Genomic DNA, 55,430 nt, shown 5'->3' on the forward strand with positions numbered 1-55,430 from the left:
CCCGCGTACGCGCAATCCGGAACTGCGCCGCGACCTGCTTGGCCTGAGCGGAGAGCAACCATGAACCACACAATGCGCCTGTTCCTGATCATCGCCAGCCTGCTGCTGGGCAGCTGCGGCAATGTCGGCGTCGAACACTACGCCAAGGAGCGCCCGAGCCTGGACCTGCCGGTATTCTTCGCCGGCCCGGTGAAAGCCTGGGGCATCTTCCAGAAACCCTCGGGCGAAGTGGTCAAGCGCTTCGCGGTGGACATCACCAGCCGCCGCGAAGGCGAGCGACTGATCCTCGATGAGCGTTTCCTCTACAGCGACGGTACGCGCCAGCAGCGCGTCTGGACCCTGACCCCCGACGGCACCGGACGCTGGCGGGGACGCGCCGCCGACGTGGTGGGCGAAGCCACCGGAGAAGTCGCCGGCAACGCACTGCGCTGGCGCTACCGCCTGAACCTGGAAGTTGACGGCACCACCTGGGAAGTGAGCTTCGACGACTGGATGTACCTCATGGACGACGACACGCTGATCAATCGCTCCAGCATGCGCAAGTTCGGCGTCGAACTCGGGCAGGTGACCTTGTTCTTCCGCCGAGAGGGCGCCGCGGATCCCAGCAGAAGCTGAGGCAGGCGCACACCTCTATTCCGACGGCCGTGCCGGCCAGGAGTACTCCATGACGTTGCAGGAATTCGCACAGGCCGCCACGGCCGGGCATATCCAGGCTATCGAAGTGATTTCGCTGGAGGGCGGATTCTATGTGCTGCAGGCGCGCCTGGCCGAGGGTTTGCGGCCGATTCGCGGCGAACGCGAGCAGGTGCTGCAGTTGCGCTCGACCACCGAGGTACGTGCAGTGCTGGCCGAATGGGCGTCACTACCCTGCGAGCTAGTGCAGCATTGCGTCCACGACGAGATCTGCGCTTCACATCCGACAGCCGTTGCGCCACTGCGTGTGCCACTTTCGCTGGAGCGCCGCGAATGATGGAGAAGCCACGCCGGCTCGGTCTGCTGCTGGGCGATCAGTTGAGCTTCGAGCTGTCGCTGTTCGAGGTGCTGGACCCCGCCCAGGACGCGATCCTGATGGCCGAGGTGAATCAGGAGGCACGCTATGTGCCCCATCATCCGCAGAAGATCGTGCTCATCTTCAGCGCCATGCGCCACTTCGCCCAGGCGCTGCGCGAGCGCGGCTGGCGGGTAATCTACGTGGCGCTGGACGATCCCGAAAACCGCGGCAGCATCGCCGGTGAAGTCGAACGCTGGCATGCCGCTCTGGGTGAACCGCAGGTGCATTTCACCGAATGCGGCGAGTGGCGGCTGGAGCGGGCGCTGCGAGACAGCGCGGTGCCGCTGAGCTGGCACGAAGACCGCCGCTTCCTGTGCAGCCGCGAGGAGTTCGCGCGCTGGGCCGGGGCGCGTCGACAATTGCGCATGGAGCACTTCTACCGGGAGATGCGCCGGCGCACCGGCCTGCTGATGGAGCCCGACGGCCACCCCGTGGGCGGCACCTGGAACCTCGACGCAGACAACCGCAAACCCCTGCCGCGAGGGCTGCGCGGACCCTTTGCGGCACGCTTCGGCCAGGACGCCGTCACCCGCGAGGTGATGGCGCTGGTCGGTGCGCGCTTCAGCGACCACTACGGCCGTCTGCAGGGCTTCGACTACCCGGTAACCCACTCCCAGGCACAGGAGCTCTGGCAGCACTTCCTGGAGTTCTCCCTGCCGGCTTTCGGTGACTACCAGGACGCCATGGCCGAAGGCGAGCCCTACCTGTTCCACGCCCGCATCAGCGCCGCGCTGAACATCGGGTTGCTGGAGGTGCGTCAGCTTGGCGAGGATGTGGAGCAGGCCTATCGCCAGGGACGGGTCCCGCTGAACGCGGCCGAGGGCTTCATTCGCCAACTGATCGGCTGGCGCGAGTATGTGCATGGCATCTACTGGCTGCGCATGCCCGAGTACGCCCAGCTCAACGTGCTGGGTAACAGCCGCCCGCTGCCGGAGTTCTACTGGACCGGCAGGACGGACATGCGCTGCATGGCCCAGGCGATCGGTCAGACCCTTGAGCTGGGCTACGCGCACCACATCCAGCGGCTCATGGTCACCGGCAATTTCGCCTTGCTGGCGGGTATCGCGCCCCCGGCCGTCTGTGACTGGTACCTGGCCGTGTACCTGGATGCCTTCGACTGGGTCGAACTGCCCAACACGCTGGGTATGGTGATGCACGCCGACGGCGGCTACCTGGGCTCCAAGCCCTATTGCGCGAGCGGGCGGTACATCCAGCGGATGTCCAACCACTGCGGCTCGTGCCGCTACAGGGTCGACAAGGCGACAGAGGAAGATGCCTGCCCCTTCAATGCCCTGTACTGGCACTTCCTCATGCGCCACCGCGAGCGGCTCGGCAACAATCCGCGGTTGTCGATGCCCTATCGCAACCTGCAACGCATGGACGATGAACGCAGCCTGGCCCTGTGGCAACGCGGCGAGGCACTGCTCGCGCGCCTGGATGCGGGGCAGGCGCTATGAGGAAATCGGTGCTGCCGCAAAAGATCTGCGCCGTCTGCAGCCGCCCTTTCACCTGGCGGCGGCGCTGGGCACGTTGTTGGGATGAGGTGCTTTATTGCTCCGAGCGCTGCCGACGCTCACCGGCCAAGCGCGAAGCGCAGCATCAGCGGTAGCGCGGCCGCCCACACCAGCGCCAGCAGCAACGCCGACCACGCGATGCCCAGGGGTAGGCCCACTCCTGCCAGCGGTGCGCCCGCACAATACGCCAACGGCCCGCCCAGAGCGCCCAGGCAGGCGCCGCGCCAGACCGGTCGCGCGGCCCAGGCCAGGCTGTGGCGCAACCCGCTGGCGAACACCAGCCAGAGCAGGACCAGCCAGCCCGGCAGCAAGGCCCCGTGAAAATCGAAAAACCCCAGCCAACCCAGCGTCGCATCCAGCACGCAACCGGCCAGGGCTACGCCGAGAGCCGCTATGCCCTCTTCCACTTTTCGCCGACACAACGCCAGGTGCGCCAGCAGCCCGAGCGCTACCACACCCAACAGCACGGGCCGCTGCGCCCCGAGCACACAACCCCACCAGCCAAGCTGCAGCCAGATCGCGTTGGCCAGCAGAGGCAGGCGCCGGTGCATCAGGCGTCCAGGTGATCCGCCAGGCTCGCCTTGCGCGCCGCAGGCCCGGCCCACAGCAGATGCGCCACGCCGATGGCGCGCTCCTCGAAGCCGCCCTGGCAATAGCACAGGTAGAACTCCCACAGGCGCTGGAAGCTTTCGTCATAGCCCAGTTCCAGCAGTTCGGTGCGCGCTTGCCGGAGGTTATCGCGCCAATGCCGCAGGGTCAGCGCATAGTCCCCGGCAAAATCTTCCAAATGGATGAGGTTGAGCCCCGTGTGCTGCGTCGCGGTCTGCAGCAGCGTGGTGATCGAAGGCAGCGCGCCGCCGGGGAAGATGTAGCGCTGGATGAAGTCCACCGACCGCCGCGCCTGCTCGTAGCGCTGGTCGCGGATGGTGATGGACTGCAGCAGCATCAGCCCGTCGTCCTTGAGCAAGGCAGCGCAGCGACGGAAGTAGTCGGGCAGGTAGCGATGGCCGACCGCTTCGATCATCTCGATGGACACCAGCTTGTCGTAGCTGCCGCGCAACTCGCGGTAATCCTGCATCAGCAGGGTCACGCGATCCTCCAGGCCGCATTCGCGGATGCGGTATTGGGCGCAGGCGTATTGCTGCTCCGACAGCGTCGTGGTCGTCACACGACAGCCATAATGGGTGGCAGCATACAGCGCGAGGCTGCCCCAGCCGGTGCCGATCTCCAGCAGATGATCCTGCGGTTGCAGATCGAGCTTCCGGCAGATGACCTCCAGCTTGTTCAACTGCGCCTGTTCCAGGCTCTGCGTAGGGCTTTGGAACACCGCCGAGGAATACATCAGCGTCGGGTCCAGCAGGCGCTCGAACAGGTCGTTGCCCAGGTCGTAGTGCGCGCGGATATTGCGCTGCGAGCCGCGACGGCTGTTACGGTTGAGCCAGTGCAGCAGACGCAGCGCAGGCTTGGCAAACAGCGCCAGGCCGCCCTCCATCGCATCGAGCACGTCCAGGTTGGCGACGAACAGCCGAGTGACCAGCGCCAGGTCCGGGCTGCTCCAGTATCCCTGGATGTAGGCCTCCCCTGCGCCGATCGAGCCGTTGCACGCCACCATCCCCCATACGGCGTCGTCATGCACGTCGATCACCGCGCGCAAGGGACTGCGCCGGTCGCCGAAGTCCAGCAGGCTATCGGCGCGACGCACCTGCAGCCAGCCATGCCGCAGTCGCCGCAGGCGAGCGAGCACCGCCTGACGGAACAGGTTGCCGGCCAAAGGTGCGGCGCCACCGGCTTTATCGGCGCTCAGGGTGGGTTCTGTCATGGTCAGGCTCCTCGACGGCACAGTGGCCGACACTCAGGCGATGGTCGCTCGCCTGGTGGTCGTGCAAAGGGATGCGCTTGAACAGCAGGCGTAACGCCTGCCAGTAGATGGCTGCAACGGTGCGCAGGCTCATCCAGGGGAATGCCAGCAGGTGCCGCCGCAGCGCCGCGCCGTTCAGCTCCTGGCGGTGCAGATCGAGATGGGCCTGGAACACCCGGTGGCCGGCGCGCCAGTTTTCCATCTGTACATGCACACGGGACTGATCGATGTGAAAGCGCATCCGGTACTCCATCTCCCTGGGCAGGAACGGCGAGACATGGAAGGCCTTGGCCACCGCGAATTCCTGGGGTGCGCCGGGCTTCACCGGCAGCACGTAGTGGTAGCGCTCACGCCAGGGGGTATTGCGTACCTCGCAGAGGATCGCAGCCAGGCGGCCTTCGCGGTCGTGGCAGAAGTAGAAGCTCACCGGGTTGAACCACAGGCCCCAGCTGCGCAGTTGGGTGAGCAGCTGGATCGGCCCGGCGGGCGACTCGCCCAGTGCCTCGCGCAGAAGGCAGCGTACGCCCTCCTCCAGCGACATCCCGGTCCCCGTCCAAGCGGGCAGGTAGTCACTTTCCCGCCAGCTCAGTGGAGCAAAACGCGAGGCACGCAACAGCGGCGAGAGCCGCATCACAGACGCTGGCTCGGCCAGGTCCAGCAGAATCATGCCCACCGGATAACGGAAAGCATGCACGCGGGGCAGCAGGCGCCGGTGCACCACCCAGCCACGGCAGAGGCTGCTGTTCACAGCCGCTCCCCGAAATGACCGGCAACTTCGAGGGCGCTGACCACACCGTCCTCGTGGAAACCGTTGCCCCAATAGGCACCGCAGAAATAACTGTGCTGCCGACCCTGCAGCAGGCCGCGCCGGGCCTGCGCATCGATGCCCGGCAGGCTGAATTGCGGATGGGCGTAGTCGAAGCGCGCCAGCACCTTGGCGGGGTCGATGCGCTCGGTCTGGTTGAGGCTGACGCAGAACGTCACGGGCGCCTCGATCCCTTGAAGCAGGTTCATGTCGTAAGTCAGCGCCGCGGGCGCATCTTCCGGGCCGCCGAGGCGGTAGTTCCAGCTCGCCCAGGCGCGACGACGCCGCGGCAAAAGGCGGGTGTCGGTATGCAGGACGACTTCGTTGCTGGCATAGCCGAGAGCAGAGAGCACCGTCTGCTCAGCCGCACTAGGCGCCTCCAGCAGGGCCAGGGCCTGGTCGCTGTGACAGGCGAACACTACCTTGTCGAATCGTTCGATTCCCGCAGCGCTGTGAATCTCCACGCCCTGCGCATCACGCCGGACGCGGTGCACCGGGCAGCTCAGACGGATCCGCTCGCGATACCCCGCCGTCAAGGGCGCCACGTAACTGCGCGAGCCCCCTTCCACCACACGCCATTGCGGTCGGTTGTTCACCGACAGCAGGCCATGGTTGGCGAAGAAGCGGATGAAGAACTGCAACGGAAAATCCAGCATGCGGGCGCGCGACATCGACCAGATGGCCGAGCCCATCGGCACGATGTAATGCTCGATGAAGCGATCGCCATAGTCGCCAGCGCGCAGGTAGTCGCCGAGCGTCAACGTCAGGGGAATGCGCTGCTCGGCGTGGTCTTCGAGCGCTTCGCGGTTGAAGCGCAGGATGTCGTGCAGCATGCCCCAGAAGCCGGGCGAGACCAGATTGCGCCGCTGGGCGAACAGGGTGTTGAGGTCATGGCCGTTGTACTCCAGGCCGGTGGCCGGATCGTGCACGGAAAAGCTCATCTGGGTCGGCCGCGAGGCAACGCCCAGAAGATCCAGCAACTGGATGAAGCGCGGGTAGGTCCAGTCGTTGAAGACGATGAAGCCGGTGTCCACGGCGTAGCGCTGGCCCTGCCAGTCCACATCCACGGTGTGGGTGTGGCCACCGATCCAGTCGGCGGCTTCGAAGACGCAGACCTCGTGACTGCGCGCCAGCAGATGGGCGCAGGTGAGGCCGGAGATGCCGCTGCCGATAATCGCGATGCGCATGCTCAGGCCTCCGCCGGACGGCGGGCGAGCCGTCGACCGAGCCCCAGGCGCCAGCGCGAGGGCAACGCGCCCAGCAGCCGCAGGATCAGGACGAAGGCACGCGGGAAGGCGATCTCCAACGGACGGGACTCCAGGCGCTGGACGATATGCTCGGCAGCGCGCTCCACCGGCCAGATCATGGGCATGGGGAAATCGTTTTGCCGGGTCAGCGGCGTCTCCACGAAGCCGGGGCTCACCAGGGTCGTATCGATGCCCTCGCCCGCCAGGTCGATGCGCAGCGATTCCAGCAGGTAACGCAGCGCGGCCTTGGAGGCCCCATAGGCACCGGCGCGGGGCAAGGCCAGCCAGGTCACCGCGCTGCCGATAACCACCAGGTGCGGTCGCACGCCCTGGCGCAGCAGCGGCAGGCACGCCTGGATGCATTGCGCGGCGCCCAGCACATTGGTCCTCACCACGCGCTCCACCAACGCCGCGTCGAAACGGCCGGGCTCGAGGTATTCGCAGGTCCCGGCATTGAGCACCACGCGATCCAGCGCCCCCCAGGCCTGCTCGATGCGGCGGACGATTTCCCGGACCTGGCCGGCGTCCGTGATGTCGCCGGGCGCTACCAGTACGCGCGCTCCGTGACGCTGGGCCAGCGCTTGCAACGGTGCGGCCTGGCGTGCCGTCACGGCCAGGCTGTGGCCCTCAGCGAGCAGCCGTTCGGCCAGCGCCGCGCCGATGCCGCTGCTGGCTCCGGTCAACCACAGGCGGCTCATGCCAGCCTCCGCTTCAGCCAGGCGATGACGCCGCCCATGACCGGCAGGTGCTCATAAAGCAGCGCTCCGGCATCGAAATAGTCCCGATGAAATTCCACGCGCTCGCCCCAGCACAGATGGCTGCAGCCTTCCACGACGATCAACTTGCCGCCCCCCAGCCGCGGATGGCGGAAATGCAGGGTCCAGCGCAGGTAGCCGCGCCCCTCGCCCACTTCATCGAAGCCGTGGAAGTCGTAGCGCAGCTCCTGGACATCGGCGTAGAGCGACTCGAAGTAGCGGCGCAACTCGGCGAGACCATCCACGCGGTGCAGCGGGTCCTGAAAGCTCACGTCCTGGCTGTAGAGGTCGCCGAGCCGGTACAGACTGGACGCGTCCAGCGAGGCAAAGCACTTGGCGAAGGATTCCAGAAACGAGGACATGGTGGGCTCCGGCAAATCCTGTACAACTATTATTTTCTGTACAGGTACAAGCGAAGCCTACGGCATTAATTGTACAAATCAAGTCTACTTGTACAATTTTTACTACAGATCATTGGCGGGGCTTCAGCGCGGCGAGTTGCTCCTTGAGCGCCTCGACCTCGGCCTCCAACTGGCGCACGCGGTCCTGAGCCGCGACTTCGCGGCTGACGTCGCGCTGGATGCCGATGAAGTACGTGAGCTGGTCCGCTTCGTTGCGCACCGGGGTGATCGACAGCTCGTTCCAGAACGGCGTGCCGTCCTTGCGGAAATTGTGCAGCACCTGGCGACAGGGTTGCCCGGCGCGGATCGCCTCGCGCACGGCCTCCAGCCCCGCCTGCTGCCGCTCGCTGCCCTGCAGGAAGCGGCAGTCCTGATAGAGGATGTCGTCGACGGCAAACCCGGTCAGGCGTTCGAAGGCCGCGTTGGCATAGATCAGGATGCTGTCCTCTCCCTCCTGCTCGGCCACCACGATGCCGTCGTTGGAGGCTTCGACCATCAGTTGCAGGAGTTTGGCATTGATCATGGGTTTTCCATCCGGTTCGCTGCGATCCGCCTAGGGTAGTCGGGCGACCGGGTACTGCCTAGCTCGGCCACAAGCCTTGCCGCTGGTTTACAATCCAGGCTCCTTCGCCGCCTGGCCGCGCCATGAACGACCTATCCGATATCGATCCCAGCGATCTGCTGCCCATGCGCGAGGTGGTTCGCCTCACCGGCATCAACCCGGTGACCCTGCGGGCGTGGGAGCGCCGCTACGGCCTGGTCAGCCCGCTGCGCACCGATGGCGGGCATCGCCTGTACACCCCGCAGGATCTGCAGACCATCCAGGACATTCTGCTGTGGACCGGCCGGGGCATGGCGGTAGGCAAGATTGGCGAGTTGCTCGCCCAGCGCCAGCGGCAGGAATCGGCCCAGCCCGGCGACGAGCGCCAGCAGTGGCGCGACGCATTTTCCCGCGCCACGGCGGCGTTCGACCAGAGCGAACTCGACAGGCTCTACGGCCAGGCCTACAGCATCTTTCCCCTCTCGACGCTGCTGGAGGACATCCTCCTGCCGCTGTGGCGCTCCCTGCTGACGCTCAACGGCTTCGGCTCCCGCAGCCAGTGGGCGTTCCTCGACGCCTTCTTGCGCGCCCGCGTCCTCCTTCGCCTGCAGATGAGCCGCGCGCCCGGCGCCGGCGTGCTGCTGGCCGATGCCGCCGGGACGACACAGGAATTCGAATTGCTGGCCACGGGCTTGCTGCTGGGGGGCGAGGATCTACGCGTCCAGCCCCTGGCGCCGGGTGCGCCGCCGGAAGAACTGCCACTGGTCTGCGCGGCGATGCAGCCGGCCGCGCTGGTGTTGCTCGCCCACGTGGTCTTGTCGGCGGATGCGATCAAACGCCTGGAGCGATTACAGATGGCGATCGATTGCCCGCTGGCCTTGATCGGCGAAGCCGCGCAGGACATTGCCAACGCCGCTACGGGGGTGCCCATAGCGGCCCTGGGTAGTGGTCCGGCACTCGGCGCGCAGCGGCTGCGATTGCTGCTGCGCGGCGCCCTGCAGCTGTAAACGCACGCGATCGACGCCCCGGCAAGCTGTACAACACGCCAAGTTCGTACAGGATGCGGGACGCACGGCTCAACCCCAGCGCCGGAAGAGGACGCTCGCGTTCACCCCGCCGAATCCAAAGCCATTGGACAGTGCGTACTCCAATGGCATGGGCCGGGCGCTGCCGCTGACCAGATTCAGGCCATCGGCCGCGGGATCAGGTACCTCCAGGTTCAGCGTGGCGGGTACCACCTGATCGCGCAGCGCCAGGATCGTGAAGATCGCCTCTATGCCGCCAGCGGCGCCCAACAGATGGCCCGTCGCCGACTTGGTCGAGCTGATGGCGACATTGCTGCCGCTGCCGAACACGGTCCTGATGGCAGCCAGCTCGCCCTTGTCGCCGACCGGAGTCGAGGTGGCGTGGGCATTGAGATGCTGGACCTGGGATGCCTCGACACCCGCCTGCCGCAGCGCTTGCTGCATGGCTCGGCGAGCGCCATCCCCGTCCTCGGGACCCGCGGTCATGTGATAGGCATCGGCACTGGTACCGTAGCCCACCAGCTCCGCCAGCGGCGTTGCGCCACGCGCCAGCGCGTGCTGCAACTCTTCGATGACCAGCAGGCCTGCGCCTTCGCCCATGACGAACCCATCGCGCCCCGTATCGAAGGGCCGGGAGGCGCGCTCCGGGGTGTCGTTGTACTGGCTGGAAAGCGCCCGTGCGGCGGCAAAACCGGCGAGGCTCACCCGGTGAATGGTCGCTTCTGCGCCACCGCAGACGGCGATATCCACCTCGCCCGCGCGGATCATCCGCGCGGCATCCCCGATAGCCTGCACGCCGGCGGCGCAGGCGGTCACCGGCGTACCCAGGGGGCCCTTGAAACCATGGAAAATGGATACATGCCCGGCCGCCATGTTGCTCAGGAACGAGGGAATGGTGAAGGGCGATAAGCGGCGCGGCCCCTTGCTGTCGGTGGTCCGTACCGCCTCGGCAATCGAATGGAACCCACCTACACCCGTTGCAATGATGGTCGCCGTGCGTTCCTGCTCCAGGGACGTGCTGGGAGACCAGCCGGCCTGTGCCAGCGCCTCCTTGGCTGCGGCCAGGGCGAACAGGATGAAACGGTCCATCTTGCGCTGCTCTTTGGCCGCCAGCAGTTGATCCGGATCGAAGCCGGCCTCCGGGTCCTGGGACCGATCCGGCACCTGGCCGCCAATGCTGACCGACAGATCACCGACCAGCTCAGGCGCCAGCCGGCGAATTCCCGACTGGCCGGCCAGAAGGCGTTTCCATATCGGTTCGACTCCGCAGCCGAGCGGGCTGACCGCCCCCATCCCGGTAACGACGATACGCTTGTTCATTTGGGCCCCACTCCTGTTGCAGATTGAGAGATCACACTGCATGGACGTTACTATCATCATGAAAGTAACATGCCGGGCTACTATTTATCCTTTTCAAAAGAAGGCCGACCATGCAGCGCAAGACTTTTGCCGAAGCCGAATGCCCCATCGCACTGAGCCTGGAGCGGGTTGGTGAATGGTGGAGCATGCTGATCATGCGTGACGCGCTGCAGGGCTTGCGGCGCTTCGATGAGTTTTCCCGCAGCCTGGAAATCGCTCCGAACATGCTGACCCGGCGCCTGAAATCACTCGTCGAGGCGGGGTTGCTCGAGCGCCAGGCGTACAGTCAGCGCCCGTTGCGCTACGAATACGTACCCACGCCCCGAGGCGAAGACTTCCGAGTCGTCCTCATGGCACTTGTGGCCTGGGGGAATCGCCATTACGTGCAGGGCGAGGAAAGCGTGCAGTTGGTCGAGCGGGAGAGCGGAAGGCCCGTACACCGGATCATGGCCGAAACCTCCGAGGGCCGCTGCGTGCCGCTGGATCACTGCACGGTGCAGGCAGGACCGGCGGCCAGCGCCCCGATGCGGCTGCGCCTTGGAACCAGCCGGCCCGCGCAGGACGCTTGATCGGCAGGCCCTTCGCGACTCCCCGCTGAGCGCGTCGAGCCGAGCCCCTCACAGCAGGCTCGGCCCCTCACCGCTCACCCCAGATATCTGGCTGCGGGCAAGCTGCGCGACAAGTTGGGCATCAATTTCTGGCGCGCCGCTTCATAGTCATCGAGGTCGGCGATTTCCGGTAGCGCCGGAATGGTGACGAACTCGCCCTGGTCGAGCCCGGCGAGTGCCGCATCCACCATGTCATCCGCCTTCATCACGATGGCGTCCGGTAGATGCTCCAGCGGCGTGCCGGCCAGGCCCCAGAAATCGGTGGCGGTCGCACCGGGCAGCACCACCTGTACGCGGACGTTCGTGTCCGCCAGTTCATGGCGCAGGGACTGGCTGAAGGCGAGGACGAACGCCTTTGAGCCGCCGTACACACCGTTCAGCACCTCCGGCGCGATGGCAACGATGGAGGCGATGTTGATCAGCGTGCCGCCACCGCGAGCGACAAAGCCGGGCACGGCGGCGTAGGTCAGGCGCGTCAGCACGTTCACGTTCAGCGTGAGCAGATCCTCCAGCCTGTCGATGTTGGATTCCAGCAAGGGACGGGTGGCGCCGATGCCGGCGTTGTTCACCAGCAAGGAGATGCTCGCGTCCGACCGCAGCAGCTCCTCGACCTGCGCCAGATCGGTTCTGTCGGCCAGATCGGCGACCACCACCTCGATGGCGCGACCGGTTTCATCGCTCAGGCGCTTGGCCAGCGCATTCAGACGACCACGATTGCGGGCGACCAGGATCAGGTCGTAGCCACGGCGGGCCAGGCGTTCTGCATAGATGGCGCCGATGCCGGACGAGGCGCCAGTGATCAGGGCAGTACCAGGATGAGTGTGGGTCATGTCGATGCTCCAGCGAGGGTTGGGGAAGGCTGGAGGTCAGGATGCGACGACTTGGCTGCATCTCAAATGACGTATAAGGTAGTATTTCAGGACATTCAGGATATCATCATGCATCGCATTGGCTATCTGCTCACCGATGGCTTCCAGGTGCTCTCCCTGGCCACCCAGACGGTCTTCGAGTTCGCCAACCTGGCCGTCGGTAAACCGGTCTACAGCATCGAGCACTTCTCGCCAGCTGGTGGCCTGGTGCGATCCTCGCTGGGCCTGACCATGGAGACCCGTCCTCTGCAAGCGCCACGGCTGGCCGATACCTGGATGGTGGTCGGGGTCAACGACCCGCTGGAGAGCGAGCCAACCCCCGAAGTTCTCGACTTCGTGCGCAAGGCCGGCAGCCAGGCGCGCCGTGCGGTCGGTATCTGCACCGGCGCTTTCATCCTCGCCGAAGCAGGACTGCTCGCCGGGCGGCGAGCGACGACCCATTGGGCCTATGCCCAGGCCCTGCAGAAACGTCATCCGCAAATCATGGTCGAGGAAGACCGTATCTACATCGTCGATGGCCCTTTTTGGACATCGGCAGGCATGACCGCCGGCCTCGACCTGGCCGTCGGCATGGTGGAGAAGGACCTGGGCGCAGAAGTCGCGCGCTCGGTGGCGCACAAGCTGGTAATGCACCAGCACCGCTCCGGCGGCCAATCCCAGCATTCGGAAATGCTCGACCTTGCCCCCAAGTCCGACCGCATCCAGAGCGTCTTGAACTATGCACGCCAGCATCTGAGGCAACCACTGGGCGTCGAGGAGCTGGCCGACGTCGCCCACCTCAGCCCCCGCCAGTTCACCCGCGTGTTCACCGCCGAGACAGGGCAATCCCCGGCCAAGGCGATCGAGGCACTGCGCCTGGAAGCCGCGAGGCTGATGATCGAGCAAAGCCGCCACTCGCTCGATGTGGTGGCCCGGGAAACGGGTTTCCGCGATCGCCGGCACATGCGCGAAGTCTTCATGCGCGGGTTCGGGGTGCCCCCACAGGCCGTGCGCCGCGATGCCCGCCGGGTAATGCCGGCATAGCCAGCAGCGACCGACAGCAAGGCGCGCTGATTGCCGACGCAATCCCGTCCGGAAGGAACTCACGGACACTGGTGTATCCGCAACGAAGGCTTGCGACTGGCGCTCCGGTTTATCCGCGTTGCCCAGCTAACGCCTCGCAGTCCGCCATTGGTGCCTTCCCCGGCGCGACCGAAAGTGCTATTGATGCCGCCTCATTATCAATCCATCGCCGGCCCCATGAGCATCAACTTCGATCTGGACGATCTTCAGGCATTCCGCGCCATTGTTGAAAAGGGCAGCTTCCGCAAGGCCGCCGAGACGGTAAAGATCTCCCAGCCGGCGCTGAGCCGTCGTATCGAGAAGCTGGAATCGGCCTTGAATGTTCGGCTGTTCGACAGGACGACCCGCAAGGTCAGCCTGACGGCGGTGGGTCGGGCATTCGTGCCGGAAGTCGAGCGGGTGCTCGATCAACTGGACAATGCGTTGATGAGCATTGCGGATGTCGCCTCCAGTCGGATGGAGCGCGTCACCATCGCCTGCGTGCCGTCGGCCGCCTACTACTTCATGCCTAACGTCATCAGTGAGTTCCACCGGCTGTATCCGCGTATCAAGATCATGGTGGTGGACGCCAGCGCGCATGAGGTCAACCTCGCCGTCGCGAGCGGGGAAGCCGATTTCGGCGTTACCTTCAGCGGCAATCTCAGCCCGGAAATCACCTTCGAACTGCTGCTCGAAGAACGATACGTAATGGCCTGCCGACGTGATCACCCCCTGGCGGATCGTCCGTCGGTGACCTGGTCCGAGCTCTACGAGCACGACTACATCGCGCTGGACAAGAGCTCCGGCAATCGCCTCATCCTGAGCCAGGCCTTGAAACGCGTGGTCCCGCCCCGCCACAGCATTTGCGAAACGAGACATGTCACCACCGCCATAGGGCTGGTGGAAGCCGGCGTGGGCGTGGCCGCCGTACCATCGATCGCGATGCCACGGACCAGCCACCCCATCCTCAAGGCCGTTCCGCTGGAGGAACCTGCGGTGGTGCGGAACGTGGGGTTGATCAAGCACAGCGGACGCACGCTGACGCCCGCAGCGCTCGAGCTGGAGCGGCTGGTCAAAAGCACGCCGGTGAAATCACCGGGGGACTGAGTCCAGGCCCGAGGCCTGCACGACGGGCTGCGCGGCAGGCGAGGCGAGATACGACAGCAACTCCCTGGCCTTCTCCGGGTGTTTCGCATTGCGTGGGATACCGGCGGAGTAGCGGGTCACCGATTGCAGGCTTTCCGGAATCTTGCCGACGAAGGATACCCCGGCAATGGGCAGCAACTCGGCGACCTGCTGGAAACCGACCTCGTACTGGCCCGAGGCGACGACCGAGGCAACCGGGATCCGTTCGATCATCTTCGCCTTCGGTTCCACCTGCTGCTCCACCCCGAGCTTCCTGAACAGTTTGTTCTGGATGTAGACACCGCTGGCACTGTCCGAATAAGCGATGGAGCCGGCGGCCAGCAGGCTGTTCCTGAACGCCTCCTCGCTATCGATCCGCGGCTTGGCAGCACCCTTTCGGACCACCATGCCAATACGAGAGTCCGCCAGCTCGACTTTGGAAGCCGGATCCACTACGCCCTGCTTGATGAGCTCATCCAGGGCGTAGCCGACCATGATCACCACATCGGCATTCTCCCCTCTCGCCAGTCGATTGGGGATCGCTTCGCGGGCCTTGCCCATGGACGGGCCGAGGATGGTCTGGATCGTGTCGCCGCTGTTTTGCGCATACTTAGGGCTCAGCCGTTGAAATGCCGCGGTGAAACCACCCGACGTCATGACGTTCAGTTCTTCGGCCTGTGCAGCGCTGTTGAGCGCGCAAAGGCCAAGCGCCAGGGCGGCTAGATGTTGGGTCAGTGCTTTCATTGAGCAAGCTCTCGATCAGGCAGGAAGGGAGTACGCGAGGAGCTTGCGCGGTAAAGCACCAGCGTCGAGCACAGCGCACAGACGGCGGCGAAGGTCATCCAGTAGCCGGGGGCGCCCTTGTCGCCGCTCAAGTGAATGAGCCAGGTAGAAATTGCGGGGGTGAAGCCGCCAAACACGGCGGTTGCCAGGCTGTAAGCCAGGGAGAAGCCCGCCACCCGGACTTGCACCGGCATGATTTCGGTGAGAGCGGGAATCATCGCCCCGTTGTAGAGGCCGTAGATGAACGACAGCCAGAGCAGGACCTGCAGCATGTGCGCGAAGCTCGGTGCCTGGGCCAGGAAGGACAGCGCCGGATAGGCCGTGAAAATGGCCAGCACGGTCATCCCGACGAGTATCGGCTTGCGCCCGAATCTATCGCTCAGATGCCCGCCGATGGGCAGCCAGATGAAGTTCGAGATCCCGACTAGCAGAGTCACCAGCAAGGCATCGGTCGTGCTCAGGTTCAGCACCGTCTTGCCGAAGGTGGGGGCGTATACCGTGATCAGATAGAACGCCGTGGTCGTCATCGCCACCATCAGCAGGCCGGCCAGGACCACACGCCAGTTCTCGCCCAGCGTGGCGAATACCTGTTTCATGGTGGGGCGCTCGGAGCGACGGGCAAACTCCTCGGTTTCCTCCAGGCTGCGACGAAGCACGAAGATGAACGGCACGATCAGGCAGCCAATGGCAAAGGGAATTCTCCAGCCCCAATCCGCGATCATTGCCGGTGACATCAGTTGATTGAGCCCGTACCCCAGGGCGGCCGCCACGACGATCGCCACCTGCTGGCTCGCGGATTGCCAACTGGTATAGAACCCCTTACGCCCGGCCGTCGCCATTTCCGCCAGGTAGACCGAAACCCCACCCAGCTCGGCGCCGGCCGAAAAGCCCTGGAGCAAGCGCCCCACCAGCACCAGCAAGGGGGCCCACAGACCGATGCTGGAATAGCCCGGCACCAGGACGATCAGCAGGGTGCCACTGGCCATGATCGACAAGGTGAGGATCAACCCCTTCCGGCGGCCGACATCATCGATGTAGGCCCCAAGAATCACCGCTCCCAATGGACGCATCAGAAAGCCTGCGCCAAACACGGCGAAGGTCATCATGAGCGAAGCGAACTCGCTGGATGCGGGAAAGAAGACGGCGGCTATCTGCGTGGCGTAAAAGCCGAAGAGGAAGAAATCGAACTGTTCGAGAAAGTTGCCCGAAGTGACGCGAAACACGGCACCCGCCTTAGAGCGGGCGGACGACGGGCCCTGGGTGGTGGAGGCATGCATAGGGAGTTCTCCAGCGATCTTATTTAGGCTTGTTGGCGCTTTTGGTCGCTGGATTCTGCTTGACACACTTTGAAACGATAAGTGCTATGTTTGCATTCATTGATGCATGAAATCTATCAATAAAGCCTTTCACCCTTCACCGACACCCCTGTGCTGATGCCTCGCGGGGGGCTTGAATCAGAGACTATTTTTGGTAAATTTTCCCTGCCGTGTGGTTTGGAGAGCAGCAACTTCACGGCAAAAGGCCGTATCGATGGGTACGGCCTTTCTTGCTTCCGAGTGGATCTGAAGTCTCTCTGCGGAGGTCATCATGAACACTTTCCCCCTCCCCTCGCTCGTTTGCCGTCTCAACCAGAACATCAATGCCACAAGCGCCGCCATTCGGGAACTCGCCACCTGGGCGGAGGCAAGCGGCTCGTCGGACACCGCCGAAGCCGTCCGACGTCATCTGAAGGTTCTGGAGGCCAACACCACGCCTCTCAGCGAAGCCTTGGCGGCACTGATCGCCTGGCAAGCCGAACGATAAGGATCGGCGCCTGCAGCAGCGGCTGCGCGCCGAGTGGCCGCTGACCATCCGCTCGCCCGTCAGAACACCGACCAGCCAATCCGAGAACTCAACAGTTCCAGCGCCGCCATCCCGGCAAGGGAATTGCCCGCTGCATTCAACTCCGGCGACCACACGCACACGGTGAATTGCCCCGGCACGATGGCCACGATCCCGCCGCCCACGCCGCTCTTGCCCGGCAGCCCCACGCGGTAGGCAAAATTCCCAGCCTCGTCATACAGCCCGCTGGTGGCCATGATCGAGTTCACCTGCTGAGTCTGGCGCCGGGTCAGAATCTGCTCGCCACTGTGCTTGCAGAACCCATCGTTGGCCAGGAAACAGAAGGCTCGTGCCAGATCCAGGCAATTCATGCGCAACGCGCAGTAGCTGAAATAGCTGCGCAGCACAGTCTCCACTTCGTTATGGAAATTGCCGAATGACTGCATCAGGTAAGCCATGGCCGCATTGCGCGCGCGGAACTGATACTCCGAATCGGCCACACGTGCATCCATCGCTATCTGGGGATTGCCCGACAGGCGCCGCACGAAATCGCGCATCGACTGAATGGGTGCAGCGAAGCGCGATTGGTTGATATCGCAGATAACCAACGCACCGGCATTGATGAAGGGATTACGCGGGCGCCCGCGCTCGAACTCCAACTGAACCAGCGAGTTGAACGGCTGGCCCGAAGGCTCGTGACCAAGCCGTTCCCAGATAGCTTCTCCGGAGTGACCAATCGCCTGAACCAGGCTGAAAACCTTGGAAATGCTCTGCACCGAAAACGGCACCAAGGCGTCGCCCGCGCAGTGATAGCTGCCATCGTTGCCATAGACCGCTATCCCCAGCTGACTCGCCGGCACGTCGGCCAGTGCGGGAATGTAGTCGGCTACGTTGCCCTTGCCGATCAAGGGACGCACGGCTTCGAGAATGTCGTTCAACAGAGTTTGCATGGAAGTCCCCGTTATCAGACCCCAGACGACTGCACGGGGCAGCACTCTTGACGTAGATCGAGCAGGAGAGATCACACTCACGGGATCAGAGTGGCGGCGATCGGGATTCATGGCGGCACCCGATAGGTGTGCGGGAGCGGCTGCTACCAACGCACGCTGCAGGCGAGCGAGAGGTCCTAGCGCCCCTCAGTGGCTGCCGAGCATCTCGCTGGCCAGTTCTGCCAGCGCACGCAGGCGATCCAGGCGCCGCATGTCCTGGTGGTAGCCCATCCAGATATCACGCGGGGGCGGCTCTTCGCTGAGTTCAATACGGGTCAGCGCCGGCAGCTGGTCGCCCAGCGGGCGCGGCAGTACCGCCACCCCCAAGCCTCGAGCGCACATCTGCGCCTGCACGGTGCGGCTACTGCTGGTGAACACCGTGGGCGCGGCGGGCAGCATGCGCTGGACCCACAGCACGTCGGGGTAATAGGCCTGCGCGGTGTTCATCACGATCAACTTGCAGTCCGCGCCATCCGGACCGGGCTCGAAGGGCACGGCGGCGCTGGCGTACAGGCCGTAGGGCATGCTCATCAGCCGGCGCTGCACGATGTCCGGCTGGTCAAACGGCACGATACGAAAGGCGATGTCCGCTTCGCGGCGGGTGAGGTCCGATAGACGCTGCCCGGCAATCACCTCGGGTACCACCGCAGGGTGGCGGCGCACCAGTTCGCCAAGCACCGGCGCCAGCACGTACCCGGCAAACCAGTCGGCTGAGGATATGCGCAGGATGCCCTCGGGCTGTTCACTGCCATCGATGCGCCGGGCAATGGCCAGGGCGCTGCTTTCCATATCCTCTGCCAGGCTCAGGATGCCCTCGCCCATCGCGGTCGGTACCAGACCTTCGCTGGTGCGCCGGAAAAAAGCCTGGCCGCAGGCTTGCTCCAGCGCCTGCAAACGCCTGCCCACGGTGGGGTGACTGACGCCCAGATGCTTGGCAGCGGCGCCCAGGGAGCGGGCACGGGCTATCGCCAGGAAAAAACGCAAGTCGTCCCATTCCACCCCGTCACCCCTTACGAAAATGAACGCGCAATGTGCAGCGATGGCAGTCCCGCCAACGCACCCAGCCTTTCAAACTGCGGCCACATCCAGCCTGGCAGCGTCGCCAGGCCGATCCCACTCCGCTCGCTAGTGTACGTAGCGATGCGCGGGCCCGGCCAGAAGCTGCCGGCCAAATCGTTTCCTGGAGGCGTTGCCATGACCCTTTCCACTCCAGCCACCGCCACGGCATCTCGGCGCTGGCTGGCCTTTGCGGTACTGCTGGCCGGCGCGTTCCTGCCACCACTGGATTTCTTCATCGTCAATGTGGCCCTGCCGTCCATTGCTCAGGGGCTGAGGGCGACGCCGGCGCAGATCGAATGGGTGATCTCGGCCTATGCGGCAACCTATGCAGTTTTTCTCATTACCGGTGGACGCCTGGGCGACCTGTTTGGCCGGCGTCGGGTGTTTCTGGCGGGCATGGCAGGCTTTGGATTGGCATCGCTGATCTGTGGACTGGCGGCCTCGCCGCCGATGCTGATCGTGGGTCGAGTCTTGCAAGGGTTGAGCGCCGCCGCCATGGCTCCCCAGGGCCTGGCGTCCATCCATGCCCTGTTTCCCGAGCAGGAGCGCTCGCGGGCGTTGGCGGTGTATGGAGCGGCGCTTGGATTAGCCGCCGTGGTCGCACAAGTCCTGGGCGGCGTGCTGATCGCGGCCGACGTGCTCGGGCTGCAGTGGCGGATCATCTTTCTGATCAATCTTCCCATCGTGGCCGCCGTTTTCTTCGTCGGCATGCCTTTTCTGCCGGACACCCGCAGCGCCACACCGGCGTCTCTGGATCGCCTCGGCGCGCTGCTCTGCGCCCTGACGCTGGGCCTGCTGGTGGTACCGCTGGTGCAGGGTCCGGAGTTGGACTGGCCGTGGTGGATGTGCCTGATGTTGCTGGGCGCGCCCGTGGTTGCCATGATCTTCTGGCGCCATGAAGCGGCCCTCCTAAGGCGCGGCGGCACTCCGCTGCTCAGCCCCCAACTGGCGCGATCGCCGCGCTTGCTGGCGGGCCTGGTCAGCGCGCTGTTTTTCTACGTCGTATCAGCGTTCTTTCTGACCTTTTCGGTGTACCTGCAAGGCGCGCTCGGCACCACACCGGCGGTCACCGGCCTGATGTTCACACCCTTCGGCGTCGGCTTTCTGGTCGGCCCGCTGACCACCCCCATTGCCATCCGCTGCTTCGGCCGCTGGGTACCGGCCCTGGGAATGCTGCTGGAGATGCTGGGCTGCGTGGTCCTGAGCGCAGCGGTAGGTACCGCTGCCGCGGGTGAACGTCCGGCGCTGGTGCCGCTGATAGTGGGCGTCGGGCTGCTGGGATTTGGCCAGGGCTGGGCATTGCCCACCCTGATCCGAAGCGTGATCGACCGCGCCCCGGCCGCTGGCTCCGGGATGGTTTCCGGCCTGGTCAACTCGGCCTTGCAAATCAGTGCCTCCCTCGGTGTGGCGGTGCTCGGCGGCCTGTTCTATGCCGTCGCCGCGCCGGCCCTCAGCCCGGCCTCGGTAGCCCGAGGCTTTATCGCCGCGCTGCTGGGCATCGCCCTGAGCCTGAGCTTGTCCGCGCTACTGGTACTTTACGCTTCGGCGCCGCGAACGGGCAGTGGCAAATCCCTGTAAGCAATCCAGGACGCCGGTAAGCATCGACCTTCCGTCGAGGACTGGCCTGCCGCACCTGTCTGTCACCGACCTCGTTCATGGCATCGGCCGAGCCAGTGTGCTCGGCACCGACTGACTAGTCAGGGGTGGTTTCCGCTGCCGATCCCGCTAGAAAATCGATCAACACACGGCACGCCGTCGATAACTGGCGATGGGGGGGATAGATGAGGGAAAAAGGTCGCCGGGCACCCTCGAGGTCCTCCAGCAGGCGAACCAGGCGCCCTTGGCGCAAGCATTCGGCAACGATGAATTCGTAGGTCTGGCAGATCCCCACGCCGTGCTCGGCCAGCGAGATGCAGCCCAGCACATCGTCCGCCACCACCGGGTTGCCCTGTGGAACGAACCTCAGCTCTTCCTCGCCCTGGCGGAATTGCCAGATGCCCGGCCGCCCATTGCTGGGCATGACGAACGGCAGACAGTTATGCATGGCGAGATCGGCGACGGATTTCGGCGTGCCGACGCGGGCCAGATAGGCCGGTGCCGCCACCAGGCAAAGCCGTGCCTCCTCCAGCTGGCGCGCCACCAGGCTGCTGTCGGGCAAAGTTCCGAGGCGAATCGCCAGGTCATAACCTTCGGCCACCAGATCGACATTGCGGTTGGCGATGCCGAGCTCCACCTGCACCTTCGGATAGCGCAGGGCAAAGGCCGCCAGCATGGCGGGCAGACGGTAGTGCCCGTAGGTGGTCGGCGCACTCAAGCGCACTCGGCCCTGCACCTCCCCTCGCCCGCTCAGTGCCCGCTCCGCACTGACGATCTGCTCGAAGGCGGCACGCGCCTGCTGGACATATTCACGCCCGCTGTCGGTGAGGCTCAGCCGGCGCGTGGTACGGCGCAGCAACTGCACGCCCAGGCGTGCCTCCAGCCGGGAGATGGCCCGGCTGATCACCGAGGGCGTGGTAGCCAAGGCAACCGCCGCCGCGCTGATCGAGCCACGCTCCACCACTTCGAGCAGGGCCTCGACATCCCCCAGGTGATCGAACCGTCGCGCCATTTTGTCCTCCAGAGCAAAAATGCTTTCCCAGAGAGCCAATTTATCGCCGATGCAAGCATCAATAAAGTTCCACCAACGCGCGCCATCCGGCTCGCGCCCACAGGGGAACCCGCGATGAAAACTTACCAACGACTCGCCCTCGCCGCCGCCATCGGTGGCGCCAGCCTGGGCGCCCACGCAGCAAACGTACTGGTGGTGCTGTCCGACGAGAACCACCTGGATCTGCGCGACGGCAAGGTCTTCGATACCGGCTTTTACCTCAACGAGTTGCTGGAACCGACCAAGGCACTGCTCGACGCCGGCCATCGTGTGACCTTCGCGACACCCCATGGGCGCGCCCCGACACTGGACCGCAGTTCAGCAGCCATCCAGTACTTCGGCGGCGACCCGAAGCGCCTGGAGCAATACCAGACGCTGCTGGAGAAACTGCAGCTCACCTCGCCGACCCACTCGCCGGTGATCAGCCTGGCGCGCGTGGAGCAGATCGGTTACAGGCAGTTCGACGCAGTCTATGTACCAGGCGGCCATGCGCCGATGCAGGACCTGCTCGCCGCCCCGGCACTGGGGCGCCTGCTGCGTGCGTTCCACGCCGACGGCAAGACCACCGCCCTGGTTTGCCACGGCCCCATCGCCCTGCTCTCGACACTGGACCAACCGCAGAAACTGATCCATGCGCTGGAGTCCGGAGACAAGACTGCAGCCCCCACAGGCTGGATCTACGCAGGCTATCGCATGACGGTCATCAGCAACCAGGAAGAAGAACAAGCCAAGGCGCTGCTGGGAGGTGGGCAAATGAAGTTCTACCCCCAGACTGCCCTGGAGCGAGCCGGCGGACAGTACCAGAGCAACCAGTCACCTTGGACGCCCAACGTGATAATCGATCGCGAGCTGATCACCGGGCAGAACCCGGCATCGGCGGCGCAGGTCGGCCAAGTCCTGCTGCAACGTCTGCAGAAGCATTGATTACGAGGAGCATGTCATGCCGCAACGTACCTTCCTGATCACCGGTGCCAGCAAGGGCATTGGCCGGGCTATCTCCGAGCAACTGGCGGCCGAGGGTCACCAGGTCGTCGGCATAGCCCGCCAGGCTGGCGACGCCAGCTTCCCCGGCGAACTGGTCGCCACGGACCTGACAGACGCTGGCCGCTTCCCGACCCTGCTGACGGAGCTGATGAAATATCACGCCTTCGACGGCCTGGTGAACAATGTCGGCCTGGTTCGCCCCCAGGCACTGGGCGAAGTGGACCTGGCAAGTTTCGACGAAGTCATGCAGGTGAATCTGCACCCAGCGCTGCAAGCCACCCAGGCACTGCTACCGGGCATGCGCAAGCGCGGTTGGGGACGGATAGTGAACATCGCCAGCCTCACTGTCCTCGGCACTCGCCAGCGCACCTCCTACGCCGCCGCCAAGGCTGCCCTGGTCAGTTTCACCCGCAGCTGGGCACTGGAACTGGCTCAGACGGGGATCACAGTCAACGCAGTCGCGCCGGGACCGATCGAAACCGAGCTGTTCCGTCGTGGAAATCCGCCAGGCAGCGCGGGCGAAGCCGCCTACATCGCAGCAGTGCCAATGGGCCGGCTCGGGCAACCGCAGGACGTCGCGCCGGCGGTGGCCTTCCTGCTCAATGAGCGCAGCGACTTCATCACCGGGCAGACGCTCTACGTTGACGGAGGGGCCTCGATCGGCAGGAGCCCGTTCTAGAGCCCGCCTTAACGAGGTTGCCTCAAGCAGGCGATGCTAGCGGCCAGAGGTGGACGCTACCAAGGCTCGACCTTGAGGTCTGGAGCCATCCATGACAACAAGGACGAAACACTCCGCGTTGCGTCGTTGCTACCCACCGCCGAACGACTCAACGCGATTGCGCCCACCTTTCTTGGCCTGATACAGGCATCGATCCGCCCGCTTGAGTGTTGCCTCCGCCAACTCGCCTTCACTGTCACGACTAGCCACACCGATGGAAACCGTGATGAGGCCGATTTGCGGAATCTCGCGAGCCGCGAGGGCGACTCGAATACGCTCTGCGATAGCTAGGGCGGTCGCCAACGATGTGTCCGGTAAGATCAGGGTGAACTCCTCCCCGCCAGCCCGGCATGCCATATCTCCTGCACGGGTATATTCCTGGAGTACTGCAGCTACCTGTTGCAGCGCCACATCTCCCACATCATGGCCGTAGGTGTCATTGACTCGCTTGAAATGGTCGATATCCAGCGCAAGAACCGAGTACTCCTGGCCCGTTTGTTCCAGCAACTGGAGAAGTGCGTCCATGGCACGACGATTCGCGAGGCCTGTAAGGGAGTCACTTTGTGCCTCATGTCTGAGCCGTCCGAGTTTCTGCTGCAGCAACTGCACGCCGGCCAGCATGGCCTGTCCGATCGCCGAGGCATCGGGATACCAGGCATTTACCGCCTTCAGCCGCTCCGTGGTCTGCGGCGCTGATAATTGCTCGGCGATCGATGCGAGCTCATGAAGCGGGCGGGCAATCAGCGCGGTGCCGTACCAGACCAGGATTAGCCCAACCAGTCCAGCCGGAACCATCTCCAGGATCATGTCGCGCATCAGCCGTCCGAGCGGCGCCAGTGCTATCTCACGGGGCTGCTGAGCGACTACTGCCCAGTTGGCGCTTTCCACATGGGCGTACCCGGCGAGCATCGGGATGCCCAGGTAGTTGGGTACTTCCATGGCTCCGCTTTCGCCTCGCAACGCAGCGTCAACTGTCTTGCTCCAGTCGAGTTTTTCGCCGATGCGATTCTGCTCTGGGTGGAATAACAGACGACGGTTTCCATCGGCGACGAAAGCAAATGTTCCCTCATGATGGAAATGGCTGCTGATCACGGTATGCAGTGCGCTCTGCTTGCGCAGATAGACGGATCCGCCAACGGTTCCGAGGAAGTGTCCCGAGGCATCGAAGATCGGCTGCGAGATGAACACCACCAGGTTACCAGCCACGGAAACATAGGCTGGGCTGATTTGCGGGCGACGCGTCTGCAACGCTTGCTGGATACTTTCCGAGCGCAGAGTTGTGCCAATGATCTGCAATGCATCCGGATAGGCCTGCAACACCTTGCCATTAGAATCGACGATGGCGATGGAGTTGAAGTCGATGTCCTGCGTCTGCATTCGCACCGCCTCCTCTCGCAAGCTTGAGGCGTCGCCCCAATGCTTGCCCAGTTCGCTAGCGCTGAAGCGCAGGTGACTCTGTGTCGAACGCAGGAACTCACTGAGACTCGACGCGACTTTAGATGCATAAGCGCTGTTGGACGCCAGTGCGTGCTCGATCAGCGCGTCGCGCTGGACTCTATAAGCCATGGTCAGGCTGTTGGCCAGCGTGGCCAACACGGACAGTAGGACGAGCCCGAGAATCAGCCAACGTATATCCAGTGGCCAGGCGGTTTGCTGCTTCATCCGAATCACCCTGCTCCAACGCATCGGCAAGACAGCCCGACGTCGCCATACGCATCACACACGTGCCGGACCGGTACGGCCCCGAAGCCAGGAGGACACCTGCTCATTAATGCCTCCGCCGCGCGATAGGATGCTATCGATGCGGGCATTCTCTTCGCATGTCACAAAGCAAGGGATATGAAAAGCAGTCAGGTTTCGTAGGAAAGGGATTACACGAAGATCGGTGTGGCGACACCGGCGCAAACTCCCCGTCTATCGGCCCGAGGCAAGCGTGGGCATGTCCGCTATCGGTCGGCGGAAGACTTCCCTGGGTCGCCGTAGGGAGACCGCCGGCATCTATTGCCTGATACCCGTGAACAGGACTTCGACGAAACGCCGCACACTTAGCTGATGGGCATCGAAATCCAAGGGCTCGACGCTGACCAGCTTGAGGAATTCGAGGGTGAGAAACTCGTTGAGCAACTGCGCCACGTAGTCCGGGCAGAGATCGTGACGCACCATGCCGGCCTTCTGAAGATGACCTAGCAGGACGCTGACCTCGGCATTGAGCACCTCGTTATTGAGCTTGAGCTGCTCCGGCGACGCTCCGCTGTAATGCATCGACAACAGCTCGCGCCAGACCGATACCGGCAACGCTTCGAGCTCGTACTTCAGAACCAGGCTCTCCAGGTGGCAGAGCACATCCACCGGATCCTTGAAGTCCAGCGCCAGCTGGACCATCTCCTTGACGACGCGCTCGTCGGTCGCCCGTAGCAAGTCGTTGAGGATCTCCTGCTTGCTGCCGAAGTAATTGAACACCGTGGGCGGCGATACCCCGGCCCGTTCGGCGATCTGCTCGACGGTGGTAGTGCCGTACCCCTGGAGGCGGAACAGTTCGACCGCTGCCTGGCTGATCGCCTGGCGCCGCGCCTCTTTCTGTCGTTCACGAAGCCCGCTCAAGTCGTCTCCTCACTGCTGAATCTGTCTGAGCGAGATTCTATAGGTTTTCCTCGAATAAAACTTTTAGTTGACTAAAAGTTTTTATGGTGAGAAAAATTTGCCACGGCCAGCGCCTGTGGCCCTTCGTTCTCCCAGGAGTGATCCATGTCTCTCGATCTGCAAGCGGCCCTGGTGCAAGCCTACGCCGAACGCCTCAGCCTCCAGCCGAATCCGCCACAGCCGCAGGAGCGTTCGTACGCCGCGCCACTGAGCGTCGGGGCCGCCGATGTCCTGCTGCCGCCCCACAATCGCTGGACCTTCCAGCACATGAGCCAACTCTGTCCGACCCTGGTGGTAGCCGCTGGCAATGCGCCGGTCAGCGACCTGGGCCCGACTGAGGACCTGCTGCAGGACTTCACTTTCACCAGCCTGAGTGGCGAGCAGGTCAGCCTTCAGGAGCACCTGGACGCCACCTTCACCGATGGCTTCCTGGTGCTCAAGAAGGGCCGCGTCCTGTGTGAACGCTATTTCAACCACCAGGCCCCGGACACCCGCCACATCATGTTCTCGGTCACCAAGTCGCTCACCGGCGCCTTGGCCGAGCAACTCATCGAGCAGGGCCTGCTCGACCCGGACCGCCCCGCGATTTCGTACGTGCCCGAATTTGCCTGCACCGCCTTCGGGACGGCGAGCGTGCGCCAGGTGATGGACATGGCCATCAGCATCGACTACGTCGAGCACTACGAAGACCCCAACTCGCCGACCTCGCGGCTGCACTACACCGTAGGCCTCACCCCGGTGCCGCCGGGGTTCGAGAGGTCCGCCTCGATCCACGACTGGCTGCGCACCTTCCCGCTCAAGGGCGAGCATGGTGGTTTCTTCCGCTATGTCACGGCGACCACCGAAGCCATGGGTTGGATCATGGAGCGCGCCAGCGGCCTGCCTTGCCATGTTCTGTTCGAACGCATGTGGCGGCAGCTGGGCTGCGAGCGCGATGGTTTCCTATTAGCCGATCCGTCGGGCCAGGGCGTGGTCGGTTTCGGCTTCAACGCAACGCTGCGCGACATGGGCCGCTTTGGCCTGATGCTGCTTGGCCGCGGCCACTTCAACGGGCATCAGGTACTGCCAACGGCGGCGGTGGAGCGCCTGCTGAAGGGCAATGACCCTGCGGTGTATGCGACCAACAAGGAGTTCTCCGAATGGAGCCCGCAGGCCTCCTACAAGAGCCAGTGGTATGTCTTCAATGACCACGCGCTCATGGCTGTCGGTATCCATGGCCAGTGGATCTTCATCGACTTCAAGGCCGAGGTAGTAATCATCAAGCAATCCTCCGCGCCCGAAGCGGAGAACGTGATCGATACCGACACCGTGCATCTGCTCAAGACGCTCGCCCAATCCTTAAGCGACGCCTGACACAAACCTGATCGCCAGCAAAAAGAAACGGACGCTGCACCCAGCATGCGCCCTTGCGGGCCCCGCTTTGCCCGCGTGACTGCCCTGTTCCAACAAGAACGACATACAGGAGCTTTGCCATGACCACCAGACGTTTCCCGTCTGCGCCCCGCAGTGCCCTTGCGCTGACCCTCATCGCCGGCAGCCCGCTGGCGACCGCGGGCGTAGCCTTCGAGAGCGGCGACTTCAAGGGCGAGTACTCGCTCAGCGCATCGGCCACCGCGATCAACAGCCACAATGCCAACTTCGGCCTGGGTCGCATCGACCTGCGCAGTGGCGAACTGAGCAACAAAGAGAACTACGACTGGCAGGAGTACTACCTCAAGCCAGGCGTGACCTTCGAGTACGCAGTCAGCCCGGACTTCACCTTTCTCGGCGGCGGCTCGCTGATAGCCGCCGGGACCACGGGTGACGGCGACCCGGGCGGTTACACCCGCGGTGACGAACATAACACCTCGGTGGAAGAGGCCTACGCGGGCTTTCGTGCCGGCGACTGGCGCCTGACCCTGGGCGACCAGAACTACATGGTCGGCAACGGCTTCCTGGTGATGGACGGTAACCTCGACCAGTACGGCGATGGCGCCTACTTCAGCGCGCCGCGCACGGCCTTCCGCGATGCCGGCGTGCTGTCCTGGCAGCACGAGATGTTCTCGGCGCAAGCCTTCAGCCTGCGCACCGACGACCATCTGGGCGACCTGCGCATGACCGGTGCCAACGCCGACTTCAAGCTGCCCAACGCGACCCTGGGCGCCATGGCCTTCAGCGTCGAGGCCAAGGACAACAAGCAGAATGCCTTCATCCCGCGCGACGGCATGGACGTCTACAACCTGCGTGTGCTCAATGCCAGCCCGCCGGGCCTGGAAGCCCTGCAGCTCAACGGCGAATACGCCATCGAGCGCGGCAACGGCAAGGGCATCGATTACGATGCCAGCGCCTGGTACGCCTCGGCCGACTACAGCTTCCAGGACCTGCCGCTGCAACCGACCCTGGGCTATCGCTACGCCGACTTCTCCGGCGACAACGATCCCAACGACAACACCCGCAAGGACTGGGATCCGCTGAGCAAGGGCTACGTTGACTGGGGCACCTGGGTGATCGGCGACGTCGTCGGCAACTACCTGCTCTACAACAGCAACGAGAAAGCCCAGACCTGGCGTGGCAAAGTGCACTTCAACGAGCAATGGTCTGCCGGCGCCCAATACCACCAGTTCAAGCTCAACTCCAACTACTACTTCGGCATCCCGGTGAGCGACCGCGACTTCGCCAACGAGACCGGGTTGTACGTCGAGTGGATGCCCACCGAGCACATCTACACCTCGCTGGCTTACAACTGGGTCGATCCGCAGGCCGGCGCCAAGGAAGTACTGGGTAACGACCGCTTCGACACCCTGGAATGGTTCTTCATCTACAAGCTGTGATCCTGGCCGCCACCCCCAACGTGAGCTGATCCGATGAAACTAGACAAGAAATGGTTCGCCGCCCTGCTCGTCTGCGCCAGCCTTCCGTTCACCCCTGCGAGCGCTGCGCAACGTGAAGTGAATATCTACAACTGGGTCGACTACCTGCCGGCGCAGGTGATCAAGGACTTCGAAACCCAGACCGGCATCAAGGTCAATTACGACGTCTTCGACAGCCCGCATACCCTGGAGTCGAAGATGCTCACCGGCACCTCCGGCTACGACCTGGTCTTCCCCAATACCGTGCAGATCGCCAAGTTCATCCAGGCCGGCGCCATCCAGAAACTGGACCGACAGCAATTGCCCAACTGGTCGCACCTGGACGCGGGCATCATGCACAACCTGGAACGGGTGGACCCGGGCAACCAGTACGCCGTGCCTTACCTGTGGGGCACCACCCTGATCGGCTACAACACCGACAAGGTGCGCAAGGCCCTCGGCGCCGAGGCCAGGCTGGACAGCTGGGACCTGCTGTTCAAGCCGGAGAACATCAGCAAGCTGCAATCCTGCGGCGTCGCCTTCCTCGATGCGCCCGAAGAGCTGCTGCCCATCGCCCTCCACTACCTGGGGCTCGACCCGAGCAGCCGCAACCCCACGGATTACCAGAAGGCCGAAGCGCTGTTGCTGAAAATCCGCCCCTACATCCGCTACTTCAACTCCGCCAAGCTGGCTTCCGATCTGGCCAACGGCGACGTGTGCATCGTGGTCGGCTGGTCCGCGGCAGTGCTTCAGGCCCAGGGAATGGCCGCCAGCGCCAAGAACGGCAACGACATCCGCATGCTGCTGCCGCGCGAAGGCACCCTGATGTGGGCTGACACCATGGCCCTTCCCAAGGGCGCGAAACACCCTGCGGAGGCGCAGGCGTTCATCAACTACCTGCTGGACCCCAAGGTGATCGTCCAGGTATCGAACATCATCGGCTACCCCAATCCCAACCGTGACGCGCAGGACACCGTTGCCCCGGAACTGCTGCAGAACCACGCGATGTTCATCCCGGCCGACCAGCGCGGCAACCTGTTCACCCTGTCGCCGGTACCCATCAGCATCGAGCGCGCCATGACCCGCAGTTGGACGAAGATCAAGTCCGGAACCTGAGGCAGCCTCCAACACTTTGCAGGCCACTTCCGCCCATGTCTGGGCGGAAGCAGGCTGCTGACTGTGGATTTACCGGTGAAAAAAACACACAAACCTTGCTAAAACGGGGGAGTGTCGGTGAGGAAACAGAGACCTCGGATCGACTATGCAGAGAGCCCAAAAGAGCTGATTGGGGCGTTGGAAGGCAGGCAACTTGGGATGCAGCCTTGCGTATGCGGTTAGTCGTGGGTGATGGATTGATCAAACACCTATGATCTCAATGCAAGACTGCCGAGCAGAGACAGGACAATTACTGAGATAACCGCATGCTTTATATCGATTACCGCCGTGATAAAACCAGAAACGCATCTATCCTGCGCATTAGTTCAGCGCCTTAATAGATCGTCACAGAGCCGCTGCAAGGCGAACCCTGAAAGTCAGAACCACAGACTTCGACCATGTAATAAAAAGCGAGCGCACCCCAAACCGAAACAGCACCATCCAGATTAAGGCAAACGCTGCCGGAGTAAGCTTACCTCCTCCGGCAGACTTGCTCACACTTACCTAAGAGCTTCACTTCATAATGTCAAAACGACATTTAAAAAGATGTTGACTTGCATTATTCCACAAGCTCTGTGGCACACAACCGGATTCCGCCGGGTTTAGCATGAGGGGGCTGGTCGGACGCTTCCAGTCAGATTCAATCTCGCAAGCGAGGGCCAATCTGGCGGCCAGTTTCGGGCCTGAAGAAGCCATGCGGCACATCGCAGCTTGGGCCGCATACTCGCTCCAGGCGCCACACGCATCGCAGCTTATAGCTATCCTGAAGCAGGGGCAGCGCGGGGAAGTTACTGCACGTCGAAGCTACGCTCGGGTGGAGGGCTTCATCGCGAAACGACCATCACCCAGCAGCGCTACAACCAGAGCAGTGGCGCTCAGGTAGATCGGGTATTCCCAGCCGCCGTTGGCATTGGTGAAGCTCCAACCATTACCGAAGTGAACGGTCGCAGCCATGAATAACTGGACAACTGCCAGCGCAGCAATCCAACGAGTATAAACGCCAAGCACTAGCAGAACGCCACCAATCACTTCGAATGCAATGACTGGATATGCCAGAAAACCTGGGAATCCAACTGATTCAAAAAATCCAGCGGTGCCCGCAGGGGTAAATACGAATACTTTGGTCAAGCCATGTGCAATGAACATGATACCGAGTGCCAGCCGCAGCACGAATGCAGCATAGGGCGCGGTGCGTGAATCAATCATGATTGTATCTCCTGTTGTTAAGTGAGTTGCAGCGTTTTGGATAACCACTTGGAAAAATCGGCCATTTCCAAATCAATCACCTCATGGGCCATGTCGTAAAAATGTGTCTCATGCTTTACTCCAATCCGGTCCAGCAAGGTGTCAGTTTCCTGTGCCCATCTGCTGGGCAGAACAGCATCCCGCTTACCATGGGCAATAAATCCTGAGAGCGACTCAAGTCGATCATCAGAAGCAATCTGGGTGTGGATTTCTCTCAGCACTCTTCCGCTCAAAACTCCGAACCCTGCGAAAAGCTCTGGCTCGGTTAATCCGATACTTGCACTCATGATTCCACCCTGGCTGAAGCCCGCGATCACCGTCGGCAACGAGGGAAGCGCTTCCAGGAATTGCTTCAACAGCTGCCGGCTGGATTCAGCCTGCGTATAGCTGAACGAAGGGCCGTCGCTGGTAAAGTTGACCTGATACCACGCGAAGCCCTGAGGCCCCGTTTGTAGGGGGCCCCGTAGCAATAGAACCTCCAGATCCACCGGCAGTGATGCAGCCACGCTCGCCAGATTGACTTCGTTCGACCCAACACCGTGCAACAAAAGCAAACGGGCTTTGGGATCAACGGCGTTACAACTCTTGCGGAAGTAGATGCCAGATGTGGGTTCTTTTATCGCTTCAGAAAAGCCAATTTCATGAATCATGTTCAACAACGCCTTGAGTCGATGGAGCCGAGTCGAAAAGGTAGCTATCCATCGCCAACACTCCGTAGGTAATGCCCCCCTCCAGAACGCGCGTTTGATACTTCTCTCCGGCTGCGCCAAGAGCAATCAACAGGGGTAAGAAGTGTTCATTCGTCGGGTGAGCTCGATCAGCAGCCGGTGCAAAGCGTCGGTATTCCAACATTTGTTCTGTGTCCCCGCGCTGCAGTGTCATCGCAGTCCAGGCAGCGAAGTCTTTGACGTAGTCCGCGCTGTCGGACGTAGCTCCTCGGAACTCATAAAGGTTATGGGTCAGGCTTCCAGAAGCCACTACCAGCACGTTCATGTCGCGAAGAGGCTTGAGTGCTTTACCCAGCGCCAAGGCACCGTAGGTATCCATAGGCATGGGCATCGAGACCTGGACCACTGGCACTGTTGCTGAAGGCGCCAGGTAGAGCAGCGGCACCCACGCACCGTGATCGAGGCCGCGAGTTGCGTCCAGGCGCGCTTTCCAACCTGCCGAACCGAGCAGCTCAACAATGTGATTCGCCAGTGCCGGTGCGCCTGGGGCGGGGTAGCTCAGTTCATAAAGCTGATTTGGAAACCCACCGAAATCGTGGATGGTTTTTGGGCTGGTGCTCGAGGTGACGCAGACCTCGCCTCGAGTCATCCAGTGAGGCGAGATGACCACGATTGCATCGGGCTGCGGCAGTTCGCGACCGAGCTCGGTCAACTGTTGGCCAGCCAGACCAGGCTCGATAGCGAACATTGGAGCACCATGAGATACAAACAGCAGCGGGAGCGACGTCTTCATGGTGATTCCTCAGGGTTGCCTTACTTGTTGAGCCAGACAGGAGCAATGGAGGTACCCAGGCCCGCGCCGTAACCGAGGTAAATATTCAAACCTGCCAGCGGCTCCAGGTAGCGAGCATTAATCAGCCCGCCTGCGTCGACGGCGTTCCACCCCATGCTCTGGGCCAGCGAAACTGCCGTCTGCTTGGCGCGTTCGTTGTCGCTGGCGACAAACACGCTGCCGCGCTGGTTTTCGGCGAACTCAGGGCCATCAGCGAGCACTTGCGCAAACAGTGTGTTGAACGCCTTTACGACATGAGCCTGTGGCAGGGCTTTGGCAATTTCTTCGGAAGCGCTGGTCACATGGCCAATGGTCAAGGACATGTAGTCGGCGCTCAGCGGATTGGTGATATCCACGATCACTTTCCCAGTCAGATCACCCAAGCCTTTCAGAGCAGAGACAGCATCACTAAAGCCAGTTGCAAGGACGACCACATCGCTGTCACCCAGGGCCTCAGAAGCTATATAGGCAGTGACGTTCGGGTACTGGTCGGCCAACGCTTTGGCCTTTTCAAAGTCGCGCCCCGTGATCCGGACCGAATGACCCGCGTTGGAAAGCTGCTTGGCGAAGCCGGAGCCCATGTTGCCGGTACCAATTACGGTGACTTTCATAGCTACCTCTCCCAGATGCGTTGATTCAAGTGTCGATGGGGCTAGTTTATAGGCTTATTTTTTGAGATAAACATTGGTAGATGTGATTATTTATCCCGAATGGTGGAACAATAATGGATCGCGCTCTCGAGATGCAGGTCTTCTGCACCGTCGTCGACAAAGGGAGTTTTGTAGGCGCTGCTGAACCCTTGGGAATGTCAAAGGCAGCAATATCCCGCTACGTAAACGCACTGGAGGAACGGCTGGGGGCACGCTTGCTCCATCGAACGACGCGGCGCCTCTCATTGACTGACGAGGGCCGCCAGTTCTATCACCAGGCCAGGGAGGTCCTTGCGATGATGGACGAAGCGGAAGAAGCCGTATCAGCCGCCCGGCCCGAGCCGAGCGGAGTGCTCCGGGTCAATGCACCGGTCAGTTTTGGCATCCTGCACCTTGCCCCCATCTGGGCCGACTTCATGCGTAGATATCCCAGGATTGAACTGGACATCAGTCTGAATGATCGGCTCGTGGATCTGGTCGAGGAGGGATTTGACGCCGCTGTGCGTATTGCACGGATGGAAAACTCGTCGCTAGTCGGGCGCCGGCTGGCCACCACCAGAATGTGTTTGAGTGCCTCGCCGGGATATCTGTCTAGTCGTCCAGCGATACGCAAGCTGGATGACCTGGCGGAACACACGATAGTGGCGTACTCCAATTACGCCAGCGGCAATGATTGGGTATTCGAGGGGCCAAGCGGTAGCGAAACCGTGCGCACACGTTCTGTCGTGCGGTGCAACAATGGAGATACCTGTCGCCATATCACTTTGGCTGATGGAGGTATTTCGTTACAACCGAGTTTCATGATTGCCGAGGATATTCGCAGAGGGGATCTGGTTGAAATCTTGCCGGAGTATAAATCCGTCGAGCTCGGGGTTTACGCGGTATACCCCAGCCGAAAACATCTTCCGGCGAAGGTAAGAGCTTTCATAAATTTCCTGGCAGAAAAATTTTCCCATCCATCGTGGGCGATATGACCTCGGCATCAGCGTGGGGAAAATCTCAACTGAAAACGCATGATGTTTCTTCAATTGGACTCTGGCGTCGATTCCTGTCCAAGCTTCCACTTAAATCGGAGACAGGCTTGAGACTATCCACCATGGACTGAGAGTTCTATCACCTCGTGCAACGCACAAAACCCTGCGTAAGCAGAAGGAATATTGCAGTCGAAACAAGGAACTCAGTTCTGTGAGACTGGAACCAGAAAAAGCCGACATGGGAATAACGAAAAGAAATATGCTGGCCACATCAGGCAGGTTCCAACCAATCGGATAGGGAGCCATCGGCCAGAAGCTGACGGAGTTGTCCCGCCAGCGTGTCCAAGCGCCTTACTTCACCTTCACCACATCATCCGGTTTCCACGTCTGGTCGTAGAACGCATCTTCGCTGCCGTACAGGCGCAGGGCCACGAGGAAGTTACGCCCAGGAATGGTCTGGATGAAGGCCGCGTCGGCCACATCAGCCGGCTTCTCCGGGCCGAACCAGATTTCGATGGAGCCGTCCTGCTGCTTGGGGATGTCGTAGTAGCCGTTGGTGGACGGCAGCAGCTGCTTGGTTTCGGGCATGGTGCCGTCGGTGATGTTGTAGGCCGTCACGGCCCAGAACAGCGCAGCCGGCGGATTGGGCGGCAGGCGCAGCTTGTAGGTGCTGCCGCCTTCGAGGAACTTGCCGTCCTTGTCGCGGCCGGTGAAGGGGTATTTCGAGCCGGCGCCCGTGGTGTGCATGACCATCGCCGGCGCGGAGGAGTAGGCGAACTGGAAGAAGTTGGCGCGCTGGCTCACGTCCAGGTAGCTGTCCTGCATCCAGTCGTTGGTGCCGCCGGCCCAGGTGTTCTCGTACTGGCGGTCCTTGTAGTAGAGGTTGCGCTTGTCGTCGCGGCCCAGCTGGCGGTTGGCGAGGATCATCTTCGGCGCAGTCTCCACGGCCTTCTTCAGCAACTCTTCCTGCTTCGCCGTGGGCTTGAACGGTTCGCCCTTGATGATGCCGATGGACGCCAGCACACCGCGCAGCTCGGGGTCGATGGCCTCGACCGGCTCGTAGTCGACGAACGCCTTGAGCTTGGCCCAGTAGCTGTTGTCCACCGGGTACATCATGTTCAGCGCCTTGCCGCTGGCATCCGGGAACTCCATGGGTTTGACGTCCTTCTCCACCGTGAACAGCGGATAGACGCGGGTCAGCTCGGCATTCTTCACCGCCGGTGCCGGGTCAGGCTTGCCGTCACCCTTGGCCATGATGGTGCGGAAGAACAGGAACACGTTGTAGGTGCGTGACTTGACTGCGAAATAGCCGCCCGGCACCGGGCCGTTGTAGTCCGGCGGCAGCAGCAGGTACAGGCCGCCCCGCGCGCGGTCCGGCCCCACCGCGCCGACGTCCGTCAGGGTGCGCTGGAAGAAATCGGTGAACATGCCGATGACGTTGGCCGGCGCCTTCACCACCAGCGGCCCGGTCTGTTTCAGGTCCAGGTAGCTCATCGAATAGATCACGTCGGCGTTCGGCGTGGGCACCATGGTCCGCGCGTCCATGCGCTGCTTCCAGATCGGCAGCACGTTGTAGCCGGCGCCGAAGGCCTTCTCGGAACCGTCCTTCATGCCGATGGTATTGAGCGCCGGCAGCATGGTCATGTAGGCGAATACCGCGCGCTGGTAGTACAGCTCGTCGCGCAGGTCTTCGGCCTCCTTCGGATCGAGCCAGTTGCCATTGTTGATCTGCTTGATCAGCGGCGAAGCAGGTGCCTGATCCGCCGCCTGTACCACCGGTAAATACATGAGCGAAGCGGCCAGCGCGGATAGCGCGAATACTCGGTGCATGGAACCCATGGATCAGTCTCCTGAAGGTGAGCGGCGGTGCTCGTCGCACCGCCGGGGAGAAATACAGCGGACGGCTTACTTGATCTTCTTGATCACCGGCGGTTGCCAGCTGCCATCGAGGATCGGTTCCTTGCCCCAGTACGAGCGGATGTACAGCGACATCGGCTCCTTGGGCGAAGGCAGCCAGTTGCTCTCCTGGTCCTTACCGGGCGAGGTCGGGCCGATATGGATGGTCAGCGAACCATCGGCGTTGCGCTTGAGGTCCTTGTTCTTGGTGCCCAGGGAATAGCGGTTGAGCTTGTTGGTGCTGAACAGGTGCTTCTCGTTGTACAGCGTCAGCGACCAGAAGCCGTTCACCGGGGGTTCCTGGCCGGCGGCGAAGGTCACTTCGTAGCTGTGCGCGCCGTTGAGCGGGGCGCCGGTCTTGTCGAAATCGGTATAGAAGTACTGGGTCTCGGTGGGACGGTTGTCGAACATGTTCGACTTCGCCGTACCGGTGCGGTTGAAGTAATCGATACCGAATTGCGCGTTGTTGGTCGAGCGGTTCCAGCCGTTCCCCGCCGGGCGTCCGTTGTGCTTCCACTCGAAGAACGGCTTGATGATTTCCTTCTCGCTCTCCACCGCCGTCTGCACCAGCAGCTTCTTCAGCTCCGGGTCCTTGGCGGCTGCGTCCATCAGTAGGCGGAACTGGCCGTAGAGCGCCTCTTCACCCGGCAGCGGCGGTACCATCTCCAGCACCTTGGGGAACTGGTCGAAGAATTTCTCCGGGATCACCCACTTGGTTTCCCCGCCACTGGCCTTGGCCGCGTTGGGGTTGGGGATGTCCGGGGTGTTCTTCCAATCGATGCTCTTCATCTTCCCGTCGAAGTCCTTCAACGGGTAGAAGGCGATCTGGTTGAGTTTTTCCTGGATCGCCGCACGGTCCTCGGCAGTATCGTCCATGAAGATGCGCGGGATGGCGTTGGTCAGCGCCGTGGGGCTGCGGATGATCGCCTCCACGCCCTCGGGCTTCTCACCCTTCCAGTTCGGCCCCACCAGCAGGTAGAAGCCCGGCTTGCTGCCGTAGGGTTTGCCCAGTTCGCCGACCTGGTCCGTGCGCTGGTCATAAATCGAGTAGACCCAGAACCGGTCGGCGAAATCCGGCACCTGGACGATCACCGGTTCCTCGTCCAGGGAGAAGAAGCCCAAGCCGTAGACCACGTCCTGGTTCGGGCAGGTGACGAAGGTTTCCGCCGGGGTGATGTAGTCGTGCAACATGCCCAGCTGGCCTCGCGGAGCCACCGGCAGGATGCCCCCCAGCAGGCCGGGGTGCGGCGCCTTGGTGATGGTGTCATTGCGATTGAGCATGTTCACCATCGGCCAGCCCCAGAGGTAGGCCATGCGCGCAATGGCCTTGGCGTACTCGGGATGCATCACTACACCCGTAGCGGGCTGGGTAACCTGCGCGACGGGCGACTGCTCGGCGGCATGCAGCAGCGGCACGCCAATGGAAAGGCTCAGGACAGCGATAGGCAGCAGTTTCAGCGGGTGTGGCATCGTCGACTTCCTTGCGTTGGGAATGCGCTAAGGAGGCGAACCTGTGAACTGCGGTGGGCGTCCAGATGACGCACACGCTCAACATTCCGGGCTCCATGGATTACGGAGTCTAGATGGCGTCAGTCGCTCTACAAGTGAGTATCTTCGATAACCCTCCCTGGCCGGAAGCTGCCTCTCACTGGCGGCTGCTATCGGCCAGTGGCCGCCACTCAGCAGGCACAAACCTGGTCGTTTCTTTCCAGCAGCGGCCCTTGGCTGCCCAGGCGCTGCACCGCTCCGGGGTCGATATCGGCATTGCCGTTGCGGGCACGCTCCTCGGCCAGGCGGGCGCCGTCAGCGGCGGTGAGCGTGAACAGCCGCTCCGGAATCGGTGCCCCGCAGGTACAGGGCGAGCTTCTCGGTGCCTTCCGCCACTTCGATGCTGCGCTGACCGGCCGCTCGCCCATCGACGATGCGCCGCGCAGCTTCCTCGGCGGACATGCCATTGTCGATATTGATGTCGGAGTGGCCGCGGCGGGTACCGCGTACACCGAGCACATTGACTGCCACGCAGGTGCGCACCGAACCGGGCAGGATCACGCTGACACGGATGCCATGGGTGTGTTCAACCTCTGCGCACAAGGCTTCGATGTAGCCGATCACGGCGTGCTTGGCGCCACGATAGCCGGTGCACAGCGGAGCGCCGACCCTGCCGGCTGCCGAGCTGACGACCGCCAGTTGCCGTCTGCCCTGAGCGACCGGGCGCGCTCTCGAAAGGCAGTACCAGAGAGCGCTGCGGCGCCTGCTCGGCGACAGCCTGCAGCGCTGCCTCGCGCCGGCCGGAGAGGATGACGCGCGCGCCCTGTTGCAACAGCAGGCCGGCCAGGGCCTCGCCAATGCCGGAGGAAGCTCCGGTGATCCAGACCACTTGACGCTCGAAAGCCCTGTGCCACTTCTTCTGTTGAGTAGCCGCAGGCCCGCGCGCGATGTGCCGCTCGCCCCATCTCCGTGCCGGCCAAAGCGTTGGCCCTGCGGCCATGGAGAAGCTCGCCAGGCAGCAACTGCTTGCCGGGGCGCCCAACGAAGAGGCCGTGATTGGCATCAACGGCATCTTCGCGGCGGCAGTGCGCAAGCCAATCGGCGTCAGAACGCGCCTTGCAGGGTCACCATGAAGTTGCGCGGCTCGCCGTAGAAGTTGCCCCAGGAAACGGCACCGACGCTCTGGTAGTACTTCTTGTCGAACAGGTTGTTGCCGTTGAGCGCGACCGTCCAGTGATCGTCGATGCGGTAGCCCAGGCGGCCGCTGTAGATGGCGTAGTCCGATTGCACCGAGGTGACCTTGCCGCTGTGCACGGAGGTGTCGCTCTGCGCCGTCACGCCCGCCCCCAGGCTCCAGCGGTCCAGCTCGCCGGCCAGTTGATAGTCGGCCCAGGCGCGGAACAGGTGGCGGGGAAAATAGGTGGTGGTGAAGGTCGGTTCCTGCGGATTTTCCGCGGCGCTCTTGAGGTACTTGGTCTGGGTGTAGGTGTAGCCGGCCAGCAGTTGCAGGCGATCGATGACCTCGCCGCTGATTTCCGCCTCGAAGCCCTGGGCGCGCACCTTGCCCACATCGGTGTAGCAGTAGCCGTCGGATGAGCCGGCACAGACCGTGTCGTAGTCCGCCTCGGCGCGGTGTTCCTCCACCGTACGGAACAGGTTGAAGGCGGTGTTGACCCGACCCTCCAGCAGCTCGCCCTTGATGCCCAGCTCGTAGCTGGCGCCGGTCTTGGGTTGCAGCGGGCTGCCGGATTCGTCGGTGTAGGTGCTCTGCGGCTGGAAGATATCCGCGTAGCTGGTGTAGACGGACCACTCATCGTTGAGGTCGTAGATCAGTGCCGCGAACGGCGTGACCTGGCCGTTCTCCTGGCTGCGGTCGTGCTGCCAGTAATCCCAGGCCTGAGTGTAGGAGTCTCGGCTGTTGCGGTACCAGCTGACGCGCGACCCCAGGACCGCGGTCAAAGGCTCGGCCAGCTTCAGGCGAAGGGTGGCGTAGGTGCCGAATTGGCGGGTGTCCGAGTTGGTGGGTACCGGGCCGCCGCGGTAGGAGTTGGGCGCGTAGAAATCATCCGCCGGCTCGGGAATGTGCGAGTTGGGATGGAACGGGTCCTGCGAGGTACCCAGCAGGCTGGTCATGTTGATCAGCGCGTAGTGATCGTGGGTCTTGGCGCGGCTGGCGTTGGCGCCGACGGTCAGCTCATGCTGCAGGCCGAAGGCCTCGAATTTTCCGTCCAGGTAGGCATCGAAGCCGTAATCGGTCTGGTCGTAGTCGAACAGCCCGGAATACACCGAGGAAGGCGCCGAGGTCGCGCCCGATGCAACACCGCCCGAGGTCTCGGACAGGGCGTACTTGATGTCCTGGTCGTTGTGGGTCCAGACGCCGGCGAACTTGAAGGCCCAGTCCTCGTTCAACTGCTGGGACAGGTCGGCGAATACCGTGGTGCGCTCGCTTTCCCAGTTGTTCCAGGTAGCGCCCAGGCAGGTCGAGCGGCTGAGCTTCAGGTCCTTGCCGTTGCTGTAGCGCGGCAGGCCGTGCCAGCACGGAGTCGCATCCAGCTTCTCGTAGGCAACGCCCAGGCCCACGGTGGTATCCGGGGTCACGTCGTAGTCCAGCGCGCCGTAGAGAATCTGGTCATTGCGCTTGCCGACATCGTAAAAATACTGGCGATCCTGCAGCGCCACGACTGTTCGCCCACGCAGCGTGCCGGACTCGTTGAGCGGGCCGCCGGTATCCACCTGGCCGCGGTAGTTGTCCCAGGAGCCGGCCGAGAGCGACAGCTTGGTCTCCGGCACGCTCTGGCCCCGCTTGCGGACGAAATTGACACCGCCGGTGGAGCTGCCCGAGCCCTTCAGCATGCCCGCCGCGCCCTTGAGCACCTCGACCCGGTCGTAGAAGGCCATATCGCCGGAGAAGCTGTTGGCCTGGACGTACTCGCCGCCGACATCCAGCGGCACGCCGTCGTACTGGTACTGGCCCTGCATCATGAAGCCGCGGGAGTAGAAGTACTTGCCGCCCATGGGCGACTCGTAGACGGCGATTCCCGGCGTCTTCTCCATCGCCTGTTCGATGGTAGTGACGTTCTGGTCGTCCATGTAGCGACGGGTCAGCACCGTCACCGACTGCGGGGTCTCGCGCAGGGAGTGCGCGCCCTTGCCGATGGTCACCGCGCGGGCCGAATAGGAATTGGTGCCCTCAGTGGTCGCGTCCAGCACCTGGCTGGACACCGTGGTGGAATCCATCTCCAGCACCGCATCCGACGGCGTCGGCACCAGGCCGTAGCCGCCGTTCTCCAGGCGGCGCACCGTCAGTTGCGTGCCAGACAGGATGCGGGCAAATCCGTCTTCGATGCTGTACTCGCCATTGAGCCCGGCGCTGCGCTTGCCTTCGGTCAGGCCGGCGTTCACCGAGATGGGAATGCCGGCACTGCGGCCGAAATCGCCGAGCACCTGATCCAGCGGGCCGGCGGGAATGGCGTAGTGCTGGGTCCGCGTGACCGCGGATTCGGCCTGTGCCGGCGACATCGGCAGCAGGGCCAGCGTGGAACAGGACAGCAGGGCAAGGCCGAGCGACTGGCGCAGGGCGCGGGCGATGGGGTGAAGCGTCATGGGCAGAGGGTCCGTTTCTCGTTGTGGGCCCGCGTGTGCGAGCAGGGATTTCTCCCTAGGCCAAGCGAGAAACGAAAACCTGCCGACTTTTCGAGAATTATTTTCATTGGTGTTTTTCTGCGGCGCTCGTCTGCGATTTTCCGCAGCGCTGGGCTTCTTTCCCTAGCGCGAGCCCACTGTCACCCAGTAGCGGGTGCGCCGCTGGACCGTCACCGGCAGGCTGTCCTGCAGCATGGCCAGCACCCGGTCGGTATCGGCCAGCGGATAGGAGCCGCTCAGGCGAATACCGGCGACCGCCGGATCGCAGCGCAGCAGCCCGGGGCGATAGCGGTCCAGCTCGGCGAGAAAATCCCCAAGGCGCATGCGCTCGGCCACCAGGTAGCCATCGACCCAGGCGCCGCCATTCGCTTCCAGCACCTGCGGAGCGCCGACGCCAGCCGCATCGATGCGAGCTTGCGACCCCGCCTCGATCACCCTCGCCTCGCCGCCGGCCCGCGAACTGGCAGCGACCCGCCCCTGAGTGACGGCCAGCAAGGTGCCGCGCCCGCCTTCGTCCCTGCGGACGCGGAAGCGCGTGCCCAACGGCTGCAACACTGCGTCGCCGCTGACAACCCGGAACGGCCGCCCCGCGCCATCGCGGGCGGTGAGAATCTCGATTTCGCCGTAGCGCAGGCGCAGTTCGCGAGCGCTGTCGGTGTAACGCAGGTCGACCGCGGTTGCGGTGTTGAGCCACAGGCGCGTGCCATCGGGCAGCGTGCGCGGCGTTCGCTCGCCGACGCCGGTGCGGTAGTCCGCCATGGCGCCCTGCACCCACTGCGTGTCGCGGCCCTGCCAGGCAAGCCCGCCGAGCAGGCCGAAACCGACCAGCACCTTGAGCGCCTTGCGCCGGTCCATCTCGTTGTAGTGGCGGCGACCGGCCAGCTGCCGCGCCATCGGGTCGGCCAGTGCGCCGGCGTGACGCTGCAGGCCGAGCGGAATGCTGCTCAGGCGCTGCCAGGCGCGCTCGTGCTCGCTGCTGGCCTCGCGCCAGACCAGCAACTGGCGCTGCTCGGCATCGCTCATGCAGCCCGACTGGGCCAGGGTGAACCAGGCAATCGCCTGGTCGCGGATGCTGCTGGAGATGGGCCGGGAATCGCTCTCGCGGGACATGGCGTTCACTCGAACCGGCTCGCGTAGCAGGCCGCAAACGCCTTGCTCATCGCCTTCTGCACCTGGTTGACGCTCAGTTCCAGGCGCAACGCGATCTGCGGGTAAGTCAGGCCGTCGAGCTGCGACAGCAGGAAGATTTCCCGCACCTGGGGCGCCAGGCCATGCAGGAGTTCATCGACCTCCACCAAAGCCTCGATCAGCAGCAGGCGTTCTTCCTCGGACGGCGCCACCGCTTCGGGACGCGCGGCCAGCGCTTCGAGGTAGGCCCGCTCGACCGCCTGACGGCGCCAGCGGTTGATCAGCAGGCTGTTGGCAATGGTGGCGAGGTAGGCCAGCGGCTGGCGAAGGTCGGCGATGGCGCTGCGCGAGCGCATCACCCGCACAAAGGTGTCATGGGCCAGGTCTTCCGCATCGGCGTGCTCGCCCAGGCGGCGGCGCAGCCAGCCCTTCAGCCACCCGTGGTGCGCAAGGTAAAGCCGCTCAACATCCCGTTCGAATGCCCGCTCGCTGTCCATGAACGTCCAGTATTGTTAAACATGATAATCGTTCTCAACAATACTGGATTTGCCCTGCCCTGCGCAATTGGCCGGATCATTCGGGGCAATGACCTGCTGCGGACGGCATCAGGCCATTGCCTCCACCTCAGGGCTTGATGGCGATCTTCAGCACGCCGTCGCGCTGGTGGGCGAACAGGTCGTAGGCGTTGACGATGTCGTCGAGCGCATAGTGGTGCGTCACTAGCGAGCCGAAGTCGGCGCGGTTCGACTCGATGATGCTCATCAGGCGGCGCATGCGCTCCTTACCGCCAGGGCACAGGGCGGTATTGATGCGATGGTCACCCAGGCCGGCGGCAAACGCCGAGAGCGGGATGTGCACATCGCTGGAGTAGACCCCCAGGCTCGACAGCGTCCCGCCCGGCTTGAGTACCTTCATCGCCTGCTCGAAGGTGCTCGGCAGCCCCAGGCATTCGATGGACGAATCGGCACCGCGCCCACCGGTGAGCTTCATCACCTCGTCCACCACGTCGCACTTGGTGAAGTCCAGGGTGACGTCGGCCCCCATGCTGCGGGAGATGTCCAACCGGTGCGCGTTGCCATCCACCGCGATGATGGTCGAGGCACCCAGCAGGCGGGCGCCAGCGGTGGCGCACAGGCCGATCGGCCCCTGGGCGAAGACGACCACGGTGTCGCCGATACGGATATTGGCGTTCTCGGCGCCCTTGAAGCCAGTGGACATGATGTCGGGGCACATCAGCACCTGTTCGTCGGTGAGACTGTCCGGGATCGGCGCGAGGTTGCCTTCGGCATCGGGCACCAGGACGTACTCGGCCTGGGTACCGTCGATCAGGTTGCCGAAGCGCCAGCCGGCGGTGGCCTTGTAGCCGTGGCAGGCGCAGCGACCGCTCTCGACGAGGTAGCTGCCATCCTGCGAGGGCACGCCATCCTGCGCGGCATAGGAATTGAAATTCGGGCAGATCGCACCGGCAATGACCCGCTGGCCCTCGCGGTAGCCCTTGACCGCGCTGCCGAGCTTCTCGATGACGCCAACCGGTTCGTGCCCGACGGTCAGCCCCCTGGCCACCGGGTACTCGCCCTTGAGGATGTGCACGTCGGTGCCGCAGATGGTGGTCGTGGTGATGCGGATCAGCGCGTCGTTGGGGCCGACCTCGGGGATGGGTTTGTCCGCCAGCTCGATTCGCCCCGGTTCCACGAAGATCGCCGCTTTCATCATTGCCATCGTTGTTTCTCCTCGCTTGGAATGCGCCATGGATGCACAGGACCGGGGATCGCAGGAAACGAATGCCCGCGGCGCCTCGGCCGACCGGACCCAGTGTGCTTGGCCGGAGCGGAATCCCTTTGATGCATATCAAGCCAGGGGAAGCTCGCTCGGCAGCCTGCCTGCCGGGAACGCTGGCGGGCTGATAGAGCATTGACCGGAATCGCCAGAAAACAAGGCGCGCGGACAGTCCGGCGAGCATGCGCAACTCCACCGGCGGGAGGTCCAGCGCGATGCCCTGGTAGCGCGCGTGGAAGGTGCGCTACCAGCTCCAGCTCGACGCCTGGGTGCCGGAGCGCCGCCGCAGTGACCCTGTACAAGACCCTCGCGCGATAGCTGGGAAAGCTGCGCAGCGCCTGCCGCCCAGCGCCCACCGGAGGAATCGTTCGAGGCCCGCGGAGGTTACAATGGGCACCACGCCGATTCCCCCGGATCGGGCACGCCCGGAGCCAGCTTCAAATGTTCACCCTCGTAAACCTCGACACCTCGCCCCCCGAATCCCTGAAAAGCCAGGTGCTGCAGATGGTGGTGGACTATTTCAGCGACGTCAGCCCGGTGCCGCTGACGCCGAGCAACCCGCTGTTCCAGCTGTACCAGTACGTGATCGGCTTCGAGGTGCACCTGTACCTGCAGGCCATGAACGGCTCGCCGGACGGCCCCACGCGGCTGATCCTCGCCCTGGATGATGAAGACCCATCGCAGGTGCTGGGTTTCGCCCTCTACCTGCCGAGCCAGGATGACGCCCAGGCCTGCACCCTGGCCTACCTCGCCGTCCAGGCCAGCCACCGCCGGCGCGGTATCGCCCGCGCCATGCTGCAGAAGATGCTCGAGCATCGCCCCCACGCGGAACTGGCCTGTGCGGCGGGCAAGGTGCCGGTCTTCGAGGCGATGGGCTTCCGCATCCTGGCGGCGCAGGGGCCGCACGTGCTGCTGAACACCCGCGACCAGCGTTCCGACGGCATGGTCGCGGTGCAGGATCTCGCGCCGATCTACCAGTCCAAGGAAGTGCGGCAGATCCACACCTATCTGGTGAAGCAGAAGGGCAGCAAGGCGATGCGCGAGGCCGAGCAGAAACGCGATCGCCTGCTGGACCAGATGACCTGGCAAGCCCGGGAACTGGTCAAGGCGCGCTTCCCGACGATTCACTGAGGGGCGGTTCGAGTCGTCTGCCGCGTCCCCGGGCAGGAGATTCCGCGCGGTGCCTCAGCGCCCGGATTCGGGCATGTAGAACGCCACCAGATCGAGACAGGCACTGATGCCATGCTCGATGGCCTTCATGTTGCGCCGACGCTGCCAGTCCAGCCACAAGCCATCGAGCATGGCCATGATGGCGTCGGCCGAGTTCTCGATACGCTCGGCGCCCACCTCGCGCTCCTCGGCGATCCTGCGCAGGATTTCCACCAGGCGTTCGCGGTAGATGGCGTAGAGCTTGCGCTCGGTGTCGGCGATGTCTTCCTGGAACAGCGAGGCGGACCACAGGTCGATGCGCACCGACAGGTAGCTGCGGTCGAGAAAGGTGCTGGTGAAGCCACTGCGCAGGAACACTTCCAGCTGCGCCATGGACGTGCGCGGCTCGGCCACCAGCCCCGCGCGGGTCGCTTCGTAGAGCTGGTGCGAGGCGTATTTGTAAGCCTCCACCAGCAGCTCGTTCATGTCCTTGAAGTGGTAGCTGATGTGCCCCAGCGCCATCTCGGCGCGCGCCGCCACCTTGCGCGCGGACAGCTTGGCGTAGCCCTCCTCGCTCAGACAGAGGAAGGCAGCCTTGATGATCTCCTCGCGGCGCAATTCAGGGTCGTAGACCTTTTTCGTTTTCTGTTGCGCCGCTTTCTGCTGCGCCACCTTCTGTTGTGACATGGCGTGCCGATTCCAAGGTTGGCAGTTGGGGCGGATTATTCCGCCCCGTGTCCGTCATGGTCAAAAGTTAGTTCATTCATAGCCTGATCCAGGTCGCCTTGAGTTCGGTGTACTTGTCGAAGGCATGCAGCGAACGGTCACGCCCGTTGCCGGACTGCTTGAAGCCGCCGAAGGGCGCGGTCATGTCGCCGCCCGAGTATTGGTTGACCCACACCGAGCCGGCCCGCAGCGCACGCGAAACCTGGTGCGCGCGGGACAGGTTGGACGTCCACAAGGCCGCCGCCAGGCCGTAGGGCGTGTCGTTGGCGATGGCCACCGCCTCCTCGGCATCCTTGAAGCTGATGACCGAGAGCACGGCGCCGAAGATTTCCTCGCGGGCGATACGCATGTCGTTGCGCACGCCATCGAAGACCACCGGCGCCAGGTAGCAACGCTCGCTTTCGCCGCTGCCGGCCACCAGCCGGGCGCCCTCCTCCAGGCCGCTGGCGATGTAGCCCTGCACCAACTGCAGATGCTGGGCGTCAACCAGTGCGCCATAGCAACTGGTCGGATCAAGGGCGTCGTTCGGCGTCCACGCGGCCAGTGCTTCACGCAGATGCTCGAGGAATTCTTCGCGCACCGACTCCTGCACCAGCAGGCGCGAACCGGCAGTGCAGACCTGGCCCTGGTTGTAGGCGATGGCGGCGGCGGCACTGATAGCCGCCGCGCGCAGCTCGGGCGCATCGGCGAAGACGATGTTCGGGCTCTTGCCACCGGCCTCGGTCCACACGCGCTTGAGGTTGGACTGCCCGGCGGCGACCATCAGGCGCTTGGCCACGCCGGTCGAGCCGGTGAAGGCGATGGCGTCGACGTCCATGTGCCGCGACAGGGCGTCACCGGCCTCGGCGCCATAGCCCGGCACCACGTTCAACACACCCACGGGGATGCCCGCCTCGCAGGCCAGCCGAGCGATACGGATGGCCGTCAGTGGCGAGCGCTCGGACGGCTTGAGCACCACGGAGTTGCCACACGCCAGCGCCGGGCCGAGCTTCCAGCTGGCCATCAGCAGCGGGAAGTTCCACGGCACTATCACGCCAACCACGCCCACGGCTTCGCGGGTGACCAGGCCCAGCTGGTCCTCGGCGGTGGCGGCGATCTCGCCGTAGACCTTGTCGATGGCCTCGGCGGACCAGCGAATGGCATTGGCCGCGCCGGGCACGTCGGTGGCCAGGGAGTGGGCGATGGGCTTGCCCATGTCGAGGGTTTCCAGCAGCGCCAGCTCCTCGGCGTGGCTTTCCAGCAGATCGGCGAAACGGATCAGGATGCGCTTGCGCTGCACCGGTGCCATGCGCGACCAGTGCCCGGCCTCGAATACCCGGCGCGCGCTGGCCACGGCACGCTCAATGTCAGCTGCGCCACCTCGTGCGATGGCCGCCAGGCGGCGCCCGTCGAGTGGGCTGGCCTTGTCGAAGGTGCGCAGGTCCTGCGCGCTGCAGTAATCACCGTCGATGAAGCAGCGACCTTCGATGGCGAGCGTTGCCGCGCGCTCGCTCCAGTCCTGCAGAGTTGTTGCGGTCATGGTTTGCTCCTTGAGCGGAAATGAGTTCAGGCCACGCCCCGTTGCGACAGGCCGTCGAGCCAGTCCGGGTCCATCTGCGGCATGCTGTCGAGCAGGCGCGTGACGTAGCTGTCGCACGGCGGCGTGAACACCCGCTGCTTGTCGCCGAAATCGACGACGCGGCCAGCCTTGAGCACCAGCACGTCGTCGGCGATGGACTTCACCACCGACAGGTCGTGGGTGATGAACAGGTAAGTGATGCCCAGGCGCTGCTTGAGGTCGTCGATCAGCCGCAGGATGCCCTCCGCGACAAGCTGGTCGAGGGCGCTGGTGATCTCGTCGCAGACGATCACCGCCGGGTCCGCCGCCAGGGCGCGGGCAATGCCCACCCGCTGTTTCTGCCCGCCGGACAGTTCGCCCGGTCGCCGGGCCATGAAGCGGCCGGGTTCCAGGCCCACGGCATCGAGCAATTCACGGGTTCGTTCTTCGCGCCGGGCAGCATCGAGGCCGCCATAGAACTGCAGTGGTCGCCCGACGATGTCACCGATGCGGTGGCGCGGGTTCAGCGCGGTGTCGGCCATCTGGTAGATCATCTGGATCGAACGCAGCTCGTCCCGGCTGCGCTTGGCGTAATGCCCCGCAAGCGGCCTGCCCTGGAACAGGATGCTGCCCTCGCGGCTGGGCAAGGCCCCGGTGATGCAACGCCCCAGCGTCGACTTGCCCGAGCCGGACTCGCCGACGATGGCCAGCGTGCGCCCCGGAAAGACCTTCAGCGACACGTCGTCGAGCACCTGCTTGTTGCCGTAGCCGGCGCGGATGCCGCGCAGCTCCAGCAGCGGTTGCTGGTCGGCGGCCACCGGCGGACGCGCCTCACACGCGAGGTTGCGTACCGCCCACAGCGAGCGGGTGTAGTCCGCCTGCGGCTCGGCGATCACCCGGCGCTTGTCGCCGCGTTCGACCATCTGGCCATCCTTGAGCACCATCACCTCGTCGGCCATCTGCGCCACCACGGCGAGGTCGTGGGAGATGTAGATGGCCGCCACCTGGAACTCGCGGACCAGCTCGCGGATGGTCAGCAGGACGTCGATCTGCGTGGTGACGTCAAGTGCCGTGGTCGGTTCGTCGAAGATGATCAGGTCCGGCCGGCAGGACATCGCCATGGCCGTCATGATCCGCTGCAACTGGCCGCCTGACACCTGGTGCGGATAGCGCTCGCCGATGGTCTCGGGCTCGGGCAGGGAAATCTTCCGGTACAGCGCCACCGCATCCCGGCGCGCCTGTTCGCGGGGCGCCAGGCCGTGCTCCAGGGCGCTCTCGCAGTGCTGGTCGATCAACCGGTGCGCCGGGTTGAAGCTCGCCGCCGCGGACTGCGCCACATAGGCGATGCGCGCGCCGAGCAGTTCGCGATGCTGCGCTTCGGGCACCTGGCGCAGGTCGATGCCGTCGAAGAGAATCTCGCCGCCGCTGATGCGGCAGCCGTCGCGGGTGTAGCCCATGGCGGCGAGGCCGATGGTGGACTTGCCGGCGCCGGACTCGCCGACCAGGCCGAGTATCCTGCCGCGCTGCAATTGCAGGTCGATGCCGTGGACGATATCGCTCCAGCCGTCCGCGCCGCCGGCCTCGATGCACAGGCCGGTAATCTTCAGTAGGGGTTCGCTCATGCTGCGTGTCCTCGGACAATAGGTGGGCAGGACGGTCATCGCCGCTGGGCGAGGAACCAGTCGGCAACGAAGTTGACGGCGATCGCCAGCACGCCGATGGCGGCGGCAGGGATCAATGGCGTCAGGTCGCCAAAGGAAATCAGCGAGGCATTCTCGCGGACCATGCTGCCCCAGTCCGCCAGCGGCGGTTGCAACCCCAGGCCAAGGAACGACAGCGAGGAAATGGTCAGGAACACGAAGCAGAAGCGCAGGCCGAATTCCGCCACCAGCGGTGCCCGCACATTGGGCAGCAGTTCCACCGCCACCAGCCAGAACAGCCCTTCGCCGCGCAGCCGGGCCACCTCCATGTAGTCGGTCACCACCACGTTGAGCGACACCGAGCGCGCCAGGCGGAAGATACGCGTGGCGTCCACCAGAGCGATGACGAACACCAGGTTGGCGATGCTGGTACCGAAGATGGTCAGCAGGAGCAGCGCGCAGATCAGCTGCGGCACCGCCATCAGCACGTCCACCAGGCGTGACAGTGCGCTGTCCACCCAGCCGCCCATGGCAGCGGCGATCAGCCCCAGCGAACCGCCGATGAAGAAGGCCAGAGCGGTGGACAGCAGCGCGATGCCGATGGTGTTGCGCGCGGCGAAGATCACCCGCGAGAGCATGTCGCGCCCCAGGGCATCGGTGCCCAGCCAGTGCTGCGCGCTCCAGGGGTCGTATTCGCCGCCGACGATCTCGGTCTCGCCGAAGGGTGCCACCAGCGGGCCGAACAGCGCGAGGAAGGTGTAGAAAAGGATGATCAGCAGGCCGATGCGGGCGGTCCAGGTCATCTGCTTGAAGGTTGCGATCAAGGCATTCATCGGCTCGTTCTCACTGGCGATGCAGCAGGCGCGGATTGGTAACGATGGACAGCACGTCGGCGAGCAGATTGATGCCGATGTAGACCACCGCGAAGATGCAGCAACAGGCCTGGACCACCATGACGTCGCGCTTGATCACCGAGTCCACCATCAGTTGCCCGAGGCCGGGGTAGACGAACACCACCTCGACCACCACCACGCCGGTGATCAGGTACGCGAGGTTCACCGCAATGACATTGACGATGGGCGCCCAGGCGTTGGGCAACGCGTGGCGCAGGACGATCTTCAGCCGCGACAGGCCCTTGAGCCGGGCCATCTCGATGTAGGGCAGCTGCAGCAGGTCGAGCACCGCGATGCGCGTCATGCGCATCATGTGGGCGGTGATCACCAGGGTCAGCGTGAGCGCCGGCAGGAAGGCCGCCTGCAGGTGCTCGAGCAGGCTTGCCGAGGCCGGTACGTCGGCGATGGAAGGAAACAGCGGGTGCTTCACCGCCAGCCAGAGGATCAGGATGTAGCCGATGAAGAACTCCGGCAGCGACACCGCCGCCAGGGAGACGATGTTCACCACCCGGTCATAGAACGAGTCCTTGTAGAGCGCCGCGAACAGCCCCAGCAGCAGCGCCAGCGGCACCGCGATCAGTGCCGTGTAGCCGGCCAGGAACAGCGTGTTCAGCAGGCGCTGGCCGATCAGTTCGGACACCGCCCGGCCGTTGGACAGCGAGGTGCCGAAGTCGCCCTGCAGGCTGCCCAGCAGCCAGTGCAGGTAGCGGCTCAGCGCGGGCTGGTCCAGCCCCAGCTCGTGGCGCAGGGCATGCAGCGCCTCGGGCGTGGCGGACTGGCCGAGCAGCTTCTGCGCCATGTCGCCGGGCAGCAGCTGCACCGCCGCGAAGATGAGTGCGGAGACGCCCAACAGGGTCAGGGCTCCGAGAAGAATGCGCCGCAAGAGAATGGGATAAATCAGAGCCATGGTATCGACCTGCTGATCGGTTGGGCAGTTGTTGTTCTTCTGGTTTCTGGCGGTTACGGGGAGGGTTGGGCAGTGCCCACCCTCCTCCGGCGTATCGGCAGGCGTTAGTGCGAGGCCTTGTCCAGGAAGGCTTTCAGGTGGGGCACCACCTGGTCGCTCGCTTCGATCAGGATGGCGTGCTTGAGGTCCGGCAGTACCACCAGCTGCGAGTGCGGCAACGCCTCGGCGATCTGCCGGTTCAGGCCCGGATTGCAGCCGCCGTCGAACTCGCCGGTGAGCACCAGGCACGGTTGCTTCACTTCATGCAGCCAGGGCGCCATCTCGGTCTCCGCGTAGATGTGGAAGACGTTGAGGAACACCTCGGCCGGCGTGTCCATCACCTGCTGCTTGCGCCATTCGATGACCTCCGGATGCGCCGCGCAGAAGTTCTCGGTGAACCAGCGCTGGGTCAGGGTATCCAGCACCGGGCCGATGCCCTTTTCTTCCATGGCGCGGACCACCTTGCGCACGTTCTCGCTGTCCTGCGGCGAGCGGAATGCCGCGGTGGACAGCAGCCCGACGCTCAGCACGTGCTGCGGATACTTGTGCGCATAGGCGGGGCCGATCATCCCGCCGAGGGAGTGGCCGATGATGTGCATCTGCTCGATGCCCAGCCGCGCACGCAGCGCCTCCAGGTCCTCCACCAGCTCTTCCAGGCCGAAGCCCTCGGTCGGCAGCGGCGATTCGCCGTGGCCGCGCAGGTCGTAGCGGATGCAGGTGAAGCTGTCCTTCAGCGCCTCGGTAACCTTGTCCCAGCCGGTCTTGCGCGCGCCGATGCCGTGCACCATCACCAGGGCGGGGCCCTGCCCGTCCACCACATAGGCGCAATCGATTGCCTTGCTCATCACGCGCCTCCTCAGCCCTGGGCCTTTGCTTCTGCGATGATCTCTGCGTAGCTGCGGCCGCCTACGCCCCAGTCGGCCGGGTCCACCTCCTTGAGCAGGATGGTGACCGCCTGGGCCTTGCCGCCGCAGACCTGGAGGTAGGTGTCGGTCAGCGCCTGGATCAGCTCGCGCTTCTTTTCAGGGGTGCGTCCGGGGAAGAGTTCTACGGTAAGCAGGGGCATCAGCCGGTCCTCTTGTTCAGGTTGGGTTGGTTCGAGCGGGAACTGAAGTGCGGAATGACCTGCTCGCCGAAGCGCCGCATCATGTCCAGGCTGTCTTCCTGGGACTGGCCGAAGTTGGCGGTCATGATCACTTCGTCGATACCGGCCTCGGCATAGGCGGAAAGCTGATCGATCATCTGCTCGCGGGTGCAGATGAGCAGGTTCCTGCCCAGCTCCTCGATGGACTGCTGGCGTGGCAGCGCTTCGATGCCACCGCCATGGACGATGCCCGGCCCGGTGAACACGTTGTCGAAACGCCGGTAGTACTCGTAGGCCAGTTGCAGCTTCTCGCGGGCGTCGGCTTCATCGCGGGCGAGATAGGTCGCGCGCTGCAGCGACAGCCGGGCGCGCCTGGCGGATTTCGCTTTCGCCTCGGCGTTGCCACGGCGGAAGGCGTTGACCTGGTCCAGCAGCATCTGGTGGTCGCCGCTCAGCGGCGTGGTCTGCACCGAGAAGCCCTGGCGCGCGCAGGCCTGGATGCCCTCGGGCGCCATGCTCGCCACCACCAGCGGAATTTCCCGCTCGGGGCGCGGCATCACGGTCAGCGGGCCGAACTGGTAGTACTTGCCGTCCCAGCTCACTTCCTTGCGCGTCAGCAGGGCCTGCAGCACGGCCAGGGATTCGTCGAAGCGCTCGCGGGTCTCGCTCATCGGCACGCCGAGCATCTCGATCTCGTACTTGAAGGCGCCGCGCCCCACGCCCAGCACCAGCCGGCCGTCGCACAGGGCATCGGCCTGCACCACTTCGCCGGCGAATACCCGCATGTCGCGGATCGGCAGCACGGCGATGGAGGTAGCCAGTTCGATGTGCCGGGTGACCGCGGCGATCTTCACCGCCATCTGCAGCGGCGAGGGCACCAGCAGGATGTTGATCAGGTGGTGCTCGGGGATGGAGATGCCGGCATAGCCGACCTCTTCCGCCACCACGGCCTGCTCGACCATGTGCTCATAGAGCTGTTTGCCGGAGGCATCCGGATCGGGCAGGTAGGAGCTGAGGAAATGGTTGAATTCCATGTTGTTGTCCACTCGGTGGTCTTAGTGTTTCCAGTCCAGCCAATGCACGGGCTTGCCCGCGATGCCGGCAATTCGTCCGCCATCGGCAGTGTCGCAGTAGATGCCGAAGCTGTCGGCCTGCCGCTCGCTGAAGAAGCGGTGGAGCATGCTGATGCAGTAGTCGCCGCGGACCAGCAGCCAGGGCTCGTCCTCGGCACGGAAGACACGCACTTCCCGCCCGGCGTCGCTGGCCAGCGCCAGTTCGGCGCTGGCGTCCGCGCGAAAAATCAGGCGGGTGAAGTCGTCGCCCGCCTCCTCGAACATCGAGTAGATGAACGACACCTCGCCCACCAGGCCGACCCGGCGGAAGACCTCATCGATGACCGCCTTCTGGCTCACCCCGGCCCGCCAGAACACCTCCGGGATGCTCCAGTGCTCCTGGCCCGGCTCGCGCACCAGCAGCACACCGTTGTCGCGGGCGATCAGGCACCCGACCTTGAGCGCACTGCCGCGCTCCACCTGGATGGCCTTGGCGCCTTCGGCGAAGTCGATGTAGCTGCCGCGGAAGTAGCCCAGCGGGCTGCCGACGCTGCTGCGGTAGCGCTGCACCTCGCCGATCAGGATCACGTGGTCACCCGCTTCCACCAGGCTGTGGCGCCGGCAGCTGAGCACGCTCAGGCTGTCGGCCAGGCACGGCACGTCGGCCTCGCAGGACAACAGCTCGACCCCGGCGAACTTGTCGGCCGAGCGCCCGGCGAAGCGGTTCGACAGGTCGCGCTGCCAGTCGCCGAGGATGTTGACGGCGAAGCGTTCGGCCGCACTGAAGACCACCAGGCTGCCGGCGCTTTTCGCAATGCACACCAGCACCAGTGCCGGGCTCAGCGAGACCGACGTGAAGGAGTTCGCCGTGAAGCCGCGGGGCGTTCCGTCGGCCTCGCGGGTGGTGACGATGGTGACGCCGGTCATGAAGGTGCCGAAGACGTTGCGCAGGCTGCGCGTGTCGTCCGCGCTGACCGAATGCCAGTCGAGGTTGCTCATCCCGTTCTCCCGCTTCACGCCAGCGACCAGCGCTCGATGGCGCGCATGCCGTCCAGGGCCATGTCGCCGGCCACGGTCGGCGACGTCACCACATCGTTGCCCATGCCCATGATGTGGTTCATGAACATCGGTACCACGGTGGCGCCCTCGTCGTGCAGCATCGCCTGCATGTCCCAGTAGATGGCCTTGCGCCGGGCCTCGTCGAGCTCGGAGCGGGCCTGCAGCATCAGTTTGTCGAAGCGCTCGTTGTTCCACTGGGTGTCGCCCCAGGAAGCGCCGCTGGCGTAGATCTGGCTGAAGATCCAGTCCGGCGTGGCGCGGCCGGTCCAGTAGCACATGCACATCGGCTTCTTCGACCAGACGTTGATCCAGTAACCGTCGTTGGATTCGCGCACCACCTTGAGGTTGATGCCGGCCTTGCGCGCGCTTTCCTCGAACAGCACGCCGGCATCCACCGCCCCGGCGAAGGCCGCGTCGGCGGCACTGATGCTGATATCCAGGCTGTCCAGCCCGGCCTGCTTGAGGTAGAAGCGCGCCTTGTCGGGGTCGTACTGGCGCTGGGCGAGCTCGCTGTTGAAGTACTTCTGCTGGCGGCCGATGGGGTGGTCGTTGCCAACGCTGCCGTGGCCGCGCAGGATCGACTTCACCCACTGTTCGCGGTCCACTGCGTGCTTGAGCGCCAGGCGCACGTTGTTGTCCTGGAACGGGCTGACCTTGGCGATCATCGGCATGGTCGCGTGGTTCAGGCCGGTGACCTCGGCGATGCGTACCTTGTTGCTGCGCTGCAGCAGCGACAAGGTCTTGATCTCCACGCGGTTGATGACGTTGACCTTGCCGGTGAGCAGCGCGTTCTGGCGCGCCACGGAGTCGGCGATGGCGATCAGCTCTGCCTCCTCGACGTGCGCCCGGCCCGGCTTCCAGTAGTTGGGATTGCGCACTACGAAGGCACGGACACCGGGGTTGTACTCCTTGAGCATGTAGCCGCCGGTGCCCACGCCGGAGCGCCAGTCCACCTGGCCGTCAGCGCCACGCGGCAGGATGCTCAGGTGGTAGTCGCTCATCAGCACGGGAAAGTCGGCGTTGCCGCCCTTGAGGCTGACGCGCACCGTCGAGTCATCGACCGCCTTCACTTCGTCGATCTGCGAGACGATCGATTTGGACAGGGACTTGGAGCCGTCCTTGCGGTGGTAGTCGAGCGTGGCCACCACGTCATCGGCGACGAAGGGCTTGCCGTTGTGGAACTGCACGCCACTGCGCAGCTTGAAGGTCCAGACCCTGGCGT

General features: G+C 63.9%; 56 protein-coding genes (2 of these 56 cut by a window edge). 18 read left to right on the forward strand and 38 right to left on the reverse strand.

The window, feature by feature from the left end:
* The 5 genes in view from PNI01S_RS01000 to PNI01S_RS01020 are tightly spaced (at most 49 nt apart) and all read left to right on the forward strand, a layout consistent with a single transcriptional unit that may run on beyond the window.
* Positions 1-64, forward strand: partial view of a chalcone isomerase family protein gene (locus tag PNI01S_RS01000; protein WP_065327818.1) — the 3' portion only. It extends 479 nt beyond the left edge of the window; the window shows 64 of its 543 coding nt (coding positions 480-543); its start codon lies off the left edge, out of view; the stop codon is at positions 62-64.
* Positions 61-615: a DUF3833 domain-containing protein gene (locus tag PNI01S_RS01005; RefSeq protein WP_037007694.1), complete on the forward strand. Its 555-nt coding sequence runs from the start codon at positions 61-63 to the stop codon at positions 613-615. Before PNI01S_RS01000 ends, PNI01S_RS01005 begins: the two co-directional genes overlap by 4 nt.
* Positions 616-664: 49 nt before the next feature.
* Complete coding sequence (locus PNI01S_RS01010) at positions 665-970, forward strand: DUF6482 family protein (RefSeq protein WP_024766865.1); 306 nt, start codon at positions 665-667, stop codon at positions 968-970.
* Positions 967-2,508: a cryptochrome/photolyase family protein gene (locus PNI01S_RS01015; RefSeq protein ID WP_084357252.1), complete on the forward strand. Its 1,542-nt coding sequence runs from the start codon at positions 967-969 to the stop codon at positions 2,506-2,508. The genes PNI01S_RS01010 and PNI01S_RS01015 overlap by 4 nt, the downstream gene beginning before the upstream one ends.
* Positions 2,505-2,660, forward strand: a complete 156-nt coding sequence (locus tag PNI01S_RS01020; RefSeq protein WP_081754091.1) for a DUF2256 domain-containing protein — start codon at positions 2,505-2,507, stop codon at positions 2,658-2,660. Before PNI01S_RS01015 ends, PNI01S_RS01020 begins: the two co-directional genes overlap by 4 nt.
* On the opposite strand, the gene PNI01S_RS01025 is transcribed toward PNI01S_RS01020, so the two are convergent.
* From PNI01S_RS01025 to PNI01S_RS01055, 7 genes are all read right to left on the reverse strand, one after another.
* Entirely contained in the window at positions 2,625-3,116 is a 492-nt protein-coding gene (locus PNI01S_RS01025; RefSeq protein WP_037009046.1) for a DUF2878 domain-containing protein, read from the reverse strand. The genes PNI01S_RS01020 and PNI01S_RS01025 overlap by 36 nt on opposite strands.
* Positions 3,116-4,384, reverse strand: a complete 1,269-nt coding sequence (locus tag PNI01S_RS01030; RefSeq protein ID WP_084357253.1) for an SAM-dependent methyltransferase — start codon at positions 4,382-4,384, stop codon at positions 3,116-3,118. Before PNI01S_RS01030 ends, PNI01S_RS01025 begins: the two co-directional genes overlap by 1 nt.
* Complete coding sequence (locus PNI01S_RS01035) at positions 4,356-5,171, reverse strand: DUF1365 domain-containing protein (RefSeq protein ID WP_084357254.1); 816 nt, start codon at positions 5,169-5,171, stop codon at positions 4,356-4,358. Before PNI01S_RS01035 ends, PNI01S_RS01030 begins: the two co-directional genes overlap by 29 nt.
* On the reverse strand, positions 5,168-6,415 hold the full coding sequence (locus PNI01S_RS01040; RefSeq protein ID WP_084357255.1) for an NAD(P)/FAD-dependent oxidoreductase: 1,248 nt from the start codon (positions 6,413-6,415) through the stop codon (positions 5,168-5,170). Before PNI01S_RS01040 ends, PNI01S_RS01035 begins: the two co-directional genes overlap by 4 nt.
* Positions 6,416-6,417: 2 nt before the next feature.
* On the reverse strand, positions 6,418-7,173 hold the full coding sequence (locus PNI01S_RS01045) for an SDR family NAD(P)-dependent oxidoreductase (protein ID WP_084357256.1): 756 nt from the start codon (positions 7,171-7,173) through the stop codon (positions 6,418-6,420).
* Complete coding sequence (locus PNI01S_RS01050; RefSeq protein ID WP_065327813.1) at positions 7,170-7,592, reverse strand: nuclear transport factor 2 family protein; 423 nt, start codon at positions 7,590-7,592, stop codon at positions 7,170-7,172. The genes PNI01S_RS01045 and PNI01S_RS01050 overlap by 4 nt, the downstream gene beginning before the upstream one ends.
* Before the next feature lie 109 nt (positions 7,593-7,701).
* Complete coding sequence (locus PNI01S_RS01055) at positions 7,702-8,154, reverse strand: PAS domain-containing protein (protein ID WP_065327812.1); 453 nt, start codon at positions 8,152-8,154, stop codon at positions 7,702-7,704.
* A 122-nt stretch (positions 8,155-8,276) separates the two neighbouring features.
* Between PNI01S_RS01055 and PNI01S_RS01060 the strand changes: the two genes are divergently transcribed.
* Complete coding sequence (locus PNI01S_RS01060; RefSeq protein ID WP_065327811.1) at positions 8,277-9,179, forward strand: MerR family transcriptional regulator; 903 nt, start codon at positions 8,277-8,279, stop codon at positions 9,177-9,179.
* A gap of 69 nt (positions 9,180-9,248) precedes the next feature.
* On the opposite strand, the gene fabF is transcribed toward PNI01S_RS01060, so the two are convergent.
* Complete coding sequence (gene fabF / locus PNI01S_RS01065) at positions 9,249-10,517, reverse strand: beta-ketoacyl-ACP synthase II (RefSeq protein WP_084357257.1); 1,269 nt, start codon at positions 10,515-10,517, stop codon at positions 9,249-9,251.
* Positions 10,518-10,627: 110 nt separating this feature from the next.
* Between fabF and PNI01S_RS01070 the strand changes: the two genes are divergently transcribed.
* On the forward strand, positions 10,628-11,125 hold the full coding sequence (locus PNI01S_RS01070) for a winged helix-turn-helix transcriptional regulator (protein ID WP_084357258.1): 498 nt from the start codon (positions 10,628-10,630) through the stop codon (positions 11,123-11,125).
* 74 nt (positions 11,126-11,199) lie between these two features.
* Here PNI01S_RS01070 and PNI01S_RS01075 read toward each other — a convergent pair whose 3' ends face one another.
* A complete protein-coding gene (locus PNI01S_RS01075; protein ID WP_024763461.1) occupies positions 11,200-11,994 on the reverse strand; it encodes an SDR family NAD(P)-dependent oxidoreductase in 795 nt (264 codons plus the stop codon).
* A gap of 108 nt (positions 11,995-12,102) precedes the next feature.
* Here PNI01S_RS01075 and PNI01S_RS01080 point away from each other — a divergent pair, with 108 nt between their 5' ends.
* Both PNI01S_RS01080 and PNI01S_RS01085 read left to right on the forward strand, forming a co-directional pair.
* Positions 12,103-13,056, forward strand: a complete 954-nt coding sequence (locus PNI01S_RS01080; protein WP_065327809.1) for a GlxA family transcriptional regulator — start codon at positions 12,103-12,105, stop codon at positions 13,054-13,056.
* Between the two features lie 216 nt (positions 13,057-13,272).
* Entirely contained in the window at positions 13,273-14,181 is a 909-nt protein-coding gene (locus PNI01S_RS01085) for a LysR family transcriptional regulator (protein ID WP_024763463.1), read from the forward strand.
* On the opposite strand, the gene PNI01S_RS01090 is transcribed toward PNI01S_RS01085, so the two are convergent.
* Both PNI01S_RS01090 and PNI01S_RS01095 read right to left on the reverse strand, forming a co-directional pair.
* Entirely contained in the window at positions 14,167-14,943 is a 777-nt protein-coding gene (locus tag PNI01S_RS01090; RefSeq protein ID WP_084357259.1) for a substrate-binding domain-containing protein, read from the reverse strand. The two genes, PNI01S_RS01085 and PNI01S_RS01090, sit on opposite strands and share 15 nt — an antisense overlap.
* Positions 14,940-16,259, reverse strand: coding sequence for an MFS transporter (locus PNI01S_RS01095; RefSeq protein ID WP_084357260.1), 1,320 nt, complete (start codon positions 16,257-16,259; stop codon positions 14,940-14,942). The genes PNI01S_RS01090 and PNI01S_RS01095 overlap by 4 nt, the downstream gene beginning before the upstream one ends.
* A gap of 310 nt (positions 16,260-16,569) precedes the next feature.
* Between PNI01S_RS01095 and PNI01S_RS01100 the strand changes: the two genes are divergently transcribed.
* Positions 16,570-16,785, forward strand: a complete 216-nt coding sequence (locus PNI01S_RS01100; RefSeq protein WP_084357261.1) for a hypothetical protein — start codon at positions 16,570-16,572, stop codon at positions 16,783-16,785.
* A gap of 59 nt (positions 16,786-16,844) precedes the next feature.
* Here PNI01S_RS01100 and glsB read toward each other — a convergent pair whose 3' ends face one another.
* Positions 16,845-17,753, reverse strand: a complete 909-nt coding sequence (gene glsB / locus PNI01S_RS01105; RefSeq protein ID WP_024763466.1) for a glutaminase B — start codon at positions 17,751-17,753, stop codon at positions 16,845-16,847.
* A 186-nt stretch (positions 17,754-17,939) separates the two neighbouring features.
* Positions 17,940-18,776, reverse strand: a complete 837-nt coding sequence (locus PNI01S_RS01110) for a LysR family transcriptional regulator (protein ID WP_223186756.1) — start codon at positions 18,774-18,776, stop codon at positions 17,940-17,942.
* A 210-nt stretch (positions 18,777-18,986) separates the two neighbouring features.
* Between PNI01S_RS01110 and PNI01S_RS01115 the strand changes: the two genes are divergently transcribed.
* A complete protein-coding gene (locus tag PNI01S_RS01115; RefSeq protein ID WP_024763468.1) occupies positions 18,987-20,429 on the forward strand; it encodes an MFS transporter in 1,443 nt (480 codons plus the stop codon).
* A gap of 115 nt (positions 20,430-20,544) precedes the next feature.
* Here PNI01S_RS01115 and PNI01S_RS01120 read toward each other — a convergent pair whose 3' ends face one another.
* Complete coding sequence (locus PNI01S_RS01120) at positions 20,545-21,459, reverse strand: LysR family transcriptional regulator (protein WP_084357263.1); 915 nt, start codon at positions 21,457-21,459, stop codon at positions 20,545-20,547.
* A 114-nt stretch (positions 21,460-21,573) separates the two neighbouring features.
* On the opposite strand from PNI01S_RS01120, the gene PNI01S_RS01125 reads away from it, so the two are divergent.
* Both PNI01S_RS01125 and PNI01S_RS01130 read left to right on the forward strand, forming a co-directional pair.
* A complete protein-coding gene (locus PNI01S_RS01125) occupies positions 21,574-22,422 on the forward strand; it encodes a type 1 glutamine amidotransferase domain-containing protein (protein ID WP_084357264.1) in 849 nt (282 codons plus the stop codon).
* 16 nt (positions 22,423-22,438) lie between these two features.
* Positions 22,439-23,161, forward strand: coding sequence for an SDR family oxidoreductase (locus tag PNI01S_RS01130; RefSeq protein ID WP_038803527.1), 723 nt, complete (start codon positions 22,439-22,441; stop codon positions 23,159-23,161).
* A gap of 129 nt (positions 23,162-23,290) precedes the next feature.
* On the opposite strand, the gene PNI01S_RS01135 is transcribed toward PNI01S_RS01130, so the two are convergent.
* Together PNI01S_RS01135 and PNI01S_RS01140 are read right to left on the reverse strand one after the other, a co-directional pair.
* Positions 23,291-24,862, reverse strand: coding sequence for a sensor domain-containing diguanylate cyclase (locus PNI01S_RS01135; protein WP_084357265.1), 1,572 nt, complete (start codon positions 24,860-24,862; stop codon positions 23,291-23,293).
* Positions 24,863-25,198: 336 nt separating this feature from the next.
* Positions 25,199-25,801 (reverse strand): TetR/AcrR family transcriptional regulator, encoded by a 603-nt coding sequence (locus PNI01S_RS01140; RefSeq protein WP_024763472.1) that lies wholly within the window; start codon positions 25,799-25,801, stop codon positions 25,199-25,201.
* Positions 25,802-25,945: 144 nt separating this feature from the next.
* Here PNI01S_RS01140 and PNI01S_RS01145 point away from each other — a divergent pair, with 144 nt between their 5' ends.
* From PNI01S_RS01145 to PNI01S_RS01155, 3 genes are all read left to right on the forward strand, one after another.
* The gene (locus PNI01S_RS01145; RefSeq protein ID WP_084357266.1) at positions 25,946-27,193 is read left to right on the forward strand and encodes a serine hydrolase domain-containing protein; all 1,248 of its coding nucleotides are present in this window, start codon (positions 25,946-25,948) and stop codon (positions 27,191-27,193) included.
* 119 nt (positions 27,194-27,312) lie between these two features.
* Positions 27,313-28,650, forward strand: coding sequence for a hypothetical protein (locus PNI01S_RS01150; protein WP_084357267.1), 1,338 nt, complete (start codon positions 27,313-27,315; stop codon positions 28,648-28,650).
* Positions 28,651-28,683: 33 nt separating this feature from the next.
* Positions 28,684-29,784, forward strand: a complete 1,101-nt coding sequence (locus PNI01S_RS01155; RefSeq protein ID WP_084357268.1) for a polyamine ABC transporter substrate-binding protein — start codon at positions 28,684-28,686, stop codon at positions 29,782-29,784.
* 843 nt (positions 29,785-30,627) lie between these two features.
* Here the strand turns inward: PNI01S_RS01155 and PNI01S_RS01160 are convergent.
* From PNI01S_RS01160 to PNI01S_RS01175, 4 genes are read right to left on the reverse strand one after another with little or no spacing between them, the layout of a single operon-like run.
* On the reverse strand, positions 30,628-31,029 hold the full coding sequence (locus tag PNI01S_RS01160; protein WP_024763476.1) for a DoxX family protein: 402 nt from the start codon (positions 31,027-31,029) through the stop codon (positions 30,628-30,630).
* 17 nt (positions 31,030-31,046) lie between these two features.
* Positions 31,047-31,718 (reverse strand): alpha/beta hydrolase, encoded by a 672-nt coding sequence (locus PNI01S_RS01165; RefSeq protein ID WP_084357269.1) that lies wholly within the window; start codon positions 31,716-31,718, stop codon positions 31,047-31,049.
* Positions 31,708-32,529: a DODA-type extradiol aromatic ring-opening family dioxygenase gene (locus PNI01S_RS01170; RefSeq protein WP_024763478.1), complete on the reverse strand. Its 822-nt coding sequence runs from the start codon at positions 32,527-32,529 to the stop codon at positions 31,708-31,710. Before PNI01S_RS01170 ends, PNI01S_RS01165 begins: the two co-directional genes overlap by 11 nt.
* A gap of 20 nt (positions 32,530-32,549) precedes the next feature.
* Entirely contained in the window at positions 32,550-33,179 is a 630-nt protein-coding gene (locus PNI01S_RS01175; protein WP_024763479.1) for an NADPH-dependent F420 reductase, read from the reverse strand.
* A 113-nt stretch (positions 33,180-33,292) separates the two neighbouring features.
* On the opposite strand from PNI01S_RS01175, the gene PNI01S_RS01180 reads away from it, so the two are divergent.
* A complete protein-coding gene (locus tag PNI01S_RS01180; protein WP_084357270.1) occupies positions 33,293-34,192 on the forward strand; it encodes a LysR family transcriptional regulator in 900 nt (299 codons plus the stop codon).
* Positions 34,193-34,543: 351 nt separating this feature from the next.
* On the opposite strand, the gene PNI01S_RS01185 is transcribed toward PNI01S_RS01180, so the two are convergent.
* The 8 genes from PNI01S_RS01185 to PNI01S_RS01215 all read right to left on the reverse strand — a co-directional run bounded on the left by PNI01S_RS01185 (position 34,544) and on the right by PNI01S_RS01215 (position 44,065).
* Positions 34,544-36,031 (reverse strand): DUF1254 domain-containing protein, encoded by a 1,488-nt coding sequence (locus tag PNI01S_RS01185; RefSeq protein ID WP_089285709.1) that lies wholly within the window; start codon positions 36,029-36,031, stop codon positions 34,544-34,546.
* A gap of 66 nt (positions 36,032-36,097) precedes the next feature.
* Complete coding sequence (locus tag PNI01S_RS01190; protein ID WP_089285710.1) at positions 36,098-37,558, reverse strand: DUF1254 domain-containing protein; 1,461 nt, start codon at positions 37,556-37,558, stop codon at positions 36,098-36,100.
* A gap of 333 nt (positions 37,559-37,891) precedes the next feature.
* Entirely contained in the window at positions 37,892-38,275 is a 384-nt protein-coding gene (locus tag PNI01S_RS01195; protein ID WP_231387473.1) for an SDR family NAD(P)-dependent oxidoreductase, read from the reverse strand.
* Positions 38,163-38,648 carry an SDR family NAD(P)-dependent oxidoreductase gene (locus PNI01S_RS28575; protein WP_331274338.1) on the reverse strand — a complete coding sequence of 162 codons (486 nt, stop codon included), beginning with the start codon at positions 38,646-38,648 and terminating at the stop codon, positions 38,163-38,165. The genes PNI01S_RS01195 and PNI01S_RS28575 overlap by 113 nt, the downstream gene beginning before the upstream one ends.
* Positions 38,649-38,680: 32 nt before the next feature.
* Positions 38,681-41,179 (reverse strand): TonB-dependent siderophore receptor, encoded by a 2,499-nt coding sequence (locus tag PNI01S_RS01200; RefSeq protein WP_084357271.1) that lies wholly within the window; start codon positions 41,177-41,179, stop codon positions 38,681-38,683.
* 162 nt (positions 41,180-41,341) lie between these two features.
* Positions 41,342-42,328, reverse strand: coding sequence for a FecR domain-containing protein (locus PNI01S_RS01205; protein WP_223186758.1), 987 nt, complete (start codon positions 42,326-42,328; stop codon positions 41,342-41,344).
* A gap of 5 nt (positions 42,329-42,333) precedes the next feature.
* Positions 42,334-42,843 carry a sigma-70 family RNA polymerase sigma factor gene (locus PNI01S_RS01210; RefSeq protein WP_024763486.1) on the reverse strand — a complete coding sequence of 170 codons (510 nt, stop codon included), beginning with the start codon at positions 42,841-42,843 and terminating at the stop codon, positions 42,334-42,336.
* Between the two features lie 127 nt (positions 42,844-42,970).
* Positions 42,971-44,065, reverse strand: a complete 1,095-nt coding sequence (locus PNI01S_RS01215; protein ID WP_084357273.1) for an NAD(P)-dependent alcohol dehydrogenase — start codon at positions 44,063-44,065, stop codon at positions 42,971-42,973.
* 498 nt (positions 44,066-44,563) lie between these two features.
* Between PNI01S_RS01215 and PNI01S_RS01220 the strand changes: the two genes are divergently transcribed.
* A complete protein-coding gene (locus PNI01S_RS01220; RefSeq protein WP_084357274.1) occupies positions 44,564-45,253 on the forward strand; it encodes a GNAT family N-acetyltransferase in 690 nt (229 codons plus the stop codon).
* Positions 45,254-45,307: 54 nt separating this feature from the next.
* Here the strand turns inward: PNI01S_RS01220 and PNI01S_RS01225 are convergent, their stop codons facing one another.
* From PNI01S_RS01225 to PNI01S_RS01270, 10 genes are all read right to left on the reverse strand, one after another.
* Positions 45,308-45,958, reverse strand: a complete 651-nt coding sequence (locus tag PNI01S_RS01225) for a TetR/AcrR family transcriptional regulator (RefSeq protein ID WP_037014568.1) — start codon at positions 45,956-45,958, stop codon at positions 45,308-45,310.
* Between the two features lie 76 nt (positions 45,959-46,034).
* Positions 46,035-47,516 (reverse strand): aldehyde dehydrogenase, encoded by a 1,482-nt coding sequence (locus PNI01S_RS01230; protein WP_084357275.1) that lies wholly within the window; start codon positions 47,514-47,516, stop codon positions 46,035-46,037.
* A 26-nt stretch (positions 47,517-47,542) separates the two neighbouring features.
* Positions 47,543-49,156: an ABC transporter ATP-binding protein gene (locus PNI01S_RS01235; protein WP_084357276.1), complete on the reverse strand. Its 1,614-nt coding sequence runs from the start codon at positions 49,154-49,156 to the stop codon at positions 47,543-47,545.
* 35 nt (positions 49,157-49,191) lie between these two features.
* Entirely contained in the window at positions 49,192-50,007 is an 816-nt protein-coding gene (locus PNI01S_RS01240) for an ABC transporter permease (protein ID WP_024763491.1), read from the reverse strand.
* Between the two features lie 10 nt (positions 50,008-50,017).
* On the reverse strand, positions 50,018-50,974 hold the full coding sequence (locus tag PNI01S_RS01245) for an ABC transporter permease (RefSeq protein WP_037015601.1): 957 nt from the start codon (positions 50,972-50,974) through the stop codon (positions 50,018-50,020).
* 104 nt (positions 50,975-51,078) lie between these two features.
* A complete protein-coding gene (locus tag PNI01S_RS01250) occupies positions 51,079-51,858 on the reverse strand; it encodes an alpha/beta fold hydrolase (RefSeq protein ID WP_065084091.1) in 780 nt (259 codons plus the stop codon).
* A gap of 11 nt (positions 51,859-51,869) precedes the next feature.
* Positions 51,870-52,079: a tautomerase family protein gene (locus tag PNI01S_RS01255; protein ID WP_037015607.1), complete on the reverse strand. Its 210-nt coding sequence runs from the start codon at positions 52,077-52,079 to the stop codon at positions 51,870-51,872.
* On the reverse strand, positions 52,079-53,131 hold the full coding sequence (locus PNI01S_RS01260; protein ID WP_084357586.1) for an LLM class flavin-dependent oxidoreductase: 1,053 nt from the start codon (positions 53,129-53,131) through the stop codon (positions 52,079-52,081). The genes PNI01S_RS01255 and PNI01S_RS01260 overlap by 1 nt, the downstream gene beginning before the upstream one ends.
* Before the next feature lie 21 nt (positions 53,132-53,152).
* The gene (locus PNI01S_RS01265; RefSeq protein WP_084357277.1) at positions 53,153-54,148 is read right to left on the reverse strand and encodes a flavin reductase; all 996 of its coding nucleotides are present in this window, start codon (positions 54,146-54,148) and stop codon (positions 53,153-53,155) included.
* 14 nt (positions 54,149-54,162) lie between these two features.
* A protein-coding gene (locus tag PNI01S_RS01270) for an ABC transporter substrate-binding protein (RefSeq protein WP_231387467.1) crosses the window boundary here: on the reverse strand, positions 54,163-55,430 show its 3' portion. Its footprint extends 247 nt past the window's final position; 1,268 of the gene's 1,515 nt are visible here — the last part of the coding sequence; the start codon falls outside the window, past its right edge; it ends in the stop codon at positions 54,163-54,165.

It is taken from the genome of Pseudomonas nitroreducens NBRC 12694, assembly GCF_002091755.1.
In the GTDB taxonomy this organism is placed as follows: domain Bacteria; phylum Pseudomonadota; class Gammaproteobacteria; order Pseudomonadales; family Pseudomonadaceae; genus Pseudomonas; species Pseudomonas nitroreducens.

Bases quoted from the DNA above. Each gene is read 5' to 3' on its own strand.
- PNI01S_RS01005 (WP_037007694.1), top strand. From the start codon at position 61: ATGAACCACACAATGCGCCTGTTCCTGATCATCGCCAGCCTGCTGCTG.
- PNI01S_RS01010 (WP_024766865.1), top strand. From the start codon at position 665: ATGACGTTGCAGGAATTCGCACAGGCCGCCACGGCCGGGCATATCCAG.
- PNI01S_RS01015 (WP_084357252.1), top strand. From the start codon at position 967: ATGATGGAGAAGCCACGCCGGCTCGGTCTGCTGCTGGGCGATCAGTTG.
- PNI01S_RS01020 (WP_081754091.1), top strand. From the start codon at position 2,505: ATGAGGAAATCGGTGCTGCCGCAAAAGATCTGCGCCGTCTGCAGCCGC.
- PNI01S_RS01025 (WP_037009046.1), bottom strand. From the start codon at position 3,116: ATGCACCGGCGCCTGCCTCTGCTGGCCAACGCGATCTGGCTGCAGCTT.
- PNI01S_RS01030 (WP_084357253.1), bottom strand. From the start codon at position 4,384: ATGACAGAACCCACCCTGAGCGCCGATAAAGCCGGTGGCGCCGCACCT.
- PNI01S_RS01040 (WP_084357255.1), bottom strand. From the start codon at position 6,415: ATGCGCATCGCGATTATCGGCAGCGGCATCTCCGGCCTCACCTGCGCC.
- PNI01S_RS01045 (WP_084357256.1), bottom strand. From the start codon at position 7,173: ATGAGCCGCCTGTGGTTGACCGGAGCCAGCAGCGGCATCGGCGCGGCG.
- PNI01S_RS01050 (WP_065327813.1), bottom strand. From the start codon at position 7,592: ATGTCCTCGTTTCTGGAATCCTTCGCCAAGTGCTTTGCCTCGCTGGAC.
- PNI01S_RS01055 (WP_065327812.1), bottom strand. From the start codon at position 8,154: ATGATCAATGCCAAACTCCTGCAACTGATGGTCGAAGCCTCCAACGAC.
- PNI01S_RS01060 (WP_065327811.1), top strand. From the start codon at position 8,277: ATGAACGACCTATCCGATATCGATCCCAGCGATCTGCTGCCCATGCGC.
- fabF (WP_084357257.1), bottom strand. From the start codon at position 10,517: ATGAACAAGCGTATCGTCGTTACCGGGATGGGGGCGGTCAGCCCGCTC.
- PNI01S_RS01070 (WP_084357258.1), top strand. From the start codon at position 10,628: ATGCAGCGCAAGACTTTTGCCGAAGCCGAATGCCCCATCGCACTGAGC.
- PNI01S_RS01075 (WP_024763461.1), bottom strand. From the start codon at position 11,994: ATGACCCACACTCATCCTGGTACTGCCCTGATCACTGGCGCCTCGTCC.
- PNI01S_RS01080 (WP_065327809.1), top strand. From the start codon at position 12,103: ATGCATCGCATTGGCTATCTGCTCACCGATGGCTTCCAGGTGCTCTCC.
- PNI01S_RS01085 (WP_024763463.1), top strand. From the start codon at position 13,273: ATGAGCATCAACTTCGATCTGGACGATCTTCAGGCATTCCGCGCCATT.
- PNI01S_RS01090 (WP_084357259.1), bottom strand. From the start codon at position 14,943: ATGAAAGCACTGACCCAACATCTAGCCGCCCTGGCGCTTGGCCTTTGC.
- PNI01S_RS01095 (WP_084357260.1), bottom strand. From the start codon at position 16,259: ATGCATGCCTCCACCACCCAGGGCCCGTCGTCCGCCCGCTCTAAGGCG.
- PNI01S_RS01100 (WP_084357261.1), top strand. From the start codon at position 16,570: ATGAACACTTTCCCCCTCCCCTCGCTCGTTTGCCGTCTCAACCAGAAC.
- glsB (WP_024763466.1), bottom strand. From the start codon at position 17,753: ATGCAAACTCTGTTGAACGACATTCTCGAAGCCGTGCGTCCCTTGATC.
- PNI01S_RS01115 (WP_024763468.1), top strand. From the start codon at position 18,987: ATGACCCTTTCCACTCCAGCCACCGCCACGGCATCTCGGCGCTGGCTG.
- PNI01S_RS01120 (WP_084357263.1), bottom strand. From the start codon at position 21,459: ATGGCGCGACGGTTCGATCACCTGGGGGATGTCGAGGCCCTGCTCGAA.
- PNI01S_RS01125 (WP_084357264.1), top strand. From the start codon at position 21,574: ATGAAAACTTACCAACGACTCGCCCTCGCCGCCGCCATCGGTGGCGCC.
- PNI01S_RS01130 (WP_038803527.1), top strand. From the start codon at position 22,439: ATGCCGCAACGTACCTTCCTGATCACCGGTGCCAGCAAGGGCATTGGC.
- PNI01S_RS01135 (WP_084357265.1), bottom strand. From the start codon at position 24,862: ATGAAGCAGCAAACCGCCTGGCCACTGGATATACGTTGGCTGATTCTC.
- PNI01S_RS01145 (WP_084357266.1), top strand. From the start codon at position 25,946: ATGTCTCTCGATCTGCAAGCGGCCCTGGTGCAAGCCTACGCCGAACGC.
- PNI01S_RS01150 (WP_084357267.1), top strand. From the start codon at position 27,313: ATGACCACCAGACGTTTCCCGTCTGCGCCCCGCAGTGCCCTTGCGCTG.
- PNI01S_RS01155 (WP_084357268.1), top strand. From the start codon at position 28,684: ATGAAACTAGACAAGAAATGGTTCGCCGCCCTGCTCGTCTGCGCCAGC.
- PNI01S_RS01160 (WP_024763476.1), bottom strand. From the start codon at position 31,029: ATGATTGATTCACGCACCGCGCCCTATGCTGCATTCGTGCTGCGGCTG.
- PNI01S_RS01165 (WP_084357269.1), bottom strand. From the start codon at position 31,718: ATGATTCATGAAATTGGCTTTTCTGAAGCGATAAAAGAACCCACATCT.
- PNI01S_RS01170 (WP_024763478.1), bottom strand. From the start codon at position 32,529: ATGAAGACGTCGCTCCCGCTGCTGTTTGTATCTCATGGTGCTCCAATG.
- PNI01S_RS01175 (WP_024763479.1), bottom strand. From the start codon at position 33,179: ATGAAAGTCACCGTAATTGGTACCGGCAACATGGGCTCCGGCTTCGCC.
- PNI01S_RS01180 (WP_084357270.1), top strand. From the start codon at position 33,293: ATGGATCGCGCTCTCGAGATGCAGGTCTTCTGCACCGTCGTCGACAAA.
- PNI01S_RS01185 (WP_089285709.1), bottom strand. From the start codon at position 36,031: ATGGGTTCCATGCACCGAGTATTCGCGCTATCCGCGCTGGCCGCTTCG.
- PNI01S_RS01190 (WP_089285710.1), bottom strand. From the start codon at position 37,558: ATGCCACACCCGCTGAAACTGCTGCCTATCGCTGTCCTGAGCCTTTCC.
- PNI01S_RS28575 (WP_331274338.1), bottom strand. From the start codon at position 38,648: ATGCCGTTGATGCCAATCACGGCCTCTTCGTTGGGCGCCCCGGCAAGC.
- PNI01S_RS01200 (WP_084357271.1), bottom strand. From the start codon at position 41,179: ATGACGCTTCACCCCATCGCCCGCGCCCTGCGCCAGTCGCTCGGCCTT.
- PNI01S_RS01205 (WP_223186758.1), bottom strand. From the start codon at position 42,328: ATGTCCCGCGAGAGCGATTCCCGGCCCATCTCCAGCAGCATCCGCGAC.
- PNI01S_RS01210 (WP_024763486.1), bottom strand. From the start codon at position 42,843: ATGGACAGCGAGCGGGCATTCGAACGGGATGTTGAGCGGCTTTACCTT.
- PNI01S_RS01215 (WP_084357273.1), bottom strand. From the start codon at position 44,065: ATGGCAATGATGAAAGCGGCGATCTTCGTGGAACCGGGGCGAATCGAG.
- PNI01S_RS01220 (WP_084357274.1), top strand. From the start codon at position 44,564: ATGTTCACCCTCGTAAACCTCGACACCTCGCCCCCCGAATCCCTGAAA.
- PNI01S_RS01225 (WP_037014568.1), bottom strand. From the start codon at position 45,958: ATGTCACAACAGAAGGTGGCGCAGCAGAAAGCGGCGCAACAGAAAACG.
- PNI01S_RS01230 (WP_084357275.1), bottom strand. From the start codon at position 47,516: ATGACCGCAACAACTCTGCAGGACTGGAGCGAGCGCGCGGCAACGCTC.
- PNI01S_RS01235 (WP_084357276.1), bottom strand. From the start codon at position 49,156: ATGAGCGAACCCCTACTGAAGATTACCGGCCTGTGCATCGAGGCCGGC.
- PNI01S_RS01240 (WP_024763491.1), bottom strand. From the start codon at position 50,007: ATGAATGCCTTGATCGCAACCTTCAAGCAGATGACCTGGACCGCCCGC.
- PNI01S_RS01245 (WP_037015601.1), bottom strand. From the start codon at position 50,974: ATGGCTCTGATTTATCCCATTCTCTTGCGGCGCATTCTTCTCGGAGCC.
- PNI01S_RS01250 (WP_065084091.1), bottom strand. From the start codon at position 51,858: ATGAGCAAGGCAATCGATTGCGCCTATGTGGTGGACGGGCAGGGCCCC.
- PNI01S_RS01255 (WP_037015607.1), bottom strand. From the start codon at position 52,079: ATGCCCCTGCTTACCGTAGAACTCTTCCCCGGACGCACCCCTGAAAAG.
- PNI01S_RS01260 (WP_084357586.1), bottom strand. From the start codon at position 53,131: ATGGAATTCAACCATTTCCTCAGCTCCTACCTGCCCGATCCGGATGCC.
- PNI01S_RS01265 (WP_084357277.1), bottom strand. From the start codon at position 54,148: ATGAGCAACCTCGACTGGCATTCGGTCAGCGCGGACGACACGCGCAGC.